At 70.6% G+C, this 57,290-nt stretch carries 49 protein-coding genes (1 of these 49 running past the window's edge); 27 read left to right on the top strand and 22 right to left on the bottom strand.

Going from position 1 to position 57,290, the window contains the following annotated elements; translation table 11 throughout:
* Positions 1-916: the 3' portion of a phosphatase PAP2 family protein gene (locus tag ACFO6S_RS14140; protein WP_378418148.1), read on the top strand. The gene continues 425 nt to the left of window position 1, outside the view; only the last 916 of its 1,341 coding nucleotides appear in the window; the start codon falls outside the window, past its left edge; its stop codon occupies positions 914-916.
* Positions 917-975: 59 nt separating this feature from the next.
* On the opposite strand, the gene mnhG is transcribed toward ACFO6S_RS14140, so the two are convergent.
* The 6 genes from mnhG to ACFO6S_RS14110 are packed head-to-tail and all read right to left on the bottom strand — an operon-like array spanning position 976 to position 7,183.
* Positions 976-1,314: a monovalent cation/H(+) antiporter subunit G gene (gene mnhG, locus ACFO6S_RS14135; RefSeq protein WP_378417962.1), complete on the bottom strand. Its 339-nt coding sequence runs from the start codon at positions 1,312-1,314 to the stop codon at positions 976-978.
* On the bottom strand, positions 1,311-1,571 hold the full coding sequence (locus tag ACFO6S_RS14130) for a monovalent cation/H+ antiporter complex subunit F (RefSeq protein WP_378417960.1): 261 nt from the start codon (positions 1,569-1,571) through the stop codon (positions 1,311-1,313). Before ACFO6S_RS14130 ends, mnhG begins: the two co-directional genes overlap by 4 nt.
* Entirely contained in the window at positions 1,568-2,128 is a 561-nt protein-coding gene (locus ACFO6S_RS14125; RefSeq protein WP_378417958.1) for a Na+/H+ antiporter subunit E, read from the bottom strand. The genes ACFO6S_RS14130 and ACFO6S_RS14125 overlap by 4 nt, the downstream gene beginning before the upstream one ends.
* Positions 2,125-3,783, bottom strand: a complete 1,659-nt coding sequence (locus ACFO6S_RS14120; RefSeq protein WP_378417956.1) for a Na+/H+ antiporter subunit D — start codon at positions 3,781-3,783, stop codon at positions 2,125-2,127. Before ACFO6S_RS14120 ends, ACFO6S_RS14125 begins: the two co-directional genes overlap by 4 nt.
* Positions 3,780-4,364 (bottom strand): Na(+)/H(+) antiporter subunit C, encoded by a 585-nt coding sequence (locus tag ACFO6S_RS14115; protein ID WP_378417954.1) that lies wholly within the window; start codon positions 4,362-4,364, stop codon positions 3,780-3,782. Before ACFO6S_RS14115 ends, ACFO6S_RS14120 begins: the two co-directional genes overlap by 4 nt.
* The gene (locus ACFO6S_RS14110; RefSeq protein WP_378417952.1) at positions 4,361-7,183 is read right to left on the bottom strand and encodes a Na+/H+ antiporter subunit A; all 2,823 of its coding nucleotides are present in this window, start codon (positions 7,181-7,183) and stop codon (positions 4,361-4,363) included. The genes ACFO6S_RS14115 and ACFO6S_RS14110 overlap by 4 nt, the downstream gene beginning before the upstream one ends.
* A gap of 143 nt (positions 7,184-7,326) precedes the next feature.
* Between ACFO6S_RS14110 and ACFO6S_RS14105 the strand changes: the two genes are divergently transcribed.
* The 4 genes from ACFO6S_RS14105 to ACFO6S_RS14090 all read left to right on the top strand — a co-directional run bounded on the left by ACFO6S_RS14105 (position 7,327) and on the right by ACFO6S_RS14090 (position 10,932).
* Positions 7,327-7,734, top strand: coding sequence for an NUDIX hydrolase (locus ACFO6S_RS14105; RefSeq protein ID WP_378417950.1), 408 nt, complete (start codon positions 7,327-7,329; stop codon positions 7,732-7,734).
* A 16-nt stretch (positions 7,735-7,750) separates the two neighbouring features.
* Positions 7,751-8,326, top strand: a complete 576-nt coding sequence (locus ACFO6S_RS14100; RefSeq protein WP_378417948.1) for a hypothetical protein — start codon at positions 7,751-7,753, stop codon at positions 8,324-8,326.
* Between the two features lie 41 nt (positions 8,327-8,367).
* Entirely contained in the window at positions 8,368-9,984 is a 1,617-nt protein-coding gene (locus ACFO6S_RS14095) for a GMC oxidoreductase (RefSeq protein ID WP_378417947.1), read from the top strand.
* An 84-nt stretch (positions 9,985-10,068) separates the two neighbouring features.
* Entirely contained in the window at positions 10,069-10,932 is an 864-nt protein-coding gene (locus tag ACFO6S_RS14090) for an O-methyltransferase (RefSeq protein WP_378417946.1), read from the top strand.
* Between the two features lie 138 nt (positions 10,933-11,070).
* Here ACFO6S_RS14090 and ACFO6S_RS14085 read toward each other — a convergent pair whose 3' ends face one another.
* Positions 11,071-12,573 (bottom strand): MFS transporter, encoded by a 1,503-nt coding sequence (locus tag ACFO6S_RS14085; RefSeq protein ID WP_378417944.1) that lies wholly within the window; start codon positions 12,571-12,573, stop codon positions 11,071-11,073.
* Between the two features lie 226 nt (positions 12,574-12,799).
* Between ACFO6S_RS14085 and ACFO6S_RS14080 the strand changes: the two genes are divergently transcribed.
* Entirely contained in the window at positions 12,800-13,465 is a 666-nt protein-coding gene (locus tag ACFO6S_RS14080; RefSeq protein ID WP_378417943.1) for a TetR/AcrR family transcriptional regulator, read from the top strand.
* Here the strand turns inward: ACFO6S_RS14080 and ACFO6S_RS14075 are convergent.
* Complete coding sequence (locus ACFO6S_RS14075) at positions 13,462-14,877, bottom strand: hypothetical protein (RefSeq protein WP_378417941.1); 1,416 nt, start codon at positions 14,875-14,877, stop codon at positions 13,462-13,464. The two genes, ACFO6S_RS14080 and ACFO6S_RS14075, sit on opposite strands and share 4 nt — an antisense overlap.
* A gap of 102 nt (positions 14,878-14,979) precedes the next feature.
* Between ACFO6S_RS14075 and ACFO6S_RS14070 the strand changes: the two genes are divergently transcribed.
* On the top strand, positions 14,980-15,732 hold the full coding sequence (locus tag ACFO6S_RS14070) for an isocitrate lyase/PEP mutase family protein (RefSeq protein WP_378417940.1): 753 nt from the start codon (positions 14,980-14,982) through the stop codon (positions 15,730-15,732).
* A gap of 29 nt (positions 15,733-15,761) precedes the next feature.
* Here the strand turns inward: ACFO6S_RS14070 and ACFO6S_RS14065 are convergent, their stop codons facing one another.
* From ACFO6S_RS14065 to ACFO6S_RS14045, 5 genes are all read right to left on the bottom strand, one after another.
* Positions 15,762-17,951 carry an AAA family ATPase gene (locus ACFO6S_RS14065; protein ID WP_378417939.1) on the bottom strand — a complete coding sequence of 730 codons (2,190 nt, stop codon included), beginning with the start codon at positions 17,949-17,951 and terminating at the stop codon, positions 15,762-15,764.
* Between the two features lie 66 nt (positions 17,952-18,017).
* On the bottom strand, positions 18,018-18,875 hold the full coding sequence (locus ACFO6S_RS14060) for a CDP-alcohol phosphatidyltransferase family protein (RefSeq protein ID WP_378417937.1): 858 nt from the start codon (positions 18,873-18,875) through the stop codon (positions 18,018-18,020).
* Positions 18,872-19,585 (bottom strand): phosphatidylserine decarboxylase, encoded by a 714-nt coding sequence (locus ACFO6S_RS14055; RefSeq protein WP_378417935.1) that lies wholly within the window; start codon positions 19,583-19,585, stop codon positions 18,872-18,874. The genes ACFO6S_RS14060 and ACFO6S_RS14055 overlap by 4 nt, the downstream gene beginning before the upstream one ends.
* 218 nt (positions 19,586-19,803) lie before the next feature.
* Positions 19,804-20,430: a response regulator gene (locus tag ACFO6S_RS14050; protein WP_378417933.1), complete on the bottom strand. Its 627-nt coding sequence runs from the start codon at positions 20,428-20,430 to the stop codon at positions 19,804-19,806.
* A complete protein-coding gene (locus ACFO6S_RS14045; protein ID WP_378417932.1) occupies positions 20,427-21,617 on the bottom strand; it encodes a sensor histidine kinase in 1,191 nt (396 codons plus the stop codon). The genes ACFO6S_RS14050 and ACFO6S_RS14045 overlap by 4 nt, the downstream gene beginning before the upstream one ends.
* A gap of 183 nt (positions 21,618-21,800) precedes the next feature.
* Here ACFO6S_RS14045 and ACFO6S_RS14040 point away from each other — a divergent pair, with 183 nt between their 5' ends.
* Together ACFO6S_RS14040 and ACFO6S_RS14035 are read left to right on the top strand one after the other, a co-directional pair.
* The gene (locus ACFO6S_RS14040) at positions 21,801-22,382 is read left to right on the top strand and encodes a GlcG/HbpS family heme-binding protein (protein ID WP_378417930.1); all 582 of its coding nucleotides are present in this window, start codon (positions 21,801-21,803) and stop codon (positions 22,380-22,382) included.
* Between the two features lie 2 nt (positions 22,383-22,384).
* Positions 22,385-23,173 carry an ankyrin repeat domain-containing protein gene (locus tag ACFO6S_RS14035; protein WP_378417929.1) on the top strand — a complete coding sequence of 263 codons (789 nt, stop codon included), beginning with the start codon at positions 22,385-22,387 and terminating at the stop codon, positions 23,171-23,173.
* Between the two features lie 3 nt (positions 23,174-23,176).
* Here ACFO6S_RS14035 and ACFO6S_RS14030 read toward each other — a convergent pair whose 3' ends face one another.
* A complete protein-coding gene (locus tag ACFO6S_RS14030) occupies positions 23,177-23,647 on the bottom strand; it encodes an SRPBCC family protein (protein WP_378417927.1) in 471 nt (156 codons plus the stop codon).
* Positions 23,648-23,845: 198 nt separating this feature from the next.
* Between ACFO6S_RS14030 and ACFO6S_RS14025 the strand changes: the two genes are divergently transcribed.
* From ACFO6S_RS14025 to ACFO6S_RS13990, 8 genes are all read left to right on the top strand, one after another.
* Positions 23,846-24,013 carry a hypothetical protein gene (locus ACFO6S_RS14025; RefSeq protein ID WP_378417926.1) on the top strand — a complete coding sequence of 56 codons (168 nt, stop codon included), beginning with the start codon at positions 23,846-23,848 and terminating at the stop codon, positions 24,011-24,013.
* Between the two features lie 78 nt (positions 24,014-24,091).
* Positions 24,092-24,445: a GntR family transcriptional regulator gene (locus ACFO6S_RS14020; RefSeq protein ID WP_378417924.1), complete on the top strand. Its 354-nt coding sequence runs from the start codon at positions 24,092-24,094 to the stop codon at positions 24,443-24,445.
* Entirely contained in the window at positions 24,442-25,413 is a 972-nt protein-coding gene (locus tag ACFO6S_RS14015) for a DUF1648 domain-containing protein (RefSeq protein ID WP_378417922.1), read from the top strand. The genes ACFO6S_RS14020 and ACFO6S_RS14015 overlap by 4 nt, the downstream gene beginning before the upstream one ends.
* An 87-nt stretch (positions 25,414-25,500) precedes the next feature.
* Positions 25,501-26,292, top strand: a complete 792-nt coding sequence (locus tag ACFO6S_RS14010; RefSeq protein WP_378417920.1) for an HAD-IIA family hydrolase — start codon at positions 25,501-25,503, stop codon at positions 26,290-26,292.
* Positions 26,293-26,496: 204 nt separating this feature from the next.
* Positions 26,497-26,967 carry a DUF6764 family protein gene (locus tag ACFO6S_RS14005; RefSeq protein WP_378418146.1) on the top strand — a complete coding sequence of 157 codons (471 nt, stop codon included), beginning with the start codon at positions 26,497-26,499 and terminating at the stop codon, positions 26,965-26,967.
* Positions 26,968-27,232: 265 nt separating this feature from the next.
* Positions 27,233-28,858 (top strand): chaperonin GroEL, encoded by a 1,626-nt coding sequence (gene groL, locus ACFO6S_RS14000; protein ID WP_378417919.1) that lies wholly within the window; start codon positions 27,233-27,235, stop codon positions 28,856-28,858.
* A 281-nt stretch (positions 28,859-29,139) separates the two neighbouring features.
* Positions 29,140-30,174: an alpha/beta hydrolase gene (locus ACFO6S_RS13995; protein WP_378417917.1), complete on the top strand. Its 1,035-nt coding sequence runs from the start codon at positions 29,140-29,142 to the stop codon at positions 30,172-30,174.
* Positions 30,175-30,398: 224 nt separating this feature from the next.
* A complete protein-coding gene (locus ACFO6S_RS13990; protein ID WP_378417915.1) occupies positions 30,399-31,727 on the top strand; it encodes an anaerobic C4-dicarboxylate transporter in 1,329 nt (442 codons plus the stop codon).
* Between the two features lie 20 nt (positions 31,728-31,747).
* Here ACFO6S_RS13990 and ACFO6S_RS13985 read toward each other — a convergent pair whose 3' ends face one another.
* The gene (locus ACFO6S_RS13985) at positions 31,748-32,863 is read right to left on the bottom strand and encodes an N-formylglutamate amidohydrolase (RefSeq protein WP_378417913.1); all 1,116 of its coding nucleotides are present in this window, start codon (positions 32,861-32,863) and stop codon (positions 31,748-31,750) included.
* Between the two features lie 45 nt (positions 32,864-32,908).
* Between ACFO6S_RS13985 and ACFO6S_RS13980 the strand changes: the two genes are divergently transcribed.
* Positions 32,909-33,742: an alpha/beta hydrolase family protein gene (locus tag ACFO6S_RS13980; protein ID WP_378417911.1), complete on the top strand. Its 834-nt coding sequence runs from the start codon at positions 32,909-32,911 to the stop codon at positions 33,740-33,742.
* A gap of 29 nt (positions 33,743-33,771) precedes the next feature.
* Here the strand turns inward: ACFO6S_RS13980 and ACFO6S_RS13975 are convergent, their stop codons facing one another.
* On the bottom strand, positions 33,772-34,059 hold the full coding sequence (locus ACFO6S_RS13975; RefSeq protein ID WP_378417909.1) for a three-helix bundle dimerization domain-containing protein: 288 nt from the start codon (positions 34,057-34,059) through the stop codon (positions 33,772-33,774).
* A gap of 216 nt (positions 34,060-34,275) precedes the next feature.
* On the opposite strand from ACFO6S_RS13975, the gene ACFO6S_RS13970 reads away from it, so the two are divergent.
* The 4 genes from ACFO6S_RS13970 (at position 34,276) to ACFO6S_RS13955 (ending at position 40,111) form a co-directional block, all read left to right on the top strand.
* Positions 34,276-34,674, top strand: coding sequence for a DUF7144 family membrane protein (locus ACFO6S_RS13970; RefSeq protein ID WP_378417907.1), 399 nt, complete (start codon positions 34,276-34,278; stop codon positions 34,672-34,674).
* A 112-nt stretch (positions 34,675-34,786) separates the two neighbouring features.
* Positions 34,787-35,569, top strand: coding sequence for a polyphosphate kinase 2 (gene ppk2, locus ACFO6S_RS13965; RefSeq protein ID WP_378417905.1), 783 nt, complete (start codon positions 34,787-34,789; stop codon positions 35,567-35,569).
* A 27-nt stretch (positions 35,570-35,596) separates the two neighbouring features.
* The gene (locus tag ACFO6S_RS13960) at positions 35,597-38,386 is read left to right on the top strand and encodes a cation-translocating P-type ATPase (RefSeq protein ID WP_378417903.1); all 2,790 of its coding nucleotides are present in this window, start codon (positions 35,597-35,599) and stop codon (positions 38,384-38,386) included.
* Positions 38,387-38,395: 9 nt separating this feature from the next.
* Positions 38,396-40,111: a SulP family inorganic anion transporter gene (locus tag ACFO6S_RS13955; protein WP_378417901.1), complete on the top strand. Its 1,716-nt coding sequence runs from the start codon at positions 38,396-38,398 to the stop codon at positions 40,109-40,111.
* Positions 40,112-40,133: 22 nt separating this feature from the next.
* Here the strand turns inward: ACFO6S_RS13955 and ACFO6S_RS13950 are convergent, their stop codons facing one another.
* Together ACFO6S_RS13950 and ACFO6S_RS13945 are read right to left on the bottom strand one after the other, a co-directional pair.
* Complete coding sequence (locus ACFO6S_RS13950) at positions 40,134-41,492, bottom strand: diacylglycerol/lipid kinase family protein (protein ID WP_378417899.1); 1,359 nt, start codon at positions 41,490-41,492, stop codon at positions 40,134-40,136.
* Positions 41,493-41,591: 99 nt separating this feature from the next.
* Complete coding sequence (locus tag ACFO6S_RS13945; RefSeq protein ID WP_378417898.1) at positions 41,592-43,622, bottom strand: prolyl oligopeptidase family serine peptidase; 2,031 nt, start codon at positions 43,620-43,622, stop codon at positions 41,592-41,594.
* A 44-nt stretch (positions 43,623-43,666) separates the two neighbouring features.
* Between ACFO6S_RS13945 and ACFO6S_RS13940 the strand changes: the two genes are divergently transcribed.
* From ACFO6S_RS13940 to ACFO6S_RS13930, 3 genes are all read left to right on the top strand, one after another.
* Positions 43,667-44,653, top strand: a complete 987-nt coding sequence (locus ACFO6S_RS13940) for a dipeptidase (RefSeq protein WP_378417896.1) — start codon at positions 43,667-43,669, stop codon at positions 44,651-44,653.
* Positions 44,654-44,702: 49 nt separating this feature from the next.
* Positions 44,703-46,106 carry a dihydrolipoyl dehydrogenase gene (gene lpdA, locus ACFO6S_RS13935; RefSeq protein WP_378417894.1) on the top strand — a complete coding sequence of 468 codons (1,404 nt, stop codon included), beginning with the start codon at positions 44,703-44,705 and terminating at the stop codon, positions 46,104-46,106.
* A 108-nt stretch (positions 46,107-46,214) separates the two neighbouring features.
* On the top strand, positions 46,215-47,750 hold the full coding sequence (locus tag ACFO6S_RS13930) for an MFS transporter (RefSeq protein WP_378417892.1): 1,536 nt from the start codon (positions 46,215-46,217) through the stop codon (positions 47,748-47,750).
* A gap of 56 nt (positions 47,751-47,806) precedes the next feature.
* Here ACFO6S_RS13930 and ACFO6S_RS13925 read toward each other — a convergent pair whose 3' ends face one another.
* The gene (locus ACFO6S_RS13925; RefSeq protein WP_378417890.1) at positions 47,807-49,411 is read right to left on the bottom strand and encodes an MFS transporter; all 1,605 of its coding nucleotides are present in this window, start codon (positions 49,409-49,411) and stop codon (positions 47,807-47,809) included.
* Between the two features lie 121 nt (positions 49,412-49,532).
* Here ACFO6S_RS13925 and ACFO6S_RS13920 point away from each other — a divergent pair, with 121 nt between their 5' ends.
* A complete protein-coding gene (locus ACFO6S_RS13920) occupies positions 49,533-50,108 on the top strand; it encodes a TetR family transcriptional regulator (protein WP_378417888.1) in 576 nt (191 codons plus the stop codon).
* Between the two features lie 29 nt (positions 50,109-50,137).
* Here ACFO6S_RS13920 and uca read toward each other — a convergent pair whose 3' ends face one another.
* The 3 genes from uca to ACFO6S_RS13905 form a co-directional block, all read right to left on the bottom strand.
* The gene (uca, locus tag ACFO6S_RS13915; protein ID WP_378417886.1) at positions 50,138-53,776 is read right to left on the bottom strand and encodes an urea carboxylase; all 3,639 of its coding nucleotides are present in this window, start codon (positions 53,774-53,776) and stop codon (positions 50,138-50,140) included.
* A gap of 70 nt (positions 53,777-53,846) precedes the next feature.
* Entirely contained in the window at positions 53,847-54,377 is a 531-nt protein-coding gene (locus ACFO6S_RS13910) for a carboxymuconolactone decarboxylase family protein (protein ID WP_378417884.1), read from the bottom strand.
* A 77-nt stretch (positions 54,378-54,454) separates the two neighbouring features.
* On the bottom strand, positions 54,455-55,255 hold the full coding sequence (locus ACFO6S_RS13905) for an SDR family NAD(P)-dependent oxidoreductase (RefSeq protein ID WP_378417883.1): 801 nt from the start codon (positions 55,253-55,255) through the stop codon (positions 54,455-54,457).
* 199 nt (positions 55,256-55,454) lie between these two features.
* Between ACFO6S_RS13905 and ACFO6S_RS13900 the strand changes: the two genes are divergently transcribed.
* A complete protein-coding gene (locus ACFO6S_RS13900) occupies positions 55,455-57,077 on the top strand; it encodes a long-chain fatty acid--CoA ligase (RefSeq protein ID WP_378417881.1) in 1,623 nt (540 codons plus the stop codon).
* Positions 57,078-57,290 lie beyond the last annotated feature (213 nt).

Genomic DNA, 57,290 nt, shown 5'->3' with positions numbered 1-57,290 from the left:
GCTGACCCGGCCGCGGGTCCTCGACCAGTACCTGGAGCTGGCCGACCGCGCGCTCGGCAGCCCGTCCTGGCTGATGGGCCGGGTGGTCGAGGCGTCGGGCGACCTCGGCTACGGGGTGCTGCACTGGGTGTACATCGAGCTGCCGGTCGCTGCCATCGTCGTCGCGCTGTACCAGCTCCGCAACGGCTGGCCCGCCCACTACCTGGTCCGGACATTCCTGGTGATCGGGCTGATCGGCCCCCTGTTCTACCTGGTCTTCCCGGTGGTCGGTCCGGACTTCGCGTTCGGCACCGCGGGCGCGGGCGCCCAGCTCGGCGACTACTGGCCGCACACGCTGCCGACCTTCACCGATCCGGCGTCCTTCGCATTCGACGCCCCGGCGCCGCGCAACTGCATGCCGAGCCTGCACACCGCCTGGGCGCTGGCGATCTTCGTGCACTCGCGCGGCGGCCCGCGCTGGCTGCGCTGGGGCGGCACGTTCTGGCTGGTGTGCACGCTCGCCGCGACCCTCGGCTTCGGCTACCACTACGCGGTGGACCTGCTGGCCGGCGTGGTGCTGTGCCTGACCATCGAGGCGGCGCTGCGCGACCCGGAACGCGGCTGGGGCCGGTTCCGGATCCGGCTGGTGGTCGGCGGTGCGGCGGTGTTCGTGGCGCTGCTGGCGTCGTACCGCTACCTCGCGGTGCCGATCGCGCAGTTCCCGATGCTCTCCGCGCCGATGCTGCTGGGCGCGACCGCCGCGGTGGCGGTGGCCTTCTACGCGAGCTTCTTCGCGGCACCGGGGACCGCGCTCGCGGTGTGGGGTGGCAGGCAGGTTCCGGTCGACCTCGCGGGCCCGGTCACCGCCACCGACGCCGGTGACCTGCACTACCGCGCCGCCGAGGACGGGGACCCACTGCGCGTCGAGAGCCGGTAGTCCGGTGGCCCACCGGCTCGGTCGGCCACCGCCGCCGGATGGACCCGACGACCGCGCGGCTAGGTCCGGTCCCGGCGTTCCAGGTCGCCGACCATCTCCAGCCCGTCCCGGCCGCGCTGCTCCCGGTAGGCCACCCGGCCCACGACGTGCGCGATCACCGGCGCGGTGAGCAGGGTGAACACCCCGACCAGCACCAGCATCCAGATGTCGACGTTGCCGCGCAGCCGGATCACCGCGCCGGCGAGCACCAGCACCATCCCCACCACCTGGGGCTTGGCGGCGGCGTGCATGCGCGAGAGGGTGTCGGGGAAACGCACGATTCCGATCGCCGCGGTCAGCGCGAGCAGCGCGCCGAGCAGAATCGCCGTCGCGGCGAGGACGTCCCAGAAGGCGGTCACTGGTCGTCACTCACCCGGAAGCGGGCCACCGAGACCGAGCCCACGAACCCGACCAGGGACAGCGCGACGATCGCGGGTACCACCGTGGTGTCCAGGGTGTACGCCGCCCACACCGCCAGCCCGCAGGTGGCCGCGGCGACCAGGGTGTCCATCGCGACCAGCCGGTCGAGGGTGTTCGGTCCGGCCAGCAGCCGGTAGGTGGTCAGGAGCGCCGCGGCGGTCAGCATCACCCCGGCGATCACCATCACGATGGTCACGGCAGGTCCTTCCGGGTAGTGGCGTCGTCGTCGTGCCAGGTACTGGGCTGCCAGTCGGAGTCCCGCTCGAACGACTCGATGAACAGCTTCTCGAGCTTGCGCACCGTCCCGTAGAACTGGTCGACGGCCCGGTCGGTGCTCACGTCCAGCACGTGTACGTAGACCATCCGTCGGGCCTTGTCGAGCTCGATGACCATGGTGCCAGGGATCAGGTTCAGCACGTCGATGCACAGGGTCAGGACGAGGTCGGACTTGATCGCCAGCTGGCAGCGCAGCACCCCGGTCAGCGGCGGCGGACCGGGTCGCACGGCCAGCCACGCCACCTGCGCGCTGGACTGCGCGGCGTAGTACAGGCTCAACCCGAAGAGCTTGAGCACCGACAGCGGCCGGACCCGGCCCTCGACGGGCACCCGTGGCAGCGGCAGCAGCAGCATGATCGTCGCGCCGACCGCGAGTCCGCCGAGGAGGTTGCCGATGCTGAAGTTTCCCCACAGCAGGATCCACACCAGGGTCAGCCAGGCCAGGATCCCGGCCTGCATCCACGTGCCGCGGTTCATCTCGGGCCCCCGTCCGGTCCGGTGGCGGGTTGGCCGGTCTCGAGCGCGTCCTGCTGCTCGGTGTACCCGGGTCCGAGCACCGTGTCGATGTAGATCGAGCGGTCCTGCAGGTCCGCCGCCGTCCGGTTGGTGATGTCGATGAACTGCCCGGCGAACACGGTCAGGGCCAGCCCCACCGCCACCAGGGCGATCGTCGGGATCAGCATCAGCACCGGCATCTTCCCGACGTCGGCGCGGTCGCCGAAGGCGATGTCCTCCTCGGACTCGTCGATCAGCGCGGACGGTCCGACGTCCGCGAGGTCGCCCTCCGGCGCGTCTGCGCGGGCCCGCCAGAACGCCTTCGTCCACACGCGGCCGACGACGTACAGGGTGAGCAGGCTGGTGACGGTGCCGCCGCCGACGAGGATCCAGGACAGCGCGCTCGGGTGCGCGACGCCTGCCTGCAGCAGCGCGACCTTGCCGATGAAGCCGGAGAACGGCGGGATGCCGGCCAGGTTCAGCGCCGGGACCAGGAAGACGATCGCGAGCACCGGGCTGGCGGCCGCGAGCCCGCCGAGCCGGCGCAGCGACGCGGAGCCCGCCTGCCGCTCGATCAGGCCGACCACCAGGAACAACGTGGTCTGCACGATGATGTGGTGGGCGACGTAGTACACGGCGCCGGACAGGCCGAGTTCGGTGGAGAGCGCGACGCCGAACACCATGTACCCGATGTGACTGACCAGCGTGAACGACAGCAGGCGCTTGATGTCGGTCTGCGCGATCGCACCGAGGATGCCGACCAGCATGGTCAGCAGGCCGCAGACCATCAGCACGTTGTCCAGGTCGCCCTGCGGGAACAGCAGGGTGTGCGCCCGGATGATCGCGTACACACCGACCTTGGTGAGCAGGCCCGCGAACACCGCGGTGACCGGGGCCGGAGCCGTCGGGTAGGAGTCGGGCAGCCAGGTCGAGAGCGGGAACACCGCGGCCTTGATGCCGAACGCGACGAGCAGCACCCCGAAGATCGCCATCCGGGTGCCGGACGGGATGTCGTCGAGTCGCAGCGCCATCTGAGCCAGGTTCAGGGTGCCGGTCGCCGCGTAGGCGAAGGCGATGCCGACCAGGAAGATCAGCGACGACACCATCGAGACCATCACGTACGACACCCCGGCCCGGACCCGGTCCGCACTGGCGCCGAGCGTGAGCAGCACGAACGACGCGGCCAGGAGCACCTCGAACCCGACGTACAGGTTGAACAGGTCGCCGGCCAGGAAGGCGTAACAGACGCCTGCGGTCAGGGCCAGGTAGGTCGGCAGGAAGATCGATACCGGTTGGCGTTCGGTGCCGTCGTGCACGCCCTGCCCGGCCGCGAAGCCCATCACGGCGAGCAGCACGATGGACGAGACCACCAGCATGATCGCGGAGAGCCGGTCGACCACCAGCGTGATGCCGATCGGGGCGTCCCAGCCGCCGACCTGCAGGGCAGACATGCCGTCCCGGTCGGCCAGGTACAGCAGCAGGCCGGAGACCGCGACCACCGCGACCAGCGCGATCATGGTCACCACCCGCTGGAACCGGGGGCGCCTGCCGCCGACCAGGGTGACGGCCGCCGCGAGCATCGGAATCAGCACGGGCAGCGGGGTGAGGGTGGCGATCAGGCCCGGTGACAGGGTCATTCCCGACCACCGCCCGGGGTTCGCAGCGGACTGTCGCCGTCGGGGTCGAACTCGTCGAAGTCGCCCTCGCGAAGATCCTCGTAGACCTCGAGGTCCTCCAGGTTGGGGAGCAGTTCGAGGGGGATGGGGTTGCCCTTGTCGTCGAAGGCGTCGCCGCGGAAGGTCGAGTCGCCGGTGAGTGGGTCGTCGGAGCGGTCGCGGTCGGGGGCGTCGGCCGGGCTGCGGCGCCGGATGACCTTGGTGTCCTCGGGGTCGTTGTCGAGGGCGTCCTTGGTGTTGATCTTGTAGGACCGGTAGGCCAGCGCCATCACGAAGGCGGCGATGCCCATCGTGATGACGATCGCGGTCAGGATCATGCCCTGCGCCAGCGGGTCGGCCATGGTCTCGCGGATCTCGTTTCCGCGCCCGACGATCGGGGCGCTGCCCGGCGGGCCGCCGACCACCAGGATCAGCAGGTTGACGCCGTTGCCGAACAGCAGCAGGCCCAGCAGCATCCGGGTGATGCTGCGCTCGAGCAGCAGGTACACCCCGCACGCGACGAGCACGCCGACGACAAGCAGGAGGGCGAAGTTCGCGGTCATCGGGCGTTCACCTCCACCTCGGCGTCGAGGCGGGCGCCGAGGCTGCGCAGCACGTCGAGCACCAGCCCCACCACGATCAGGTACACGCCGAGATCGAAGAACAACGCGGTCACCAGCTTGATGTCGCCGATCAGGGGCAGGGTCAGCTCGAGGGTGGCCGAGGACAGCACCGGGGCGCCGAGGAACAGCGAGGTCAGCGCGGTGCCGGCGGACATGATCAGGCCCAGCCCGAGGATCTTGCCTGCGTCGATGGGGACGGTCTCGCCGAGCTCGTAGCGACCGCCCGCGAGGTAGCGCAGCACCAGGGCCAGGCCTGCGGTGAGCCCGCCCGCGAAGCCGCCGCCCGGTGCGTTGTGGCCGGAGAAGAAGAAGTACACCGACAGCACCATCATGGTCGGGAAGATCAGCCGGGTGGTGACCTCGAGGACCAGCGACCGGTGCCGCGGGTCGATCAGGTCGCCGCCGCGCAGCCAGGTGGTCTCCGGACCGGCGCCTGCGTCCGGGTTGGGTGCGTCCGCGACCCGGGGCGCGATGCCGAACCGGCGGTTGCGGAACACCAGCGAGGCGACGCCGGTGGCGGCGACCAGCAGCACGCAGATCTCGCCGAGCGTGTCCCAGGCGCGGATGTCGACGAGCAGCACGTTCACCACGTTCTTGCCGTTGCCGAGGTGGTAGGCGGCGTCGGGGAGCTGCAGGGAGATCGGGGCCGCGGTGCGGGCGTTCATCGCGAAGGCGCCGATCCCGGCGACCGTCGCGCCGACCACGACGCCGAGCAGGGCCCGAGGGAGCTTGAACCCCACGGACTGCCGCTCGTCGATCTCGGCGGGCAGCTTGCGCAGCACCAGCACGAAGATCACCAGCGTCAGGGTCTCCACCAGGAACTGGGTCAGCGCCAGGTCGGGGGCGCCGTGCAGGGCGAACAGGACGCCGCAGCCGTAGCCGCCGAGTCCGACCAGGATCACGCTGGCCAGGCGGTTTCGCATCACCGTCGCGGTGATCGCGGCGGCGACCATCATCAGTCCGACTGCCAGCTGCAGCGGCGAGTCCCACAGCCGCAGCCGGACGCCGGAGTCCTGGTGTACGGCCAGCAGGATGACCGGCAGCAGCACCAGGGTGACGAGGATGCTGGCCTGGGTCAGCGGCAGCGAACCGCGCTGGGTGGTACCGGTGAGGCGGATCGAGAGGGCGTCCATGCCGCGCAGGGTGGCGTCGTACATCCGGTCGGCGTTGAGCGATGCGTGCTCGAACTTCAGGCGGCTGATCCGGCGATGGGTGAGGTACAGCGCGCCGCCGCCCGCGAACACCACCACGGTCAGCCACAGCGCCAGCCCGAAACCGTGCCACAACGCGAGGTGGTAGTCGCCGTCCGCGCCCGCGGGCAGGGTCTGCGAGTAGGGGCTGAGCAGGCGGTCCATCAGCGGTGCGGCGAGGCCGGCGACGAGCCCGCCGACCGCGAGCAACGCCGGGACGAAGAGGAACAGCGGACCGGCCGGGTGCATCTTCTCGACCGCCGCGCTGGGGTGGGCCAGCTGCTTGCGGCCGAACGCGCCCCAGATGAATCGGACGCTGTACGCGACGGTGAGGATCGAGCCGACGACGATGCCGACCAGCTCGATGATCCGGACGGTGGGGTGCAGGCCGGACGCGGTCGCGATCGCCTCGAGCGCGCCCTCCTTGCCGACGAACCCGAGGAACGGCGGCAGCCCGGCCATACTGGCCGCGGCCAGCACCGCGACGACGTACAGCACGGGTGCGCGCTTGCCGAGGTGGGCGAGCTTGCGCAGGTCACGGGTGCCGGTGGTGTGGTCGATGATGCCGACGACCATGAACAGGGAGGCCTTGAACATCGCGTGCGCGACCATCAGGGCCATGCCCGCCAGCGCGGCATCGCGGCTGCCGGTGCCGACCAGGATCATCAGGAACCCGAGCTGGCTGACGGTGCCGAACGCCAGGATCAGCTTCAGGTCGAATGCGCGCAGCGCCCGCCAGCCGCCGAGCAGCATGGTGACCAGGCCCAGCGTGATGACGGTGACCCGCCACTCGGTCTCGCCGGCGAACCCCGGCGCCAGCCGCGCGACCAGGTAGATCCCGGCCTTCACCATCGCCGCGGCGTGCAGGTAGGCGCTGACCGGGGTGGGCGCCGCCATCGCGCCGGGCAGCCAGAAGTGCATCGGCACGATGGCCGACTTCGACAGCGCGCCGATCAGCACCAGCACCACCGCGACGCCTGCGAGCCAGCCGGTCGGTGGGTCCGCCAGCAGGACCGAGAGCTGGTAGCTGCCTGCGAGCTGGCCCAGGATGATGAACCCGACCAGCATCGCGAGTCCGCCTGCGGTGGTCACCAGCAGCGCCTGGGTGGCGGCGCGGCGGCTGGACGCGCGTTCCGCGTAGTGGCCGACCAGCAGGAACGACAGCACCGTCGTCAGTTCCCAGAAGGTGTAGAGGATCAGCATGTTGTCGCTGGTGACCAGGCCGAACATGGCGCCCGCGAATGCGACCAGTTCGGCGGCGAAGATGCCGAGGCGCGGTTCGTCGTCGGTGAAGTAGCGCGAGCAGTAGACCAGCACCAGCGCGCCGATCCCGAGCACCAGCACCGACATGATCGCGGCCAGGGAGTCGAATCGCATGTCGATGTCCATCGACAGACCGGGGGCCCACTGGATGTGCAGCGACTGTTCGGTGCCCCAGTTCTGCACCACCCAGCCCAGGCTCGCCAGCGGCACCAGCGCGAGCGGCAGGAAGGCGTTTCGCCCCATTGCTCGCACGGCAAGCGGCGCCAGAACGGCGGCGACTGCATGGGCGAACAAGATAGCGAGCAAAAGGCACTCCGTCGGGTTGCGTGCGGGGGCGGCGGGGTGTCGATACGCCCAGGAGTATCCGGGCGACCGGAGTCCAGTTTAGGGGATGGCCGGTCGTTGCTCGCAGGCGCATCGCCGCGACATTCGGGCGGTACCGTGTGGAAATGGCCGAGATCAGGACCGTCGCCCTTGCCCACATCAGGGATCGCCGACTGCTGCAGGCGCGCTCGTCCGGCAAGACCGCCTTCTACATGGCGGGCGGGAAGATCGACCCCGGCGAGAGCCCGGAACAGGCCCTGCACAGGGAGATTCGCGAGGAACTCGACGCAGGCATCGTGGCGGGCACGCTCGAGGAACTGGGAGTCTTCGAGGCCGAGGCGTTCGGGCATTCGCCCGGCACCCGGCTGCACATGACCTGCTACCTCGCGGACCTGACCGACGAGCCGACCGCGACCAGTGAGATCGCGGAACTGCGGTACTTCACCACCGACGAGTACGCGGCGATGGACGAGTCGGCGCCGGGTTCGCGACTGGTGTTCGAGCGGTTGCGGTCGCTGGGCCTGGTGGACTGAGGGGGCCCGGGTCACGATGATCTTCACCGCGGCGGCACTCGAGGGCATCGAGGCGGGCGCGGTGACGCTCGCCTTCCGGCGGTGGGAACAACCCCGGGTGCGGGCCGGGTCGAGCCAGCGGACGGCGATCGGAGTCGTCGCGTTCGACGCGGTGGAACCGGTCGACGCGGCCTCGGTGACGGATGCGGACGCGGCGGCGGCCGGTTTCGCCTCCGCCGAGCGGCTGCTCGCGTTCGTGGACAGGAAGGCACACGGCCCGGTGCTGTACCGGATCGCGCTGCGCTACGACGGCGCCGACCCGAGGCTCGCGCTGCGGGTGGACGACGCGTTGTCGGACGCCGACGTCGCGAACCTGCGCAGGCGGCTCGACCGGATGGACGCGCACGGTGCGTGGACCGAGGCGACGCTGAGGCTGATCGCCGACCGGCCGGCGGTGGTCTCGACCGAGCTGGCACCCGTGCTGGGCATGGAGCGGGCACCGTTCAAGCAGCGGGTCCGCCGGCTCAAGGAGCTGGGTCTGACCGAGAGCCTGGAGGTGGGTTACCGGCTTAGCCCGCGTGGCCGGGCCCTGCTGGCGCGGCTCGGCACCTGATTCGCGCTGCCGACATCCTTTCCGGGGGTTAGATTTCGACGATGAACTCGCCCAGGGTGTCCCGGCGTTCGGTTCTTCGAGGTGCGGTGCTCGGAATGGGCGCCGCCGCGCTGGGTCCGATGACCCTGGGGCAGGCCGCCGCGGGCGCTGCGCCGCCCGGCGGGAAGACGGCCGTGGTGATCGGCAGCGGGTTCGGCGGCGCCGTCGCCGCGCTGCGGCTGGGCCTGGCCGGGTTCGAGACCACCGTCGTCGAGCGGGGTCGGCGGTGGCCGATCGACCCGGCGGGCAACACCTTTGCCACCCTGGACCAGCCGGACGGTCGTGCGGCGTGGTTCAGCGACCGGCCGTACATCAACCCGCTGACCCAGTTCCAGCCGATCGACCGCTACGCCGGGGTGGTCGACCAGATCGCCGGCAACGGCATCAACGCCGTCTACGGGGCCGGGGTCGGCGGCGGCTCCCTGGTGTTCGGGGCCTACACCCCGCAGCCCCGCCGTCAGGACTTCGAGCGGGTGTTCCCGCGCGAACTCGACTACGGCGAGCTGGACCGCGTCTACTACCCGAGGGCCCGGGCGATGCTCGGCACGTCGCCGCTGCCCGCCGACCTGCTGGCGCACCCGAAGTACAAGGGCGCCAGGGCGTGGCTGGCCGATCTCGCCGACTTCGGCACCGCACCGACCTTCAACGACTTCTGCATCGACTGGGACCTGGTGCGGGCCGAGCTGGCCGGGACGCGTCGGGCCTCGGTGACGGTGGGCGAGGGCCCGTACGGCATCAACTCCGGGGCGAAGAACAGCGTCGACCACAACTACCTGCCGCGGGCCGAGGCCACCGGGAACGTATCGGTGCTGCCGCTGCACGAGGTGGTCGATATCAGGGAAGTGCAGGGCAGCAACAAGTTCGAGGTGCTGCTCAAGCAGATCGACGAGCGCGGGACGGTACTGGGCCACACCCGCAGGGTCGCCGACTACCTGTTCATGGCGGCCGGGTCGTTCCACACCAGCGCCCTGCTCGCGACGGCGAAGGCGACCGGCGCGCTGCCGAGGCTCGGCGACCAGGTCGGTCAGGGTTTCGGCAACAACGGCGACTTCCTCACCTCGCGCGTGCTCACCCGCCGCGACTACGGCGCCAAGCAGGCCGGGCCCGGGGTCGCGCTGGTCTACGACGACACCGACCCGGCCGGACCGGTGTCGATGTCGTGGCAGGCGGCGCCGTTCCCGGAGATCGCCGGGGGAAACACCACGACCAACCTGGTCCAGGCGATCACCGCCGAGCGCGGGTCGATCGACTACAACCGTGCCACCGGCCGGGCCGAGCTGAACTACCCCCACGGCGAGGGCGGCGAACTCGACGTGCAGGCGAGCCGCTTCGCCGGCCGGTTCCACGAACTCGCGGACACCCGGCACGGATACCCGGCCAACGGGATTCCCGTGTACACGCGGCTCGCGGGCTTCGGCAGCGCCGCCACCTACCACGGCCTCGGCGGCATGGTGATGGGCAAGGCGTGCAGCCTCGAGGGTCAGGTGGACGGCTACCCGAACATGTTCGTCGTCGACGGCTCGCTCATCCCGGGAGCGGTGGGGCTGGTGAATCCGTCGCTCACGATCACCGCGATCGCCGAGCGGTGCCTGGACCACTTCGTCGCCGCGCACGGCTGAGGCGTTGCCGGCGCGGTCGGCGCGGCCGAAGATGAGTCCAGGGAGGACGGCACGCGGCGCGGGGGCTGAAGGGGTGGACCCATGATGCGCAGAACGGTTGGATCGTCCGCCGCGCCCGAGCGCGCGGCGGTGCTGGCGGTGTTGGTGGCGGCCTTCGTCGGGGGCGCGGTGGTCGCGAACCGACTGGCGGGCAAGCCGGTGCCGTTCCTGCGCTGGTCGGTGCTCCGCTTCCTGCTCGGCTCGCGTCGACTTGTCCGGGAGGGACGGGTCGGTGACGGCCGCGAGGAGGCGTTGGCGCGGCGGGTCGTCGAGGTCGCCCGGCCCGGCGACCTCGACGGGGTGATCGAGCTGATCGACGACTTCGCCCGCCGCACGAGCTTCCTGATGAACGTCGGCGACGAGAAGGGGCTGTTGCTCGACGACGCGATCGTCCGGGCCCGGCCGTTGCGGCTGCTCGAGCTGGGCACCTACTGCGGCTACAGCGCGCTGCGGGCGGCCCGGGTGATGCCACCCGGCGCCCGGCTCTATTCGGTGGAGTCGAGCGCAGCGAATGCCGATGTCGCGCAGCGTATCTGGGAGATCGCGGGGGTGTCCGACCGGATCACCTCGGTGGTCGGGTCGCTCGGTGACGGCGGCGCCACCATGGACCGGCTCGCGGCCGAGTACGGATTCTCCTCCGGCAGTGTCGATTTCGTGTTCCTCGACCACGCCAAGGAGGCCTACCTGCCGGACCTGCTGCGGATCGAGGATGCGGGCTGGCTGCACCCGGGGTCGGTGGTGGTGGCCGACAACGTGCTGACGCCCGGTGCGCCCGACTACCTGGCGTACCTGCGGGGCGAGGAGGGCCGCAGGTGGCGGACCGTCCCGCACCGCACCCACGTCGAGTACCAGAAGGTGCTGCCGGACCTGGTGCTCGAGTCGACGTTGCTGGGTGTGGCGCAACCCTGAATTTCATCCCTCGCCTCTACCCTGCGGGCGACACTGAACGGCGCCCGAACCGGCGACGCCCGTGCTGGAGCCGGCACTGCCCGGAGCGGGATTGCTCCGGGCAGTGCGGACCGTCGGCGGGCGGCGGCTCGCGCGGGTTCAGTGCACCATGGCCAGTTGCCCGTCCGGTGCCTCGGCGGGCGCGGGGAGCTTCCCGCCCGGCAGCAGGAACGCCGAGATCACTGCTCCCGCAGTGAAGATCGCGGCCGCCCACCAGAAGGTGGTGGTGTAGCTGTGCACCGCGGCCATCGCCATGTTCTGCGGGCCGGGCGCCTGGCCGGTGAGGTAGTCGGCCGCTGCGGTGGCCGCGACGGTGCTCAGCAACGCGGTGCCGATCGAGCCGCCGACCTGCTGCATCGTGTTCACGGTCGCGGAGGCGACGCCGGCGTCCTCCGGTTCGACGCCGGTGATCGCGCCCTGCATGCCGGGCGCGAAGACCATGCCCATGCCGGCGCCGAGCAGGACCAGGCCGGGCAGGATGTGCGGGGCGTAGCTGCTCTCGACGGTGAGCTGGGCGAGGATCGCCATGCCAAGTGCGGCGACGAGCAGTCCGGTGGTGATCAGCAGTCGGGGCCCGACCCGCGGCAGCAGCACCCCGGTGGAGGTGGTCGCCGAGACCACCATGCCCGCGACCATCGGCAGGAACGCCACGCCGGTGACGATCGGGCTGTACTGCAGCACGGTCTGCAGGTAGAAGGTCAGGAACAGGAAGACCGCGAACATGCCGGAGCCGGTGACGAACATGGCCAGGTAGGCGCCGCCGCGGGTGCGGTCGAGCACGATCCGCAGCGGTAGCAGCGGGTGCGCGACGCGCGTCTCGATGACCACGAACACCGCCAATCCGACGACGCCCGCCACCAGCCAGGCGATCGTCGCGCCGTTGGACCAGCCGTGCGACTCCGCATGCGAGAAGCCGTAGACGATGCTGAACAGGGCTGCGGACACCGTGATCGTGCCGGGGATGTCGAGGCGGGGCCGGTGCTCGGACCTGTGCGGCGCCATCATCGTCAGGGCGCCGACCAGCGCGACGGCCGCGAAGACGAGGTTCACGTACAGGCTCCAACGCCACGACGTCCACTCGGTGAGAACGCCGCCGAGCAGCAGTCCCACCGCGCCGCCCGCGCCCGCGATCGCACCGAAGATGCCGAACGCCTTGGCCCGCTCGCCGGGCTCGGTGAAGGTGGTCGCCAGCAGCGACAGGGCGGCGGGGGCGAGCAGGGCGGCGAACACGCCCTGGCCGGCCCGGGCCGCGACCAGCATCGGGAAGTTCATCGCGGCCCCGCCGACGGCGGACATCACGGCGAACCCGACCAGCCCGATCACGAAGGTGTTGCGGCGGCCGAACAGGTCGCTGAGCCGGCCGCCGAGTAGCAGCAGGGAGCCGAAGGCCAGGGCGTAGGCCGTCACGACCCACTGCCGGTCGCCGTCCGAGAACTCGAGCGACTTCTGCGCCGCAGGCAGGGCGATGTTCACGATGGTGGCGTCCAGCACCACCATCAGCTGCGCCAGCCCGATGACGGCCAGGACGTACCAGCGCAGGCGGTGCTCTCGGGTCTGCTCGGCCTGCCCGGTCTCCGGTGGATCGATCGTGGTGGTGGTCATGGGAACGCCTTCCATGGATTCGGTGGTGCCGGCGTCTGCGGGGGCCAGGCGTCCGAGTGCACCGCTGCGTCTGAGTGCCGAGATTGAAATGGAGGAGTAATCTCCACTTAGGTCACCGTACGCCCAAGTGGAGGAGATGTCTCCACTTAATTTCGACCCTCGTTTGCCGACTGCCCGAGATGTCGGGATCTGCGGCTGGCAGAATCGAGCGACCAGGGATGACAGAATGAGGATCGTGAGCACCGTCACAGCAGGGCGCAGGCTGCGCGCCGACGCCGAACGCAACCGGCGCAAGATCCTCGACGCCGCGGCCGACCTCTTCGCGACCCGCGGCATCGACATCACCCTCGACGACGTCGCCCGGCACGCGAAGGTGGGGGTCGGCACGGTGTACCGGCGCTTCACCTGCAAGCAGGAACTGGTCGACGGGGTCTTCGAGCAGCGCATGGACGACATGGCCGAGGCGGCCGACGCGGCGCTGCTGCAGGAGGACCCCTGGGAGGCGCTGGTCGACTTCCTGGTCCTGACCTGCGAGTGGATGTCCCTCAACCGGGGACTCGGCGACGTCTTCTTCAGCGTCGACGAGGGCCGCGAGCAGGTCGCGTGCGCGCGCAAGCGGATCGGCCCCGCGATCGAGAAGCTCGTCGAGCGCGCCAAGGCGGCGGGCGTGCTGCGCCCCGACCTCGAGGTGAACGACCTCTTCGCGATCAGCTGCATGGTCGACGCGGTCATCGACTTCGCCCGACCGGTCGCGCCGCAGGCCTGGCGGCGCTACCTGGCGATCGTGCTCGACGGCATGCGAGCCGAGGGGTTCGAGCGTGCGGTACTGGACATCCCCCCGCTGACCGACGAACAGGTCGAGGCGGCCAAGGCCGCCCGGCACTGTTCCTAGTCCGGACCGCCGGGGGAGTCGCCGCCGTCGGGAGTGCCGGGAGCCGGGGCGGTCCGTGGCCGACCGAGGGATCGGATTCCGAAGGCACAGAAGGCCACCGCGATCAGCAGCACGACGCCGGCGATCCGGTCGTCGTGGTGCGGGACGGACAGCAGCTCACTGTCGAGGAGGGCCGAGATCTCCGGGGCGCGGCCCGTCTCGACGCCCGTCAGTGGCTGGTAGCTGCCGCTGAAGACGGTGCGTGTGGTGGGCACCGTGGCGACGGCGTAGAAGACCGTGGACACGAACGGAATCCCGAGTCCCGTCGCCGCCAACGCCGCGGCTCCGGGCGCGGTGGCGCCCAGGGCCAGACCGGCCCCGGCTCCCACCAGGGCCAGTCGCACCAGTAGCGGCGCGCCGCTGTCGCCGAGGTCCGGCCACAGCGCGGCGAGCAGCGGAACCACCGCGGCCAGCGCGAGTCCGGCGAGCGGGAGCCGCCAGCGCATCGACACCCGCAGCCCGACCGCGACCGACGCCGCGGCCACCGCCACCGCCACCCACGGGGCCACGCCGACGTCGGCCGTCCCGAGTCGCGGCATTCGCAGGTCCGCCAGCACCGGCGTCGCGGCCGCAGCGATCGCCGTGGCGCCCAACAGGAACCGGCCGTCCGGCCCGTCGGCCATCCGGGCGCACACCTCCGTCGTCACCAGTACCACCGTCACCGACGCCGCCATCGCCACCCACGCGGTGTACCTCGAGGCGTCCACCGACTGCTGCCCGATCCAGGCCAGCAGCAGCCGGTTCGCCACCGCGACGGCGACCGCCGAGGTGAGCGCCACTCGCAGTTCGTGCGCACCGGCCCGCTGGACCCGGCTGCCCTCGTTCCCGAGCACGGCGCAGGCGACCGCGGTCGCACCGGCCGCCGCGAGCAGCCACCACGACGGTTCGCCGATCACGGAGGTGCTGTACGAGACGGCCGCGGACCCGAACGCCGGGGCCGCGAGGAACACCGCCGTCACGCCGAGTGTCAGCGTCAGCTGGCCCACCCGTCGACCCCATGCCGCGGCCACGGCCGCGCCCAGAATCGCGCCCGCGGCAGCGGTTTTGACGTAGTGCAGCGCCGTGAGGCCGTCCAGGCCGGCCACCTCCACCACGGCGAACCTGCCGCCGACCAGGACCGCGGTACCCACCGCCATCGTTGCCCACGCCAGCCGCCGTGAGCCGCGGTGCTGCAACAGCAGGTACACCGCCACCGCCAGCACCACCCCGATCGCGACGCCGGTCGGCTGCGCGCCGAGGTACCGGTCCAGCTCCCGATCGGAGGCGGAGACGGACCAGCGCCCGCCCGGCGGGGCGGTCAGGACGAAGGCGGCCAGGGCGCCGCCGAGCAGGGCGGTCAGCGCGGGCAGGGCCTCGCGGGTGTCGACGGGCATTTACCGACGCTAACCGAACGGTGGCGCGCCCGGCGCAGATGTCGCGTCGACGCGACGCGCGTGCCACGATCGACAGGTCCACAAAATTACGAGGAGCCGGACATGACGTCGATCACCGAAAAGGCCACCACCCTGCTCGGACTGCACCGACCCGGGGATCCGGTGATCCTGCCGACCGTGTGGGACGCCTGGTCCGCAGACCTGGCCCAGCAGGCCGGGTTCCCGGCACTCACGGTCGGTAGCCACCCGGTCGCCAACTCGCTCGGCAAGGCGGACAACGAGGGGATGGCATTCGGGGAGTTGATGATCCGCGTCGCGCAGATCACCTCGGCCGTGGACCTGCCGATCTCGGTGGACATCGAGTCCGGCTACGGACTGGACCCCGACACGCTGATCAACGGTCTGGTCGAGGTGGGTGCCGTCGGCCTGAACATCGAGGACACCGTGCACCGGGAGGGCGGCCGGCTGCGCGCCGCCCAGGAACACGCGGACCTGGTCGGCGCGCTGCGCCGGTCCGCGGATGCGGCCGGTGTGCACATCGTGATCAACGCCCGCACCGACCTGTTCCTCAGGCAGATCGGTGACGAGGCGGACCGCGTGCAGCGTGCGATCGCCAGGCTGACGCTGGCGGCCGAGGCCGGCGCGGATGCGTTGTACCCGGTGGGATTCCACACCGACGAGGTGCAGCGACAGCTGACCGCCGCGTTGCCGTTGCCGGTCAATGCGATCGCCGATCCGGCCGGTGGCGACCGGGACCACCTCGCCGCGTTGGGCGTCGGCAGGGTCAGCTTCGGGCCGCTGCTGCAGAACGCGCTGTCCGTGCGGGCGGCCGAGATGTTCAGCCGCTGGCGGTAATTGCCGGTCAGCGCCGGTCGGCGGTTCGATCAGCGCCGGTCGGCGTAGGCCTGCAGGTGCGCGACCTGTTCGGGATCCAGCGAGGGGCGGACCGTGTCCCGGGCCGCGGCAATGTCGGCGACCGTGACGTCGGCCGCGTCCACGCTGCGCCGCATCGCCGCCAGCGCGGCCTCGCGCAGCAGCGCCGCGCAGTCCGCGGCGCTGTAGCCGTCGAGGTCGACGGCCAGCGCGTCGAGGTCGACGTCGGCCGCCAGCGGCACCGGCCGGCCCGCGGTCCGCAGGATCGCCTTGCGGGCCTCGGCGTCCGGCGGCGGGACGAACACCAGTCGTTCCAGCCGTCCGGGACGCAGCAGCGCCGGGTCGATCAGGTCGGGACGGTTGGTCGCGCCGAGCACCACCACGTCGCGCAGCGGCTCGATGCCGTCGAGTTCGGTGAGCAGCGCGGCCACCACCCGATCGCTCACCCCGGAGTCGGACGACTGCCCACGGCGCGGGGCCAGTGCGTCCACCTCGTCGAGGAAGATCAGGGACGGCGCGGAATCGCGTGCCCGCTGAAACAGTTCGCGCACAGCCTTTTCCGACGCACCGACCCACTTGTCCATCAGCTCGGCGCCCTTGACGGCGTGCACGCTGAGCTGGCCCGAGCTGGCCAGCGCCCGGACCAGGAAGGTCTTGCCGCATCCCGGCGGTCCGTACAGCAGCACCCCGCGCGGCGGATCCACCCCCAGGCGGGCAAAGGAATCCGGGTGCTGCAACGGCCACAGCACCGCCTCGGTGAGGGCCTGCTTGGTCTCGATCATGTCGCCGACGTCGTCGAGGGTGACACTGCCGACGGACAACTCCTCGGTCCCGGACCTGGACAGCGGCCGGATCACCTCCAGCGCCCCGAGCAGGTCGTCCTGCCGAAGCGCCGGCTTCTCGCCGGTGCTGCTGGCGCGCGAGGCCGCCCGCAGGGCCGCCTCCCGTACCAGGGCAGCCAGGTCGGCCGCGACGAATCCGGGTGCCCGGGAGGCAATCTCGTTGAGGCTGAGGTCGGCCGTCGGGACCTTGTTGAGCAGGTGCTCGAGCAGCGCGCGGCGCCCGGCGCCGTCCGGCAGCGCCAGGGTGAGTTCGCGGTCGCACAGGTCCTGGCCGCGCACCCGGGTGTCGAGGGCATCGGGGTGCGCGGTGGTGGCCACGAAGGCCGCACCGGGCGACTCGACGGCCCGCCGCAGCTCGTCGAGGATCAGGGTGGACACCGGTTCCGGGTCCGCGGGCAGCAGCGCGTCGATGTCGGTGACCAGCAGCACCCCGCCGTTCCCGGCGAGCTGCGCGACCGCGTCGGTGACCCGCTGCAGTCTGGTGGCGGAGTCGAGGGCGCCGATCCCCGGACCGTCCAGCTCCGTCACCGTCCGACCGGCCAGGACGGCGCGGGCCAGCGTCGCCTTGCCGACCCCGGCGGGACCGGTGATCAGCACCCCGAGGCGCGGTGACGCGCCGAGGGTGGCGAGCAGCTCCGGTTCGTCCAGCGCGAGGGCGAGCCACTCGGTGAGCTTGCCTGCGGACACGCCGACACCGACCAGGTCCGCGACGGCAGGCGGCGCCGGACGCGGGGCGGGGGCGGGGGAGCTCGGCCTGGCCGCGGCGGGGGTCGGCGCCGCGCCGGCAACGGCGGCGCCCGTGCCGCGGTCCCAGCCGACCGCGGAGTTCGGCTGCACGCTCACCGGGCCCGCCGGGTCGACCGCGGTGATGGTGAGCAGTTCGGAGGTCCACGCGACGCCGAACGTGCGGGCGAGCGACGCGGTGGCGCCGGCGGTGGAGGTTCCCGGTCCGAGGTCGCGGGGCAGCAGCGAGACCGTGTCGCCGACACCGAGGACCTTGCCGAGCAGTGCCTGGCGCAGCGTGGTCTCGGAGATGGACTGCACCGCCAGTGCGGACCCGGTGACCGTGACGGCTCGCGCGCCGTACACGGTGACCGGGGACAGCACCACCCGCGCGTCCTCCCGCAGGCCGGCGTTGGAGAGGGTGACGTCGTCCAGCAGCGCGGTGCCGGTGGGGGTCCCGATCGGTGCCCGGGCCACCACGGCGGCGGTGCGGCGGGCGCCGATCACGGCGATGCCGTCCCACTCGCGGAGCCCTAGCGCGGCCAGCGCCTCGGGGTGCAGGCGCACCACCCCGCGGCGGGCGTCGGCGGCGGAGGTGTTCAGCCGGGCGGTCAGCGCGAGTTCCGGGGAGGTCACGGCGTCCAGCCTAGTGTCGGCGGGCCGGGTGCCCCGGTAGTGCGGGCGCCCGGCGGGCCGACGGGGTCAGCGCGGCCGGCGCAGTCCGAGCCGCGCCATGGAGTTGTCCGGTCGGACCCGGTCCGGTGCCCGGCGGATGGCGCGGCGTTCGGCGCGGCGCTCGGCGGGCTTGCTGTCCCACACCTCGGGGCGGGCGGCCACCCACCGCTTGGAGCGGACCGCGAACGGGATGTGCGCCAGGTACGCGACGACCAGCACGATCAGCAGCACGAACGGGTAGGTGATCAGCGCGGCGGCGGTGAGCGCGACGCCGATCAGCAGCAGCGCGGCCATCCGTCGCGGGACCGAGAAGGACTTCATCGCCAGCGTCGGGACCCGGCTGACGATCAGTGCCGCGGAGGCAATGGTCCACGCGGCCACGAAGTAGAACGAGGACCACCAGCCGTCACCCCACTGCAGGTACGCCGCGATCGGTGCCAGTGCGATCAGGGCCCCGGCAGGCGCGGGGACCCCGGTGAAGAACTCGCTCGTGTAGGCCGGTGCGGTGTCGTCGTCGAGCAGGGTGTTGAACCGGGCCAGCCGCAGCACGATGCTGACCGCGTAGACGAGCGCGACGATCCAGCCCGCGTTGGTGCCGTCGAGCAGCGTCACGTACAGCACCAGGGCAGGCGCGACGCCGAAGGAGATCGCGTCGGACAACGAGTCCAGTTCGGCGCCGATCTTGGTGGTGGCGTCGAGCATCCGCGCGAGGCGGCCGTCGAGCGAGTCCAGCACCGCCGCGACGCCGATCATCGCCAGCGCCGCGCCGAGGTTGTTCTCCAGCGCGAACTTCACCGCGGACAGGCCGGAACACAGCGCCAGGATGGTCAGCGTGCTCGGCAACAGCAGCAGTCCGCTGCTGGCGACGCGGCGGGGGCTGCTCACGGAAGCTGGGCGAGGACGGTCTCGGCGCCGACCGCGCGCTGTCCCCGCTCCACCAGGAGGGTGGTGCCCGCCGGGAAGTAGGTGTCGACGCGCGAACCGAACCGGATCAGCCCGTAGGTGTCGCCGATCGGCAGGCGGTCGCCGACCTTGGCGTCGCAGACGATGCGGCGGGCCAGGAGCCCGGCGATCTGCACGACCGCGATCTCGTGGCCGCTCTCGGTGCGCAGCAGCATCGAGTTGCGCTCGTTGGCGTCGCTCGCCTCGGCGAGGTCCGCGGACAGGAACTTGCCGGGCTGGTGGGCGACGGCGAGCACCTCGCCGGCGACGGGGCTGCGCTGGACGTGCACGTCGAGCACGGACAGGAAGATGCTCACCCGGGGCACCGGCTGCTCGCCCATGTTCAGCTCGGCGGGCGGCACCGCGGTGTCGACGAGGGCGACCTCGCCGTCGGCGGGGGAGACGACCACGCCGGCGCGGTTCGGCGGGACGCGGTGCGGATGCCGGAAGAAGGCGGCGCTGGCGCCCGCGGCGGCGAGGCCGGCGCGCTTGACCCACCGGTTTCGGCGTCCGAGCACGGCGACGGCCAGCGGGCCGAGCACGAACGGCAGGCCTGCGGGATGCAGCGGCGGGACGGTGTTGCGGATCAGTTCGGCGAAGTGCGCGAGACCGGTCGGCTGCGGAGTGCCAAGCGGGATGGGTCGGCGGGCCACGGAATCCTCTAACTGTTCGACGGCGGCGGTCTCCCCGTCGGCCGAGCCGTCGGGTGAATCACCACAGGCTAGCGGAGCGGCGTGGGCGTCGGTGACCGACGAACCGTCGCAGGCCCCGCCTGCCGGTCCTGCGGGCGCGCGACGGCGCCCCGGGACAGTGCCCCGGATCTGCGTTCCGTCCGGCCCGACCGTGGGCAAGGCAGCCGCCATGCGGACCGTCAGCGGATCCCGTCACGGCGCAGCGCGGCCGACACGGCGCCTGCCCTGCTGTCCACGCCGAGCTTGGCGTAGATGTGCGCCAGGTGCGTCTTCACCGTGGCCTCGCTGATGAACAGCCGCCTGCCGAGTTCCTTGTTGGTCAGGCCCTCGGCGAGCAGGGTGAGCAGTTCCGCCTCGCGCGCGGTGAGGGCCTCGTCGGGCCGGCGCATCTGGTGCAGCAGCCGGGCGGCCACCGGCGGCGACAGCACGCTCTGGCCCGCGACCGCGCCCCGGACGGCCCCGAAGATCTCCGGTGGGGTCGAGTCCTTGAGCAGGTAGCCGATGGCGCCTGCGTCGACGGCGCGGACCACGTCGGCGTCCGTGTCGTAGGTGGTGAAGACCAGCACGGGCAGGTCGGGGTGTACGGCCCGGATCCGCCGGATCGCCTCGATGCCGTCGATCCCCGCACCCAGGGAGAGGTCCATCATCACCAGGTCCGGCACTTGCTCCGCGACCATCGTGACGGCCTGTTCGCCGGACCCGGCCTCGGCGGTCACCTCGATGTCGGGCTGCGAGTCCAGCAGCGCCCGCAGGCCCGCGCGCACCACCAGATGGTCGTCGACCAGCAGCACGGTGATGGTGCTCATCGGGCACCGCCCGCGGGGATCAGCGCGGCGACGACGGTGCCCTCGCCGGGGGCGCTCTCCACCGTGAGGGTGCCGCCCAGCGACTCCGCCCGCTGCCGCATCGCGTGCAGGCCGAACCCGCCCGCTGCGGAGGCGGGTGCCACCTCGTTCACCACGAAGCCGCGGCCGTCGTCGAACACGTCCAGGGCGACGGACTCCGGAAGGTAGGTCAGGGTCACCCCCAGAGTCTGCGCGTTCGCGTGACGTTTCACGTTGGCGGCCGCGCTCTGGGTGATCCGGAGCAGCGCGTGCCCGACCTCCGAGGGCAGCGGGACCGGCGTGCCGACCACCCGCAGTTGCGCCGACGGGAAGTAGCCCCGAGCCGCGTCGAGCAGGATGGCGTCCAGGGGCCGGGCCTCGAGGTCCGGCGAGGCCAGGTAGTGCACCAGGTTCCGGGTCTCGGCCAGGTTCGCACGCAGGGCGGCGGTGGCGATCGCGACCTCCTCGCGAGCCTCGGAGCCGGGCCGGTCCCATTGTTCGGCGGCAGCCTCGAGATGCAGCAGGCTGCTGGTCAGGCCCTGCGTGACGGTGTCGTGGATTTCCCGGGCCAGCCGGTCCCGTTCGGACCGCACCCCCGCGTCCCGCTCGGTCTCGGCGAGCCGGGTCTTCGCCGCCGCGACCTCCTCGAACAGGCGCACCCGTTCCCGGCTGTCCCGTTCGATCTGGCCGTACGCGATCACCACGAGCGCGCCGGTGCAGATCGGGCCGATCAGGACGGCCCACTCGGTGCGGCCGCTGAAGTTGAAGAAGGCGACGCTGGTGACCACCGCGAGCGCCGCGACGATCAGGTACGCCGTCCGGTTCGAGAACGCGCGGGTGCAGAGGAAGAACATCGGGAACGCGCACCACGCGAAGCTCGGCGCCAGCCACACCAGCACCGCCCAGGTGGTCAGCACCGGCCACACCCAGGGCTGCCAGACGGCGGCCCGGTGGGACAGGAACACGGTCACGGCGTAGAGCGCGGCCAGCGCGACAATCAGGGCGGCGACGATGACGAACCGGCCGCTGACCCCGTGGTAGGTCAGGTAGCGGGCGGTCGAGGTCGCCAGCAGCACGTAGAACGAGACGTGGATCGCGACGTCGATCGGTCCTCGGAAGTCCCGGTCGGCAGGGATCCGGTCGCCGTCGGCGGTGGCAGGGCTGGACATCGGCTCGATGCTACGGATCCGCCGCGTCCGCCGGATCGGCCATTCGGATGATCTCCTCGCCCCCGGACGGCTGACCGGGAGGCAGACGTCGGCCCGATGCGGGCGGGTTGGCCCGGCGGCGAGGCTGGAATCCGTCAGCCCGACCGCGCACGGTCGGTCACGCCGCTACCGAAAGGCCCCGCGATGAACCTCTCCCGCCGACTGCCCAAGACCCTCGCCGTGATCGTCCCGCTCGCGGCGATCCTCGCCACCGCGGCGTGCGGAAGTGGGATCGACGAGAAGGTGGCGTCGGCCACCCCGGTCGCCACCGCAACCCAGCCTGCCGACGAGCCGGCCGAGACGGGCACGGCGACCGCGACCCGGTTGACCGTCGGCGCCGCGGGCACGGCCGCCCAGGCCGCGCTCGCGAAGTGCCAGGCCGACGGACTCGGCTTCGTCACCGTGGCCGTGGTGGACCGCAACGGCAACGTGCAGGCGATGCTGCGCGGTGACAACGCGGCTCAGCACACCGTCGAGGCTGCCCGCCAGAAGGGATACACGGCAGCGGCTTTCGGCGCCAACACCAGCGATCTGGCCGGTCGAGCCAAGGGCGACGGCGCCACCGTCGCGGACCTGGACGGCACCCTGTTCCTGCCCGGCGGCGTCACCGTGAAGGCAGGCAACGCCTCCATTGCGGGCATCGGCGTGGGTGGGGCCCCGGACGGCATGGCCGATCAGGCGTGCGCCGCGGCCGGCCTCGACGCCATCGCCGGATCGCTGCGGTAGCGGTGAACGCCCAGACGAGGCGCGCGTCGGCCGCCGCAGTCCTCGCCGCCGCGGTGGTTGTCGGCGCCGCCTGCGGCGGCCCGGACCCGGCGGTCGATGCCGGGCCGCCCACCACCCGGGCGTCGGCGTCGGCGTCGGCGTCCCCGTCCTCGCCCGTGGCCGCGGCCCCGCCCGAGGCCGAGACCACGCCGGTCTCCACCCCGCCGCTGGAGCGGTCGCTGTTCGCGGCGGTCCGGGCGGACGACGCCGATGCGGTGCGCGCGGCGCTCGCCGGCGGTGCGGCGCTCGAGGCTCGCGGAGACGGCGGGCAGACCCCGCTCGTGGCGGCGGCGAAGGCGAACGCGGTGACCGCGGCCCGGGTGCTCGTGACGGCGGGCGCCGACGTGAATGCCAAGGACGACATGGAAGATTCGGCGTTCCTCTACGCGGGCGCGGAGGGACGCGACGAGATCCTCGCGCTGACCCTCGCGCACGGCGCGGACGTCAGCGCCACCAACAGGTTCGGCGGCACGGCGCTGATCCCGGCTGCCGAGCACGGCCATGTCGAGACGGTGCGCACCCTGATCCGGGCCGGCGTCCCCGTCGACCACGTCAACGAGCCGGGTTGGACCGCGCTGCTCGAGGCGGTGGTCTACGGCGACGGGTCGGCTCGCTACCAGGATGTGGTCGGGCAGTTGCTCGCGGCGGGCGCCGACCGGTCGATCGGGGACGCGGACGGCCGGACCGCGCTGCAGCACGCGCAGCGCCGCGGCCAGGAGGAGGTCGCGGCGCTGCTGCGGGACGGACGCTGACGGTCAGCCGCGGGCGCGGGCCTTCGACTCGACCTCGGACTTGATCCGGGTGAGGGTGGTGTTCATGCCCTTGACCATGTCCTCTTCGAAGCCCGCGGTACCGCCCATGAACTTGTCGACCAGGAACGACGAGATCTTGGTGGTACCGGTCGGTGCCTCGCGACGCTCGGTGAGGGTGGAGGTCTTGTCGCCGGCAGTGATCTCGTAGGTCCAGATGGTGTGGTTCTCCACCACGCGCCAGGCGATGGCCTGATTCGGCTCGAAGCGGATGACCTTCGAGGACGTCGGCCACACCAGCAGCCCCTTCTTGTTCAGGTTGAAGGTCTTGGTGCCGCCCCGGACCTCGCCGCCGAGGACCCGCATCATCCGGCACTGCGGGCTCCACTCGCCCATCCGCTTGAGGTCGGAGATCACGGTCCACACCTCGGCCGGTGTGGCGTCGATGTCGATGCTGGCCTCGAGGGTGTTCGTCACTGATCTGCTCCGGTTCGTCAATTTTATGAAACTTGGAGTAACGGATACATCTTGCCCGAATGTCGCCGGGCGTCAAGGGTTGGCGGCGGCCCGTGGCGTCGGGCGTCGGAGGTGTGTAATGCCGGGCGGGGAACGGGCGATGAACAGGGTATCCAGGCCGGGAGCGGCCAGCGGTGTTTCGACCAGCGATGGACCGGAGTGATCGTCGTGAAGATTCCAGTTGTGAGGCGCCACGCCCGCCTGCGGCCAGTCCCGATTCTGAAGTCCGCCCGCATGAAGGGCCGGCCGGAATCCTGGCCTGGTGAACAGCTCGAACGGTTGCTGACCCCGCGCGAGCTCGACGAGATCTGGCGCGGCCACCTGTAGCGGATCCGCTCGCCGGATCGATCCGGCTCCGGCCGTCCCAAGTTGTTCTATTAGGACTAGAACTAATAGGGTGTGGGTGTGCTCATCCGCATTGACCAGTCCGCGGCCGTCCCGCTCTTCGAGCAGGTGGCCGCCAGCGTCCGTCGCGCCATCGCGGACGGCTCCGCCGCCCCGGGCGAGCGCCTGCCGGGCGCCCGGGATCTCGCCACCTCGCTGGAGCTCAACGTGCACACGGTGCTGCGCGGGTACCAGTTGCTGCGCGACGAGGGCCTGATCGAACTGCGGCGCGGTCGCGGTGCCGTGGTGGTGGCCGGGGCGCGGGATCGTGGACGGCTGCAGCAGGCCGTCCGGGACCTGGTCGCCGAGGCCCGACGCCTCGGGCTGAGCACAGCTGACGTGGTTCCCCTCGTGGAGAAGGAGATGTCGACGTGACCAAGCAGGTTTCCTGGGGCCGGATGCTCGGGGCGGGAGTGGCGCCGCCGGCGGTTGCCCTGGCCGGGTCGATGGTGCTGCTCTCCCGCTGGTCCGATGAGCTGCCGGATCCGCTGGCGGTGCACTTCGGTGTGAACGGCGAGGCGGACGGATTCGCCTCGCTGCGGTCGGTGGCGTGGTCGGCCTGGGCCGGGCCCGCGGTCGCGCTGTTGTTGTGCCTGATCACCGCGGGAATGGCAGGCCGGGACCGGCGGACTGTCCGGCACGTCGTCGCCGCCGCGTCGGGGTTGGGGGTGGCGCTGGCGATCCTGCCCGCGCTGATGGCGGCGCCGCAGCGCGGTGTCGCGACGGCCGAGACCGTCTCGCTCTCCCCGGTTGCCCTGTTCGGCAGCCTCGCGCTCGCTGTGGTCGGTGCGGGACTGGCAGCTCTGGCGGTGCCCCGCCCGGAGCCGGTCACGGCGGTGGGCCCGCCGCCGGTCGACGCACCTCGGATTCCGCTGGCCCCGGGGGAGCGGGTGAGCTGGACCGGCCGGGCCGGCATGCCGTGGTGGGTGGGGTTGGTGCCCGCCGGGGTCGTCCTGGTGGTGCTGGCGCTGTCGGCCCGTTCGCTGGTGGCGATGCTGGTGACCGTCCTGGCCGGCGTGCTGGTGCTCGTGTTGTTGCTGGCGCCGGTGCGGGTGGTCGTCGACGAGAGCGGTCTCGCGACGCGCTGGTTGGGCGTCTTCCGTCCCACGATCCCGCTCGCCGAGGTGTCGACGGGGGAGTGTGTGCGGGTCGGCTGGCTCAACCGGTACGGCGGGTTCGGCTACCGCGTCGGTCCCGGCGGGGTCGGGGTGATCGTCCGGCCCGGTCCGGCGCTGCGTGTCGTCCGGGGCGACGGCTCGCGGTTCACGGTCACCGTCGACGGTGCCGATCAGGCCGCCGAGGTGCTCAACGCGCTGGCCGCCCGGGGACGCGTCGCGGGCTGACGTCCGCGGCCGGCGAGGCGCGGCCGGCGCTTGCCGGGCCCGGGTGCGGGGGCCATGGTGGAACCGGGCGTCGGAAGGGGTGTCGCGATGACCGGCAACGGCGAACTCGAGGGCGTGCTGTTCGACATCGACGGGGTGCTGGTCACCTCGTGGCGGCCGCTGGTCGGCGCCGCCGCGGCGCTGGACGCGGTCCGGGCTCGGGGGCTCGGGCGTGCCTTCCTCACCAACACCACCTCCTGCACCCGGGCGGAGATCGCCCGCGCGCTGCGGGACTGCGGCCTGGCGGTTCGCGACGAGGAGATCGTCACCGCGGTCGCGCTCACCGCGCAGTACCTGCGCCGTACCCACCCCGGGGCGCGCTGCCTGCTCGTCAACCACGGCGACATCGCCGCGGACCTGGCCGGTATCGAACTCGACGACCGTCGCCCCGAGGTGGTGGTGCTCGGCGGTGCCGGACCGGAGTTCGACCATCGCACCCTGAGCCGGGTGGTGGAGCTGATGCAGGACGGGGTCCCGGTGGTCGCGATGCAGGGCGGTCTGACCTGGGCGACGGACGACGGCCTGCGCATCGACACCGGCACCTACCTGCCCGGGCTGGAGGCGGCGGGTGGCGCGGCCGTCACGGTGATCGGCAAGCCGGCGGCGGCCGGGTTCGTCGCGGCCGCCGCGCTGACGGGCAGCGAGGTCGGGCGGACCGCGATGATCGGCGACGACCTTCGCAGCGACGTGCTGGCCGCGCAGTCCGCCGGACTGACCGGAATCCTGGTTCGGACCGGCAAGTTCCGGCCCGCCGTTCTGGAGGCCGCGCCCGCCCGCCCGGACCACATTCTCGACTCGGTGGCGGACCTGCCGGCGCTGCTGGACGAGCTGGTCGGCTGATCGGATTCCGGGCCCGGACGCGAGGTGCGCGGCGGGCCTCGTGGGTCCGCCGCAAACCGCAACGAAATCGATACCCGGCGCGCGGGAACTTTGGGTACCGTCGCCCACGTGCACGCCCGAAGTGTCGGCGTGCCGACCACACCCATTCGAAGGAGATCCGTGCTGATCAACACCCGCACCCGTTCCCAGGTCCGCGCTCTCGTCATGCGGGCCGGTGTGTCGATGGCGGCAGGCGCCGCAGTCGTGGGAGGGATCATGGTGGGCGGTACCGGCGTGGCGTCGGCCGCGCAGGTCAACTGCGTGTCGCCGCCGACGGCAAACGACATCCAGGTGATCGGCGACGCGAGCTGCGGTGCGACGGCCACCGGCACCGGCCTGGCCAACTCGGGCGCCACCGAGAGCGGTACCGCGGTCAGCGTGGCCGACGGCGGCTCGGCGACGACCTTCGCGACGGGCTTCGGCGTCGCGTTGGCCGGGGCGAAGGGCGTCGGTCAGTCCTACGCCTACTCCATCGGCGGCGGCATCTCGCGCTCCTACGCGGAGAACGGCCACACCACCGTCGCGCTGGCCGGTTGGGGCAGTGGCGCGACCGCCGAGGCCAACGGCGTCAACTGCGTCGGCCCGATGTCCTTTGCGATCAATCTGAACACCGGTGCGGTCTGCGCGTTGCGCTAGCCGCGAACCGGCCGCCTGCGGCGCCCGCTGTCCTTGCACTCGGCATCGACGAGTGCTAAAAATGCACTTGGCACTCGCTATACGCGAGTGCCAGGTCGGGACGGTGAGACTGGGATTCATCGACACCCCTGGTCGTCCGTCGCGGGCGCCGCGCCCGGCCGGAAGTGCAATAGGGGCTGCCCGTCACGTGGTTGCCCCGTGCCGATGAGGTGACCCGACGAGCGGTCATCTTGTGTGTCACCCCAATCCGGAGGATCACTTCGCAATGGCCAAGATCATCGCGTTCGACGAAGAGGCCCGTCGCGGTCTCGAGCGAGGCCTCAACGCCCTCGCCGATGCTGTCAAGGTGACGTTGGGCCCCAAGGGTCGCAACGTCGTGCTGGAAAAGAAGTGGGGCGCCCCCACGATCACCAACGACGGTGTGTCCATCGCCAAGGAGATCGAGCTCGAGGATCCCTACGAGAAGATCGGCGCCGAGCTCGTCAAGGAGGTCGCCAAGAAGACTGACGACGTCGCTGGCGACGGCACCACCACCGCCACCGTGCTCGCCCAGGCGCTCGTGCGCGAGGGCCTGCGCAACGTCGCGGCCGGCGCGAACCCGCTCGGCCTCAAGCGCGGCATCGAGAAGGCCGTCGAGGCCGTCACGGTCCGTCTGCTCGAGACCGCCAAGGAGATCGACACCAAGGAGCAGATCGCTGCTACCGCTGGTATCTCCGCGGGCGACGCGTCCATCGGCGAGCTCATCGCCGAGGCCATGGACAAGGTCGGCAAGGAAGGCGTCATCACGGTCGAGGAGTCCAACACCTTCGGCCTGCAGCTCGAGCTCACCGAGGGCATGCGCTTCGACAAGGGCTACATCTCGGCGTACTTCGCCACCGACGCCGAGCGCCAGGAAGCCGTCCTCGAGGACGTCTACATCCTGCTCGTCAGCTCCAAGATCTCCACGGTCAAGGACCTGCTGCCGCTGCTGGAGAAGGTCATCCAGTCCGGCAAGCCGTTGCTGATCATCGCCGAGGACGTCGAGGGCGAGGCCCTGTCCACCCTGGTGGTCAACAAGATCCGTGGCACCTTCAAGTCTGTCGCCGTCAAGGCTCCCGGCTTCGGTGACCGTCGCAAGGCGCAGCTCGCCGACATCGCCATCCTCACCGGTGGCGAGGTCATCAGCGAAGAGGTCGGACTCTCCCTGGAGACCGCCGGACTCGAGCTGCTCGGTCAGGCCCGCAAGGTCGTCATCACCAAGGACGAGACCACCATCGTCGAGGGTGCAGGCGACGCCGAGGCCATCGCCGGTCGCGTCAACCAGATCCGCGCCGAGATCGAGGCGTCGGACTCCGACTACGACCGTGAGAAGCTGCAGGAGCGCCTGGCCAAGCTGGCCGGTGGCGTTGCTGTCATCAAGGCGGGCGCGGCGACCGAGGTCGAGCTCAAGGAGCGCAAGCACCGCATCGAAGATGCCGTGCGCAACGCCAAGGCTGCCGTCGAGGAGGGCATCGTCGCCGGCGGCGGCGTCGCCCTGCTGCAGGCCGCTCCCGCGCTCGACGCCCTCGAGCTCGTGGGTGACGAGGCCACCGGTGCCAACATCGTGCGCGTCGCGCTCGAGGCCCCGCTCAAGCAGATCGCGTTCAACGCCGGCCTCGAGCCCGGCGTCGTCGCGGAGAAGGTGCGCAACCTGCCCGCCGGTCACGGCCTCAACGCCGCGACCAACGAGTACGGCGACCTCCTCGCGGCCGGCATCAACGACCCGGTCAAGGTCACCCGCTCGGCGCTGCAGAACGCGGCGTCCATCGCGGCCCTGTTCCTGACCACCGAGGCCGTCGTCGCCGACAAGCCGGAGAAGGCCGGAGCGCCCGCGGGCGATCCGACCGGTGGCATGGGCGGCATGGACTTCTAAGTCCGTCTCTTCCACACGCACGGGGTTCGGATCGCCTTTTCGAGGTGGTCCGGACCCCGTCGCGTTTGCGGGAAGCCTGGACGGGCTCGGTTCCGACCAGGTGATTTACTCAATGAGTTGACTATTTTTTGCCAATCACTGGACACCGTGCGGCCGCACCAGTCAGACTGGCGGCGACACAGCTGGCAACGGTTCCCCTCGACTGCGGGTGGAACCGTTGCCGCTGTATAAAAGGCAGATCGAGTAGCCACTCACCAAAGTCGACAAGTCAAGGTGGACGAATGCGCAAGTTTGGACGATCCGGTCGAGCAGGTCGGATCGCGGCCGCGACGGCCGCGCTGACGATCCTGCCGCTCTTCGGCAGCAGCATGGCGCAGGCCGAGCCTGCCACCGCCGAGACGGCAACCGTGAAGTCCGCGGACGGTTCCTACCTGCAGCGGATCGAGGGCACCGGCCGCCAGCAGACCGCCTACGTGTGGTCGGCCGCGATGAACCGGACCATCCCGCTGAAGCTGCAGCGTCCCGCCGACCAGTCGAAGCCGGCTCCCACCCTGTACCTGCTCAACGGTGCGGGCGGCGGCGAGGACAGCGCGACCTGGCAGCGGCGCACGGACATCGCCGATTTCTTCAAGGACAAGGAAGTCAACGTGGTCACCCCCGTTGGCGGCGCGTTCAGCTACTACACCGACTGGCAGAAGCCCGACCCCAAGCTCGGCAACAACAAGTGGACGACGTTCCTCACGCAGGAACTGCCGCCCCTGATCGATGCCGGGCTCAAGACCAACGGCGTCAACGCGCTCGCGGGCATCTCCATGGCGGGCACCTCGGTGCTCAACCTGGCCATCGCGGCACCGACGCTGTACAAGAGCGTCGGCGCCTACAGCGGTTGCGCGGAGACCAGCACCCCGGCGGGTCGCGCCTACATCGACATGGTCGTCGATTCGCGCGGCGGCGGCGACACCACGAACATGTGGGGCGACAAGAACGATCCGATGTGGGTCGAGAACGACCCGGTTGCCCAGGCGGAGAAGCTGCGCGGCGTGAAGATGTGGATCTCCACCGGCAACGGCCTGCCCGGACCGCATGACACCCTCGAGGCCACCGGTGGCGTCTCGGGCCTCGCGAACCAGGCCATCGTCGGCGGCGTCATCGAGGGTGCGACCCTGCTGTGCACCAGCAACCTGGCCCGGCGCCTGGCCGATCTGAAGATCCCGGCAGTCGTCGACTTCCGCCCGAACGGCACCCACTCGTGGGGCTACTGGCAGGACGACCTGCACAAGTCCTGGCCGATGCTGGCCGACTCGATCGGTATCTGACACACCGACACCGAGCAACAGCTGACACGGCGCCGATCCCGCACTGCGGGGTCGGCGCCGTTGCTTGTTCCGGAAGGACCACGGCGGCTTCGGAATCGCCCCGGAGCGTCGCGTCGCACCTGCCCGTCGAAACTCCTATGCGTCGGTAACATCCCGCACAGTCGCGGGTAAGGCCGACACGGTCGGGGCTCGCACGTCGAGACAGGTGGATGCGTGTGGATTCGGTGAAGCTCGTGCTGGAGTTGATCGTGGTGCTCGGCGCCATCGTCATGGGCACCCGATCGAGCGGTGTCGCACTCGGTCTCTGGGGCGGCGCCGGTGTCGCCGTGCTGGTGTTCGTGTTCGGGGAGGACGTCGGCAGTCCGCCGGTCGACGCGCTGCTGATCATCCTGTCCGTGGTGCTGGCGTCCTCGATGATGCAGGCCGCGGGCGGCATCGACTGGATGGTGACGATCGCCGCGGACCTGATCGCCAAGCGGCCCAAGCAGATCACGCTGATCGCCCCGCTGGTCTCGTTCCTGTTCTCGGTCGGCGCCGGTACCTCCAACATCCTGTACCCGCTGCTGCCCGTCATCTACGACGCCTCCTACCGCAACGGGATCCGGCCGTCGCGGCCGCTGTCGCTGTCGGTGGTCGCGACCGGCGTCGCCCTCGCCTGCAGCCCGGTCTCCGCCGCGATGGCCGCGATGGTCACGCTCACCGACGTGGCACCGTACGACTTCGAGCTGATCGACATCATCATGATCACCTTCCCCGCCGCGGTCATCGGCATCGTCGCGTCCTCCATCGTCGTCAACCGGTTGGGCAAGGACATCGAGGACGACCCGGAGATCCAGGCGCGCATCGCGTCGGGCGCGATCGCCGCGCCGTCGGCAGCCGGGGCGAACAAGGTCGAACTCAAGGCGTCCAACGAGGGCCGCAACGCCGCGCTGATCTTCCTGCTCGGCGTCGCCGCCATCGTGGTGTTCGGTCTGTTCAAGGAGATCCGCCCCGAGGCAGCGGACGGATCGCCGATGGGGATGACGCCGATCATCGAGATGATCATGTTCGTGGTCGGCACCCTGATCCTCTTGGTCAGCCGCCCGAACGTCGCCGACGTGCCCACCATGTCGGTGTTCAAGGCCGGCATGGTCTCCGCCATCGCACTTTTCGGTCTGGCGTGGCTGACGGACACCTTCATCAGCGCCCACCTGGAGCTGATCACCAGCACCGTCGGGGACTGGGTCAACGCATGGCCGTGGATCTTCGCGCTCGGTGTGTTCCTGGTCTGCGTGCTCACCACCAGCCAGTCCACGGCGACCCGGACCATCGTGCCGATCGGCCTGGCCGCGGGGCTCGCACCCGGACTGCTCACGGGCATGTGGGCCGGCGCCTTCGCCGGCATCTACCTGTTGCCCACCAACGGGTCACAGATCGCGGCCGCCAACTTCGACGAGTCCGGCAGCACCAAGCTCGGCACCAAGCTGGTGGACCACTCGTTCTTCGTGCCCACCCTCGTGCTGGCGGCCACCACGATCGCCGCCGGCTCGGTGATCGGACTGCTGCTCGGCTGAGACCGAAGGGCCAGGGCCGGTCAGCCGCGGTCGCGGTACGCGTCCCAACTGGCCTTGCAGGCCCGGGCCAGCATGTCGACGCGCTCGGGGTCGGGATCGGGCCAGCCGACGCCGGGGGACTGCAGGGTCTCGGTCAGCGCCGGGCCGAGCAGGTACTCGCGACGGAACTCGGCCTGGACCGCGCCGAGCGCCACCCCGGCCGCGGTCGCCCGCGGGCCAAGCGCGCGGAAACGTGCGCCCGCCGAGATGATCTCCTGGCTGCCCAGGTACGGCTGGTTGAGCAGGACGTCGTCCGGGTCGGCCACCTCGAACCCCGCACGATGGGCGCGCGCCAACGCCCGCACGGAATCCGGATCCATGGTCACGGGGTTGTCGTCGATCCGGTCGCCGCGATGGTCGCCGCGGTTGGACAGTGCCACCACGTCCGGCAGCCGGTCCGCCGCGGCGCGCTCGACGTTGACCGCGCCGTCGCGAGTGGTGGTGTGGTTCATGGTGTCGTGGAACGAGAGCGTGGTGAACTCGACGCGACCGGAGTCCGGGCGCGCCGCCCTCGTGAAGGCGAGCTCGACCATCCGCTCGATCAGCTGGTCGCGGGTCCGCTCGTAGACTCCGAGCCCCCGCTCGGCCACCTCGGCGAAGGTCTCGGCCAGCCGCCGCAGCCCGGCGTCGTCGGCCGGTTCGCGCAGCAACGGGTAGAAGGAGAAGGTGACCGGGCGGATGGCGTCCACGCCGGTCAGGTCCACCTTGTTCCAGGCGCCTGCCGCGCGGACCCGGGCGAAGGCCTCGCGCAGGGTCTCGTAGAGGTCGGCGGGCTTGGCCCGGTTCGGGTCTCGCAGCATCCGCGGGTGCGGGTTCTCCACGTACACGATCCGCGGGTCGATCTGCGCCCAGCGTCGCACCACCGGCGCGGTCGAACAATCCGAGAAGTCGAACTGCAGCCGCCGGGTGAACTCGGGGGCCAGGAACTCGGCCAGCTCGGCGGGGATCGCGGCGCCCGAGTGCGGGCAGCTGACGAGCAGGTCGGCCTCGGCGAGCGCCTCGTCCAGGGTGCGCCGGGTGGGATCGGCATAGAAGGTCAGGTCCGCCGGCGTGAACGTGGTGCCGGCGGGCAGCAGAAGCGGATCAGCAGGTGACATGGTCGAACACTATCGGCCACGCCGTCGACGGGAGAGTATTGACGCGTGGAGACGATTCCGATTCAGGTCCCAGACGGCACGACGCTCCCGGTGCGACTTTTCCCGGGTCGGGAGGGGGCGCCGGTGGTGGTGATCTTCCCCGGTCTCGGGGTGCCCGGCGGCTACTACGACCTGTTCGCGCGGGCGTTGGTGGACCGCGGGTTCAACGCCGCCGTCGGCGAGCTGCGCGGGCAGGGCGACAGCAGGCCACGGCCGGGTCCGGGCAGTGCGTACGGCTACCAGGAGCTGGCGGCGGTGGACTACCCGGCGGTCTTCGAGGTGGTGCGCGAGCGGTTCCCGGCGAGTACGCCGTACCTGCTCGGGCACAGCATGGGCGGCCAGCTCGGGGTGATGTACGCGGCCCGGGCACGGGGCCGGCTCGGCGGGCTGATCCTGGTCGCGTCGGGCTCGCCGTATCACCGCAGGCACGGCGCGGTGCGCGGCACCGGACTGCTGCTGGGGTCGGCGGCGATGTCGGTGACGGCCAATGTCGCCGGGTTCTGGCCGGGGGACCGACTCGACGTCGGCGGGTTCGGCAGGCAGTCGCGGGTGCTGATCGCGGACTGGTCGCGGTTCGCGCGGACCGGCACCTTCGAACCGGAGGGGGCGGACATCGACTACGAGGAACGAATCGGAAGGCTGACCCTGCCGGTGCTGTCGATCTCCGTCGAGGACGACGACCTGGCGCCCAAGCCGGCGATCGCGCACCTGGTCCGCAAGCTGCCGGATGCGGACGTCACCACCTGGCACCAGCCGGAGCCGCTGGGGCACAACGGCTGGATTCGCAAGCCGGACACCACCGCGGACCGGATCGCGCAGTGGTTGGACGACCGGTCCTGACCGCGAGCCCCCCGGATCGGGACGACGGGTCAGCCGAGCGCAGCTACCACGGTGGGTGCCGCGGCACGTACGACTGTGGGTTCCGCGGCTTGTGCCACAGTGGGCACCACGCTCGACCCCGATACCAGTTCGGCGATCTCGCGCCGGGCCGCCTTCTCGACGAGCAGTGGCACGTAGTCACGGACCCTTCCGTTCGCGAAGCGTCCGTGAATGCTGTGCACCGTGTGCTCGATGTCTACCGGTGAGACGGAAGGGAATCGAGTGATCAATCGCTTGACGACTTGTTCGACTTGGAGCAGTTCGTCGGGACCGGTCATCGATTCATCGTCTGCCGTGTCGGGAGGTGTGGTCAAGGTCCGAAATGGATTCGGGAGCATCACGATTCGGGAACTTGCGGAGGCCGCCGGCCGAGGCCGGGTTCCTCGGTCGTACCGGCGGGCCGGGAATGCCCGCGTTCGCGACCTGCGGGAACCGGAATCGGAGCAGAATGAGCGTAGGCGGGACACTCTGCCCGCCGTAAGAAAGGGGACGTCATGTCGGACCCAACTTCGACCAAGCAGGGCGTTGCGGCGGGCACGTCGATCGGCGCGGCCGTCATCATGGTGACTGTCGGTATCGTCCAGTTGTTCCAGGGAATTGCCGCGGTGGCCGAAAACCAGGTGTTCGTGGTGGGCCTGGACTACGTGTACAAGTTCGACCTCACCACCTGGGGCTGGATCCACATCGGTCTCGGCGTCGTGGTCGCGGCCGTCGGTCTGGCGCTGTTCACCGGGGCGGCGTGGGCGCGGGTGACGGCGGTGGTGGTCGCGGCGATCTCGATTCTCGCCAATTTCATGTGGCTGCCGTACTACCCGTGGTGGTCGGTGCTCATCATCGCGCTCGACATCGTGGTGATCTGGGCAGTGACGACCTGGGATCCTGATCGCGCCTGACCACGCCGAACGTGGCGATGTCCGCCGCGCCGGATGATGCGGCGGGTCGATCGGCCGAGCCTCGGTCGACCCGCCGCCATCGCGTCGTGCGGCTGAGGGGAGGACCCGTTCGATGACGGACAACCCGATGAAGAACAAGGAGTATCGCCACCACCTCGAGCCGCTGCAGGCCGAACTCGTTGCCTTGCAGGAGTGGGTGAAGGCATCCGGCGCGAAGGTCTGCGTCGTGTTCGAGGGGCGCGACACCGCGGGGAAGGGCGGGGTGATCAAGGCGATCACCGAGCGGGTGAGTCCGCGGGTGTTCCGGGTTGTCGCGCTGCCTGCCCCCACCGAGCGGGAGAAGTCGCAGATGTACCTGCAGCGGTACGTGCCGCACCTGCCTGCCGCAGGCGAGATCGCCGTCTTCGACCGCAGTTGGTACAACCGCGCCGGTGTGGAACGCGTGATGGGCTTCTGTACGGAGGAGCAGGCCCACCAGTTCCTCGAGCTCATCCCGACGGTCGAGCGCGCGATCGTGGAATCGGGTGTCATCCTGCTGAAGTACTGGCTGGAGGTGAGCGAGGAGGAACAGACGCGTCGCCTGCAGAGCCGGATCGACGACCCCCGAAAGATCTGGAAGCTCTCCGATCTGGACCTGAAGTCGTACAGCCGCTGGTACGACTACTCGCGGGCCCGGGACGAGATGATCCACTTCACCGACACCGGTTGGGCGCCCTGGTTCGTCGCGGACAACGACGACAAGAAGCGTGGACGCCTGAACATCATCACGCACCTGCTCGGCCAGATTCCCTACGAGCCGCTCGAGCGCCCCCACATCACCCTGCCTGCGCGGCAGGAGGCCGACGGCTACGAGCCGCCGAAGCTACCACTGCACTGGATCCCGACTCCCTACTGAGGGTCCGGCGGGGAAGGACGATCGGCCATGGCGAGGACGGAAACCGACGGGACGCACCCCCGCCCGTCCACGGACACCCGCACGGACTGGCACGCCCAGGACGCCGAGGCCGTGGTGTCCGCACTCGCCACCGATCCGCAGTCGGGTCTGACGGCGGGCGAGGCGGACGAACGGCGCCGACGGTACGGGCCCAACGTCATTGCCGCCGAGCCGGCGCCGTCGACGTGGTCGATCGCGCTGATGCAGCTGAGGGATCCGATGAACCTGATGCTGGTCGCGGTGGCGGTGCTCAGCGTTGTCATCGGGGAGATCCCGACGGCCATCGTGGTGGCGGTGCTCGTCGGGCTCAACGTGGTTCTGGGCACCCGGCAGGAGGTGAAGGCACGCGCCAGCGTCGACGCGCTGGCAAGGATGCAGACGCCGCAGGGGCGGGTGATCCGCGGCGGGACGCTGACCCAGCTCGACGCCACCGAGCTCGTGCCGGGCGACGTCGTGCAACTCGAGGCGGGCGACATCGTGCCCGCGGACGGCCGCCTGCTCACGTCGGCCACCCTGGAGACCCAGGAGGCGGCACTCACCGGCGAGAGTGCGCCCGTCGCAAAGGATCCGCAGATTCTCGCCGCCGCCGACGTCCCGCTCGGCGACCGCAGCAACATGGCCTTCCAGAACACCTCGGTCACCCGCGGCACCGCCACCATGGTGGTCACCGCGACGGGCATGCACACCCAGATGGGTCAGATCGCGTCGATGCTCTCGGCGGTGGCGCCGAGCAGGTCCCCGCTGCAGCGGGAACTGGACTCGCTCACCAAGGTGCTCGGTGTCATCGCGTGGACGGCGGTGGCGACCATCGTCGTCATCGGGGTGATCCGCGGACAGGACGTGACGATGCTGCTGCTGCTGGGCATTTCGATGGGGGTGTCCGCGATCCCGACCGGCATGCCGACGTTCGTCCAGGCGATGCTGGCCTACGGCGCGCGGCAGTTGGCCGACGCGAAGGCCGTCGTGAAGAACCTGACGGATGTCGAGACGCTCGGCGCGACCAGCGCGATCAACTCGGACAAGACCGGCACCCTGACGATGAACCAGATGACCGTGCGGTCGCTGTACTTCCACGGCCGGTGGTACACGGTCGAGGGCGAGGGCTACGCCAAGTCCGGGAAGATCACCCAGGTGGCGGGCGAGCCGGTCCCGGACTTCACGCTGCTGGCGTACGGGCTGTGCCTCGACAGCGACGCCACCGTCTCCGACACCGGCGAGGTGGTCGGCGACCCGACCGAGGCCGCGCTGGTGGTGCTCGCCGCGAAACTCGGGGTCGACGCCCCACGCACGCGGCGGACCTACCCGCGCGTCGCCACGGTGCCGTTCGACTCCGCGTACAAGTTCATGGCGACCTTCCACCACCTCCAGGTCGACGGCGACACCCAGTTCGTGGAACTGGTCAAGGGCGGACCCGACGTGGTCCTGGCCAGGTGCACGACCGCCTTCCGGCCGGGCAGGCAGACGGTGCCGCTCGACGAGGTCCGGGAGGAGTTGACGGTCGCGACCCGGGCCATGTCCGAGAAGGGGCTTCGGGTGCTGGCGTTCGCCGCCCGTCGACTCGACGGGCGCGAGGACACCGCGGCGGCCGACCCCATGTCGTTGGTCGACGACCTCACGTTCGTCGGCATGGTCGGCATCATCGACCCGCTGCGGCCGGAGGCGATCGAGTCGGTGCGCATCGCGCACGAGGCAGGCATCGCCGTTCGGATGATCACCGGCGACCACGCGATCACCGCATCCGCGATCGGCGCCGAACTCGGCCTCGGCCCCGGCGCGATCGGCGGCCCCGAACTCCAGGCCATGACCGACGAGGAACTCTCGGCGGCCCTGCCCGACCTGCACGTGTTCGGGCGCGTCACCCCGCAGGACAAGCTCCGCCTGGCCGACCTCATGCAGAAGGGCGGCGCCGTCGTCGCGATGACGGGGGACGCCGTCAACGACGCCGCCGCGCTGAAGAAGGCCGACATCGGCGTGGCCATGGGCTCGGGCAGCGAGGTGACCAAACAGGCGGGCAAGATGGTGCTCACGGACGACAACTTCGGCACCCTGATCACGGCAATTCGACTGGGCCGCAACATCTACGAGAAGATCGTGTCGTACATCCGGTACCAGATGTCGAAACTCTTCTCGCTGGTCCTGCTGTTCCTCGTCGCGAGCATTTTCAACATCAACGACGGGGTCGCCCTCACCCCGTTGATGGTGCTCTTCCAGCACTTCTTCATCACCCTGTTCCCGGTGGCCGTCATCATGCTCGACCCGGCGCCGCCGGACCTGATGAACAAGCCGCCCCGCGACCGCGCGATGCCGATCGCGAACCGGCGGGCGTTCGTCCAGTGGCTGGCGTACGGGGTGCTGCAGTTCGCGCTCACGCTTGCCGCGATGCTCCTCGCCCCGGGCGAGATGAGCACGACCGAGGGGAACGTTCCGATGACGACGGCGTTCGTGGTGCTCTCGCTCGGTTCCGTTCTCGGCGGTCTCGCCATGCGGCGCGACCCGGAATCCGGGCTCGTCCCGCCCGTCCTCGGCGCGCTCAAGATCCTGTCGGTCCCGATCGTCGTCACGGTGTTCGCGGTCGAGCTCGGCTTCCTCCAGGACCTCCTCATGACGACGTCGTTGACCGGCGGCCAGTGGCTCGCCTGCCTCGGCTGGTCGCTGATCGTCCCGATCGTCGTGGAGGCGGACAAGGCGCTGCGGCGTCGGCGTCGCCGCCGCGCGGAGCCCGTCCAGCCCATTCCCGCCGAGGTCGCCGTCGACCCCCGACGGGCCCGCGCCCGCTGACGGCGAACCATGTCCTGGCGAGAAGGTCTGGGCCGGCTGCCCGGGGTCGCGACGGCCCGGGGGTACCGCCGGGAGTGGCTGCGTTCCGACGTCACCGCCGGGCTCGTCCTCACCGCCCTGCTGATCCCCGCCGGGATGGGGTACGCCGAGGCCGCCGGGCTGCCCGCGTACGCCGGGCTCTACGCCACCATCGTGCCGCTCCTCGCGTACGCGCTGGTGGGGCCGTCGAAGATCCTCGTGCTCGGCCCGGACTCGTCGCTGGCCCCGCTCATCGCCGCCGCGGTGCTGCCGTTGGCGGTCACCGGCGATCCCGAGGAGGCGCTCGCCCTCGCCGGGGTGCTGGCCGTCCTCGTCGGGCTCATCCTGCTGGTCGGCGGGTTCCTGAACCTCGGCTTCGTGACCGAGCTGCTCTCGAAGCCCATCCGGCTCGGATATCTCAACGCGATCGCGCTGATCGTCGTGGTCGGCCAGCTGCCCAAGCTGCTGGGGATCTCCGTCGACGCGTCCGGGGTGCTCGGCGAGATCGCGGAGATCGGGCAGGCCGTGGTCGGCTGGGAGGTCGATCCCCTCGCCGCCGCGGTCGGCGTCGGCTCGCTGGCCGTCATCGTCGGGTTTCGGCTGTGGCTCCCCGCCGTGCCCGGGGTGCTGGTGGCCGTGATCGGGGCGATCGTGCTGTCCGCATCGGCGGGACTGACCGACGACATCGGGATGGTCGGGGCGCTGCCGAAGGGCCTGCCGCTGCCGACCATCGGTGGCGTCGACTGGCAGGACGTCGGGCACCTGATCGGGCCCGCGGCCGGCATCGCCCTGATCGCGTTCGCCGACAGCGGCGTGCTCTCGCGCACCTTCGCCGCCCGGCACGGGGAGGACGTGAACGGCAGCACCGAGATGAAGGCGATCGGGGTCGCCAACGTGGCCGGCGGGCTGTTCGGCGGCTTCCCGGTCTCGGCGAGCGGGTCCCGGACCCCGGTTGCCGAACAGAGCGGCGCCCGGACCCAGCTGGCCGGGGTCGTCGGCGCGCTCGCCGTCCTGCTGTTCGTGCTCGTCGCGCCCGGCGTCACCGCCTACCTGCCCGACGCCACCCTCGGGGCCGTGGTGATCGTCGCGGCCACGGCGCTGGTCGACGTGCGCGGGATGGTCGCGATGTGGCGGATGAGCACCGTGGAGTTCGGCCTCGCGGCGGCCGCGTTCCTCGGGGTGGCGCTGGTGGGCGTGCTGCAGGGCATTCTGGTGGCGATCGGGCTGTCGTTCGTCGCGGTGGTCGCGCAGGCCTGGCAGCCGTACCGCACCGAACTCGTCGAGACGTCCGACCGCCCGGGCTTCCACGACGTCGTTCGGCACCCCGACGGGAAGCGCATCCCCGGCCTGGTGCTGGTGCGGTTCGACGCCCCGCTCTTCTTCGCCAACGGCCAGATCTTCGACGAGTACGTGCGGTCGGTGGTGGCGCAGGCCCCGACCCCGGTGGAATGGGTGGTCGTGGCCGCCGAGCCGATCACCGGCCTCGACACCACCGCCGTCGACGAACTCGTCGACCTCGACACGTACCTGGAGGGCAACGGGATCCGGATGGCGTTCGCGGAGATGAAGGGCCCGGTCAAGGATCGGCTCATCCGGTTCGGGCTGGGCGATCGGTTCGACGCGACGCACTTCTACCCCACGGTCGAGGCCGCCGTGGCCGCCTTCCGGAGCCGCGGCGAACGATCCGGCTACTCGGCCGACAGCTGACCGGCGGGTGGGACTGGGAGGTTCAGTCGCCCGAATCGGGTCGTGAGCCGGCTCGGGGCCGGGACGCGATCTGCCACAGCCGAACCCAGTCGAAGGCCGGGGCGGAGGTCCGTACCCCGGGCCGTGTCCGGGGTACCCGCACCCGCAGGGCGCCCGGTTCGACGGCGCACCGCACCGGGGTGCGGAGCAGGAGGGATTCGCCGTCGACCCCCACCGGGATCTCGGGGGCGTCTGCCTCGACGACCACCTCGGTCGCGGTCCCTTGCGTCAGGCCCTGAACCCGGGTGCGGCGCAGCAGGCCGACCGCCTCGAGGGTGTTCGTCACCGACAGCGCGACCGCGCCGAGGACGCCGCGGTCGAGGCGGTCCCGGTGACTGAGCCCCGCGAGGTCGCTGGTGCCGTAGGGATTGTTGCTCACCAGGACCGCCTGCGGGCCAACCACCACCGTCTCGCCGATTCGCGCGACGAGTCGTGGCCCGGCGTGCCCGGTGAGCAGGTCCGGGAGCAGCCCGAGCACGGTGCCCGTCTTGTCGTCACGGTAGGCGGGGCTTCGGACGATCTCGGCGTAGACGCCGAACGAGGCGTTGTTGACGAAGGTACGGCCGTTGACGGTGGCGAGGTCGACGCGGAGTTCGACGCCGTCCCGGAGCGCGTCCAGCGACCGGGTCGGATCGGCGCGGTCGAGGCCGAGGTCCATCGCGAAGTGGTTGCGAGTGCCGGCGCTGATCACCAGGAACGGCAGCCGGTGTTCGGCCGCGACCGCGGCCACCAGCGCCTGGGTCCCGTCGCCGCCCGCCACCCCCAGCAGATCGGCGCCGTCGGCCACCGCCCGGCGGGCCAGCGCGGTGACGTCGACGGTGCCGGGCCCGTCGAGCAGCGCGACCTCGGCGCCCAGTTCCTCGGCCCGGCGCACCAGGTCGAACTCGGCGACCTTGCCGCCGCCGGAGTGCGGGTTCATGATCAGGAACGGGTGTTGTGGTGGCGCAGCGGGGAATTCCGGCATGGCGGTCGCCGAGCGCCCGCCACGCAGGGCGGCGCGGGCGCACACGAGGGACGCCAGCGCGAGCGCGTACGCGAGGAGCACCTCCAGCAGCAGGCCGGCGCGGACGAACATGGCTAGGACGGCAATCGGTGCCAGCACCGCCACGCCCAGCGAGATCCACCGGGCTGCCCCGCGCCGGGTGAGGAACCAGTACAGGGCGGCCACCGTGACCACCACGCCGCCGGCCCCGACGACGACCAGCCCCACGGTGCCCAGCACGCCTGCGGACAGCACGGTCACCGCCGCGGCTCCGCCCGCGCACGCCAGCGCAGCCCACGCCCACCAGCGCCGGGCGGTGTCACCGGTGACCACCTGCTCGGCCGACGGATACTCGGACATCTGATCGGTCCTCCCCGGCGGCGGTGCGGCTGCCGTCTGGTTTCATCTTCCACCCGGAGGGGAGACGATCGCAGCCGGTACCGCCGACCGGGCCCGGTGTCAGCGTGTCAGCTGCCGCCACAGGAACTCGTAGGTCAGTGCCGACTTGAACGCCTGCTGTGCGTTGTCCGCGGCGCCGCCGTGCCCGCCCTCGATGTTCTCGTGGTACCAGACCGGGTGGCCCTGCTCCTCGAGCAGCGCGGCCATCTTCCGCGCGTGGCCGGGGTGCACCCGGTCGTCGCGCGTCGAGGTGGCGATCAGGACCGGCGGGTAGGCGCGGTCCGGGTCGGTGTTCTGGTACGGCGAGTACTGCGAGATGAACTCCCACTCGGCCGGGTCGTCGGGGTCGCCGTACTCCGCCATCCAGGACGCGCCGGCCAGCAGCAGGTGGTAGCGGCGCATGTCCAGCAGCGGCACCTGGCACACGATGGCACCGAAGAGCTCCGGGTACCGCGTCAGCATGACGCCCATCAGCAGTCCGCCGTTGCTGCCGCCGTGCGCCCCGAGCTGCGCGGCGGTGGTGACCCCGCGCGAGACCAGGTCGCGGGCGACCGCGGCGAAGTCCTCGAATGCCTTGTGCCGTCCGGCCTTGAGTGCCTGGGTGTGCCAGTCGGGGCCGTACTCGCCGCCGCCTCGGATGTTCGCGACCACGTAGGTGCCGCCGCGCTCGAGCCAGCCCAGGCCCAGGGCGCCGCTGTAGCCCGGCACCATCGAGTTCTCGAAGCCGCCGTAGCCGTACAGCAGGGTCGGCCCGGCCGGGGCGCCGTCGCGGCGGACCATGAAGTACGGGACCGACGTGCCGTCGTCCGACGTGGCGAAGTGCTGTGTGACGGTGAGTGATTCGGCGTCGAAGAAGGTCGGCGCCTGCTTGAGCGACTCGACGGGCTCGCCGACGTAGCCGTGCAGCAGCGTGGCGGGCGTGGTGTACCCACTGGAGTTGAGGAAGTACTCGTCGCTCTCGACCGGGTCGACGTCGATCACGTCGGTGGCGGTGAGTGCGGGCAGGCCCTCGAACGGCGCGTCGGACCAGCCGTCGGGGTGCGGGGTGAGCACCCGCATCCGGGTCTGCACGTCCTGCAGGGTCACCAGCAGCAGGTGGTGCCGGGTCCAGACGTACTGCTCGAGCGAGGTGTGCGCGTCGGGCTCGAAGAGCACCGTCAGCTCGCGTGAACCCGCCAGGTAGTCGTCGTACCGCGCGGCCAGCAGTGTTCCCGGGGCGAATTCGCGGTCCGCGACGGCCCAGGAGGAGCGGGTGCGGACCAGCAGCCACTCGCGGTGCACCGACAGCCCGGCGTCCTCGGGCGTCTCGATCCGGACCAGCTCGCCGTCGCCCCGCAGTTCGAATCGCTGCGAGGAGTAGAAGTCGACGGCGCGGTCCACGAAGTCCCGCTCGAAGCCGGGGGTGCGGTCGTGCCAGGCGGACACCGCCACGTCGGTCTGCTTGCCCTCGTAGACCGTCGCCGCCTCGCCGACCGGGGTGCCGCGGCGCCAGCGCGCGGCCACCCGCGGGTACCCGGAATCGGTGAGGGAGCCGTCGCCGGTGTCGGTGCCCACGAACACGGTGTCGATGTCGATCCAGTCGACGTCGGACTTGGCCTCGGGCAGGAAGAAGCCGCCCGCCTCGGGAGAGACGAACTCGCGACGCACCAGGTCGAACTCGCGGACCACGGTGGCATCGGCGCCGCCGCGCGAGAGACTGACCAGCGCCCGGCTCTGGTCGGTCGCGTCCTGCGTTCGCAGCACCTGGGAACCGGTCCACACCCAGTTCTCGCCCTCGGCCTCGGCCAGCGCGTCGAGGTCGCACAGCACGTCCCACCGCGGCGCGGCGGTGCGGTACTCGTCCATGGTGGTGCGCCGCCACAACCCCCGCACGTGCGTGCCGTCGCGCCAGAAGTTGTAGAGGAACTCGCCGCGGCGGCGGACGTACGGGATCCGGGCGTCGGTGTCGAGCACCGCCCGGATCCGTTCCCGCAGCCCGGCGAACTCGGCGTCGTCGGCGAATTCGGCGACGGTGCGGGCGTTGCGGGCGCGCACCCAGTCCAGGGCGGCGTCGCCGGTGACATCCTCGAGCCAGAGATACGGGTCGGTCATGTCGGACATTCTTGCAGTCCCGGCGATCGACTAGCGTTCGGCGAATGAGCGCGCCGAGCTATCCACTCTGGGAGCAGCACTGCTGCCTGCCGCTGCAGCCGAGCGCCTCGATCGCGGAGTTGCTGCGGTACCGCCGGCCGGCGGGCAGCTACCTCTCTGTCAACGTGGGGTACGCGCCGCAGTCGCTCGCCGAGGCGACCGGCATCGCCGAGAGCTTCCGGGACCAGGCGCGGGCGTGCGACGCGGTCGAGCCGATCGCCACCCTCGCCGACGTGCACGCCGTGCGCGCAGGCGGCGGGATCGCGCTGGCCTTCGACCTCGAGGATTCCAACCCCCTGGGCGGCGACCCGGCCAACCTCGCGCACTTCTACCGGCTGGGGGTGCGCTCGATGCTGCCCACCTACAACCACGCCAACGCGGCGGGCTGCGGCTGCCTCGACGCCACCGACACCGGACTGAGTGGATACGGCCGCGACCTGGTCCGCGAGATGAACGCGGTCGGGATGATGGTCGACGGCTCGCACTGCTCGGTCCGGACCGGGCTGGACCTGGCCGAGACCACGACGCGTCCGATGATCTACAGCCACTCCAACCTGCGCCGGCTGTGGGAGCACCCCCGCAACATCACCGACGAGCAGGCCCGCGCGTGCGCCGAGACCGGCGGCGTGATCGGGATCAACGGCGTCGGCATCTTCCTCGGCGTCAACGGCCCGGCCGACCACGCGCGTCGGCTGTCCGCGATGGCCGACCACATCGAGGAGGCCGTTGACCTGGTCGGCGTCGAACACGTCGGCATCGGGTCCGACTACTCGTTCGACGCTGCGGACTTCCTCGACGAGATCACCGGCCATTCGGAGTCGTTCTCCGAGGCGTACACCGCGTGGGGGCCGCTGCAGTGGGTGCCGCCGGAGGACACCCTGACCCTGGACCGGGTGCTGCGCGAGCGGGGGTTCGACGAGCCCGCGATCGAGGCCGTGTACGGCGGCAACTTCGCCCGCGTCGCGTCCCAGGTGTGGGCTACCGACGAGTAAGGAGACCATGCCGGGACACCGGATCGGGACGGGACTACCCTGGTGTCTCGTGACCTCACACTATGACGTCGTTGTCCTCGGTGCCGGTCCCGGTGGGTACGTCGCTGCTATCCGCGCGGCACAGCTGGGCCTGAGCACCGCCATCATCGAAGAGAAGTACTGGGGCGGTGTCTGCCTGAATGTGGGCTGCATCCCGTCAAAGGCGCTGCTCCGAAATGCCGAACTCGCGCACATCTTTACAAAAGAGGCGAAGACGTTCGGCATGTCCGGGGAGGTGTCCTTCGACTTCGGCTCCGCCTTCGACCGCAGCCGCAAGGTGGCGGACGGGCGAGTCAAGGGCATCCACTTCTTGATGAAGAAGAACAAGATCCCCGAGTACGACGGCAGGGGCACGTTCGTCGACGCCAACACGATCAGCGTGGCGCTGAGCAACGGCGGCACCGAGACGATCACGTTCGACAACGCGATCATCGCCACCGGTTCCTACACCAAGCTGCTGCCGGGCACCTCGCTGAGCGCCAACGTGGTGACCTACGAAGAGCAGATCATGACGCGGGAGCTGCCCGGGTCCATCCTCATCGTCGGTGCCGGCGCCATCGGCATGGAGTTCGGCTACGTCCTCAAGAACTACGGCGTCGACGTGACGATCGTCGAGTTCCTCGACCGGGCCCTGCCCAACGAGGACGCGGACGTCTCCAAGGAGATCGCCAAGCAGTACAAGAAGCTCGGCGTCACCGTCAAGACCGGTGCCGCCGTGCAGTCCATCAGTGACGACGGCAGCAAGGTCACCGTCACGATCAAGGACAACAAGTCCGGCGACATCGAGACCGTCGTCGTCGACAAGGTCCTGCAGTCCGTCGGCTTCGCGCCCCGCGTCGAGGGCTACGGCCTCGAGAACACCGGTGTCGCGCTCACCGACCGCGGCGCCATCGCGATCGACGACTACATGCGCACCAACGTCCCGCACATCTTCGCCATCGGCGACGTCACCGCCAAGCTGCAGCTGGCTCACGTCGCGGAGGCGCAGGCCGTCGTCGCCGCCGAGACCATCGGTGGCGCCGAGACCCAGACGCTCGGTGACTACCGAATGATGCCGCGGGCGACGTTCTGCCAGCCGCAGGTCGCGTCCTTCGGCCTGACCGAGGAGCAGGCGAGGGCGGAGGGCTACGACATCAAGGTCGCGAACTTCCCGTTCGCCGCCAACGGCAAGGCACACGGCCTCGGTGACCCGACCGGATTCGTCAAGCTGATTGCCGACAAGACGCACGGCGAGTTGCTCGGCGGCCACCTGATCGGCCCCGACGTCTCCGAACTGCTGCCCGAGCTGACCCTGGCCCAGAAGTGGGACCTGACGGTCAACGAGCTCGCCCGCAACGTCCACACGCACCCCACGCTCAGTGAGGCGCTGCAGGAGGCCATCCACGGCCTCGCCGGACACATGATCAACTTCTAGGCACCTGCGTCGACACCCGAACGGCCCCGCTCCCTGTTGGGAGCGGGGCCGTTCGCGTTCCGGGTTCGTCGTCCGGTGATCTCGGGGTCCGAGTAGTACCGTTTCGTCATGCCCCCGGACGGTCGCGGCCACGGCACGCTCCCGGTTCCGCCACGCGCAGGACGTCGCGAATGGGCGGCCCTGTCGGTTCTCGTTCTCGCGGTGGTGATGCTCGCCGTGGACGGCACCGTCCTGTCGCTGGCCGTACCGGCCCTGAGCGCAGATCTGGAACCGACAGCGAACGAGCTTCTCTGGATCGGTGACATCTACTCCCTCGCCCTGGCGGGACTACTGGTCACGATGGGTACGCTCGCTGATCGTGTCGGCAGGAAACGGCTACTTCTCATCGGTGCAGCGGGATTCGGCTTGGCCTCGCTGTTGGCGGCGTTCGCGCCCACTGCGGGTTGGTTGATCGCTGCTCGTTTCCTGCTCGGCGTTGCCGGCGCGACCTTGATGCCGTCGACGTTGTCGATCATCCGGAACATGTTCGAGAACGCACGTCAGCGGACTACCGCGATCGCGGTGTGGGCGGCGGCAGCGTCTGGCGGCGCCGCCATCGGTCCACTCGTGGGAGGCTTCTTGCTGGAGCATTTCTGGTGGGGATCGGTGTTCATCATCAACATCCCCGTGATCATCGTGCTGATCGGGTTCGGGTACGTGCTGATTCCCGAGTCTCGTGATCCCAACCCGGGAACATTCGACCTGTTCAGCGCGGCGCTGTCCATGGTTGCCATCGTTGCCTTGGTATATGCCGTCAAATCGGCAGTCGGTGGCGGGGGCTCATGGGTGCCTGTGGCAGCGCTCGCGGTGGGAATCACTGCAGGCTGGATCTTCATTCGTAGGCAGCAGTATTCGTCTTCGCCGCTGATCGACGTATCGCTGTTCCGACATCCGGCCTTCGCCGGTGCGGTGACCGCAACCTTTGTATCGGTCCTGGCATTCAGCGGGCTGCTGTTCTTCTTCTCGCAATACCTGCAGTTGGTGCGGGGGTACGGGCCGTTGGAGGCAGGTCTTCGGGAACTCCCGGTCACTCTCGCCTCGGTTGCCGTCGTGGGTATCGCGGGCAGCCTCGTTCTCACGTTCGGGCGAGGCTACGTCATCGGTGGCGGACTGGCACTTGCCGCGACTGGAATGGTCGGCATTGCGGTGACAAGCGATTCGGTCCAGTACCTCTGGATCGCCATTGCCCTCGTATTGGTGGGGCTAGGTGTGGGCCTGGCCTTCACGCTCACCACGGATGCCGTGATGACTGCGGTTCCGCCAGACAAGGCGGGGTCGGCATCGGCGGTGTCCGAGACCGCGTACGAACTCGGCGTCGCACTGGGAATCGCGCTGTTGGGCAGTCTGCTCACGACGCTGTACCGCGCGGAGGTGAATACGGATTCGTTGCCCGCTGCAGCAGCCGACAAGGTCTCGGATTCACTCGCATCTGCGGTCAACGTTCTTCCGCCCGATTCAGACTTGCTCCACGAAGCGAAACTTGCGTTCGTGCACGCCATGCAATGGACATCCGTCACCTCGGCGGCGCTGCTGGCGATGGCGGCCGTCATTGCATGGCGGGTCATACCGTCACTCGCGGGAACCCGGGAGAACGAGTCACCGTAATCCACGGCCGTCCTGCGTGTGGTGGCGCACGCAGGACGGCCGTCGGACGACCCGGGTCAGCCCATGTGGACGGCGCCCTCGGTGGGGACGTCGCCTTTCTTGGCGCGGACCAGCACCAGCACCACCGGGGTGACGACGGCCATCAGGACCGCCGCCCAGCCGAAGACGGCCGCGTAGCCCGACACCTCGGCCCCGAAGAAGTGGTCCGTCAGCGACTCGATGAAGTCCCGCACCGGCTGCGGCAGCAGGGCGATCTGACCGGGGTCCGGGAGGGCGGCATTCGCCAGGTCGGTCGGGACCATGGAGTCCGGTACGCCCGCGGGCGGAACGGGGGCCGCGTGCTCGGTGGCAAACGAGGCCTTCGCCGACGCGTAGATCGTGGTGAACAGCGCGGTGCCGAGTGCGCCGCCCACCTGCATGGTGGCGTTGACCAGGGCGCTCGCGGCGCCGGCGTCGTGGTTCGGGACGCCGATCAGTGCCAGGTTCTGCATCGGCACCATCAGCAGGCCGAGCCCCAGGCCGAAGATCGCCAGGCCGGGGAACACGTGGGTCCAGTACGAGCTGTGCACGTCGATCTGCGTCAGCAGCAGCAGGCCCACCGCGGCGACCACGGGTCCGGTCACCATCAGCGGTTTCGGCCCGATCCGGGTGGACAGCTGCGCCGCGACGGTGGACGCGATCACGATGAAGAACGCCATCGGGAGGGAGCCGACACCCGACATGACGGGGCTGAATCCGAGCACGATCTGCAGGTAGAAGGTCAGGTACAGGGTGCCGCCGAGCAGGGCCGCGCCGACCAGCATCGAGCCGATCAGGGCCGCGCCCCGGTCGCGATGCCACGGAATGCTCAGCGGCAGCAGCGGATTGCTCGTACGGCGCTCCACCAGTACGAAGAGCGCGAGGAAGGCCAGTCCCAGCGCGATGAACGCGACGGTGTCGGTCTCGGCCCAGCCGTGCTCGGCGCGGGTGAAGCCGTAGACCAGCGAGCCGAGGCCGAGGGCGATCAGGACGGCGCCGGGCAGGTCGTAGCTGGTGTCGCCGTGCGCCTTGGTCTCCTTGACGATGGGCACGGTGACGGCGATCGCGAACAGGGCGATCGGGATGTTCACCAGCAGGCACCAGCGCCAGTCCACGTACTGCGTCAGGACCCCGCCGAGCAGCAGGCCGATGGCCGCGCCGCCGCCGGAAATTGCGCCGTAGACGGCAAATGCCTTGGCGCGCTCCTTCTCGCCGATGAAGGTGGTGGTCAGGATCGACAGGGCAGCGGGGGCGAGCAACGCAGCGAAGACGCCCTGGCCGGCGCGGGCGACGAACAGTTCGATGCCGTTCTGGGCGAAGCCGCCGATGGCCGACGCGACCGCGAACCCGGCCATGCCGACGATGAACGAGCGCTTGCGCCCCCAGTAGTCGGCGATCCGACCGCCGAGCAGCAGCAGGGCGCCGAAGGCGAGCGCATACGACGTGACCACCCAGGCCCGGTCGAGGTCGCTGATGCCGAGGTCGGCCTGCGCGGCGGGCAGCGCGATCGAGACGATGGTGCCGTCGAGCACCACCATCAGTTGCGCGAACGCGACGATGCAGAGCACCAGCCAGCGCCGCTCGTGGTTGGGGTTCTCGGAGGCCGGCCCGGCGGCGCTCTCGACGGTGGAGGTGGTGGTCACGGGGGATTCCCTCTGGGTTGGCGGTTACACGCCACGGCGATCGCACGGACGACCGGCCCGAAACTACCGAGTCGTCCCGGTCGAGTCAAACGAAATAGTTCGTTCGGTTATGGTCGTCACCATGGCAGCCCCGGATGTGAGTGCAACGAAACAGCGGATCCTCGACGCGGCGGTCGCCGAGTTCGGCGCCTACGGGTTGGCAGGCGCGCGCATCGACCGCATCGCGTCGGCGGCGAAGGCCAGCAAGGAACGCCTCTACGCGTACTTCGGCGACAAGGTGGCCCTGTTCCACGCGGTGCTCGACACCAACTTCGCCGAGGCCATGGAGCGGCTCTCGTTCGACGGCGCCGACCTGCCGGACCAGGCGGTCGCGCTGTTCGACGACATGCTGGCCAAGCCCGACATCCAGCGAATGATGATCTGGGGCCAACTGCAGGGCGAGTCGATCCGGATGCGGGAACTGGCGGAGTCGCACCCGAGTTGGGAACGCCGAATCGGCGCGATCCGGCGGGCGCAGTCGGACGGCATCGTCGACGCCCGCTGGGACCCGGCGGAACTGGTCACCATGATGTTCGGCATCGTCTTCGGCTGGCTGGTGGCGCCGTGCGCCGACGGCAACGACGGCCTCGACGAGGCAGGCCTCGCGCACCGTCGTGAGGTGGTGCGCGAGGCCGTCCGCCGGATCTGCCAGGGCTGACGTTCGCCCCGGGTGTGCCGGGTTCGCGGCTAGTCCGGTTCGATCACCGCGAGCGGCGTGCCCGGCGCGACCTTGTCGCCGGGTGCGACCAGGACCTTCAGGACCGTCCCCGACGCGGGGCAGGGGACCGGCAGCTCCAGCTTCATCGCCTCGAGCACCAGCGCGCACCGCCCCGACTCGACCCGCATCCCCGGCTCGACCTCCACCCGCCAGACGCTGCCGACCATGGGGGCCTCGAGCACCACCGCGCCAGGCGGCAGGTCGGCGATCTCGGTGCCGGCAGGCTCCGGTGCGGGCGCGAGTTCCACCCGGTCGAACTCGCCCGCCGCGCGCCAGGCGGCCTTCTCGGCCTCGAACGCCGCGGACTGGCGGACCTCGAAGGCCTCGATGGACTCCGCGTTCGCCTCCAGGAACCTCAGGTGGTCCGCGAACGCGAAGGTGCCGTCGGCGACCTCGGCGTCGAAGCGCCCGGATGCCGCCTGCGCGCGGTACTCCGTCAACTGCTCCGGGCTCACCGGCTCCCACACGATGCGGTCGAAGAACCGGAACAGCCACGGCATGTCCTGCTCGAACGGCGGGTGCTGCCGGTAGCCCGACCAGATCGGCACGGTCCGCCCGATCAGCTGGTAGCCGCCGGGCGACTCCATGCCGTAGACGCAGAGGTACTTGCCGCCGATCCCGACCGCGTCGGACGGGGTCCAGGTGCGGGCCGGGTTGTACTTCGTGGTCACCAGCCGGTGCCGTGGGTCGAGCGGAACCGCCAGCGGCGCACCGAGGTACACGTCGCCGAGGCCGAGGACCAGGTACTGCGCGTCGAACACGGCGTCGCGGACCTGCTCGACACTGTCGAGGCCGTTGACCCGTCGGATGAACTCGGTGTTCGACGGCAGCCATGGCGCCTCGTCGCGGACACCGCTGCGGTACCGGTCGATGGCCTCGGCGATGGACGGGTCGTCGAAGGAGAGCGGCAACCGGACCGTCCTGCTGGGGACCACGAGGTCGCCGGTCAGCGGCAACGAGTGCTCGATGTCCTGCAGCAGGCCGAGCAGTCGGTACGCAGGCAGCACGTCCGGGTCGAAGTGCAGGTGCAGGGACCGCACTCCCGGCGTGATGTCGATCAGGCCCGGGAGTCGTTGCCGGGTCAGCTCGGTCGCGAGCACGTGAACCCGCATCCGCAGGCCGAGGTCGAGTTCCATCGCGCCGTACTCGACCAGGATGTTGTCGTCCCCGCCGCGCAGGTATGCCACCTCCGGCCGGTCCGGTAGCCGCGGCGAGCGGCCGAGCACACCGCCGTCGCTGACGACGGTGCGCAGCGCGGCCGGCGGAAGGTCCAGCGCCCGTACGGAATCGGACCCGCGGAGTGCGGCCGCGCCGGCATCGGTGACCGGAACGAAGCGGACCTCGTCGCCGGGTCGGATCTGGCCGAGCTTCCAACGGTGCGCGCGCGTGACGGTGAGTGGGCAGGCGAAACCGCCGAGGCTTGGCCCGTCGGGGCCGAGCAGGATCGGGGTGTCCCCGGAGACGTTGAGGGCGCCGACGCTGTACGGGTTGTCATGCAGGTTCGAGGGGTGCAGGCCGGCCCCGCCGCCGTCCGTTCGCGACCAGGTGGGCTTGGGTCCGTCGAGACGGATCCCGGTGCGGTTGGCGTGTGTCTGCACCCGCCAGGTGGTCTCGTAGAACTGGGTCATGTCGGACTCGGTGAAGTACGACGGCGCCGGCTGCGGGCCCTCCGTCACCGCGAGGTGCCAGGTGTGGGTGAGGGTTGGCCTGCTGGCGGCCGGAACAGGTTGTGGTTCAGGCATTCCCGTGGCGTCCTCGAACAGTCCGAGGACGTCCCCGGTGGAGACCGCCTTGCCGGTGACACCGCCGAAGCCGCCGAGGGTGAAGGTGGACGCGCTGCCGTGGAAGAGCGGCGTGTTGATGCCGCCGCGAATAGCGACATAGGTCCGCAGGCCGGTGTCGGTCGGCGTCCCGACGTCCAGGACGGCGCCCGCGGGCACCGTCACCGGCACCCACATCGGCACGCTCATGCCGTCGACGGTCACCGGGGCGTCGGCGCCGGTGATGCACACGATCGTCTCGTCGGAGAACTCGAGAGCCGGCCCGAGGAGGGTGCACTCGAGGCCCGGTGCGCCCGCGGGGTTCCCGACGGCGGTGTTGGCCAGTTGGAAGGAGAGGTCGTCCATCGGGCCGGACGGCGGGATGCCCACTTCCCACAGTCCGATCCGGCCGGGATGGTCCTGCACGGTCGTCATGGTCCCGGCTCGCAGCACATCCGCGCGCAGCCCGGTCGGGCGGAGTCCGGCGAGCGACGCGGTGGTGTGAGTTGCATCCAGAACCGGTGGGTGCGTGCAGATCCGGCGCAGCTGCGGCAGGTTGGTCTGGATCCCGAACATGTGCGTCTCGGCCAGTGCCGCGCCGAGTGCGGCGAAGGCCCCGGAGCGGGTCGGTGAGCTGGTGATCACCTTCGCGAGGAGGGGGTCGTAGTGCGCGCTGACCTCGGTGCCGGTGTCCACCCAGGTCTCGACACGGGTGTGGGCGGGGAACTCGACGCTGGTCAGCAGGCCCGCGCTGGGCCGGTAGTCGTGGCCGGGATCCTCCGCGTACACGCGGGCCTCGACCGCGCAGCCGGTGATCGCCGGGCCGGAGTCGTCGAGCCCGTCGAGCATCGAGCGGTCGCCGCGCGCGAGCCGCAGCATCCAGGCCACCAGGTCGACGCCGGTGACCTCCTCGGTGACCGGGTGCTCGACCTGCAGCCGGGTGTTCATCTCCAGGAAGGAGGCCTCGCCGCGGGCGACGTCGTAGACGAACTCGACGGTGCCGGCCGAACGGTAGTCGACCGACGAGGCCAGCCGCCGGGACGAGCTGAGCAGCTGCTCGACGAGGTGGTCGGGCAGCCCCGGCGCCGGCGCCTCCTCCACCACCTTCTGGTTGCGACGCTGCAGCGAGCAGTCCCGGGTGCCCAGGCTGAGGGTGCGGCCCAGTCCGTCGCCGAACACCTGCACCTCGATGTGGCGCGCGTCCGCCACGAATCTCTCGAGAAACACTCCGCTGGAGGAGAAGTGGGCCTGCGCCAGGCGTTGCACGCGCTCGTACGCGGTGCGCAGTTCGGCGGCGTCGTGGCAGGCCTGCATCCCGATGCCGCCGCCCCCGCCGACGGCCTTGAGCATGACGGGGTAGCCGATGTCCGAGGCGGTCGCGAGGGCCTCGGACACCGATTCGAGCAGTCCGCTACCCGGGACGAGCGGCACCCCCACCGCTCGGGCCGCCTCCCGTGCGGTGTGCTTGTTGCCGAACACCCGCAGCTGGTGCGGGGTGGGTCCGACGAAGGCGATGCCGGCCCGCTCGGCGGCCTGGGCGAATTCGTCGTTCTCGGACAGGAATCCGTAGCCGGGGTGGATCGCACCGGCGCCGGTAGCCAGGGCCGCCTCGATGACGGCATCGGCCCGCAGGTAGGACTCGGCGGCAGGTGCAGGCCCGAGCCGTACCGCGACGTCGGCCATCGCGACGTGCGCGGCGGCGGAATCGGCGTCCGAGTACACCGCGACGGTCTTGAGTCCGAGAGCGTGAGCGGACCTCATTATCCGGCAGGCGATTTCGCCCCGGTTGGCGACGAGAAGCGTGTCGAAGGAATACTCGGCCTGCGATGCATTCACCCTTGTGGACATGCATGTATACGCTAGGGAGAGGGTGTTTCACCCAGATTGCACGCCGTAAAGCGTGAGTTAGTAAGACCTCTCAGTGATCGCTCTCGATCCGCAGCGTCCCGATGGTGGTGGCCAGGCCGTCGTACTGGGTGACCAGCAGGCAGAACTCGATCATCCGACGGTCGTCGTAGTGCGCGGCCAGTGCGGACCAGGTGGCGTCGCCGAGGTTCTTGGTGGCCACCAGTTCGTCGACCGCGGTCATCAGTGCCCGGTGCCGCGGCTCCCAGCCCGTCGCCCCGGGTCCGGTGAGGACCCGGTCGAGGATCTCTTCGGTCACGCCCGCGCGGCGGCCGAGTCGGATGTGGTGGTCCAGCTCGTACTGGCACTCGCGCAGGTGCGCCACCCGCAGGATCACCAGTTCGGTCTCGTGCCGGGAGATCCGGCCGCCGGGCATCAGTCGGCCGGAGTAGTGCAGCCAGCCACGGAACAGGCCCTTGGTGCGGCCGAGCGTGCTGAAGATCTTCGCGTCCGCGGTGCCGGAGGCGAGGGTCAGCACCCGCCAGATCACCCAGTTGACGGGGCCAAGTTCCCGGAGGCGACCCGGTGTGATTCGCGGCTGCACGGTCGTCGGTGTCCCTTCGGTCTCGGAAGCCGGTGATTCGCTCGGTGGTTCGGAGTTCGGTGTCCCAGCGTCGATTGTCACAGTGCCCCTTCGTGTGCCGATCGCGCCCTGGCGGGGACGAGATGGGTTGCCTGGTGCGCGAGCATACGCACGGAGGTGGCCCCGGGGACGCGTCGTGGCGCGTAGATGCGAGTCTTGCGGGCCGCGATGCCCCGTTCGAATGCGTCGATCACCACGGAGACGGGCGATCCGACGGTGCCGGAGCCGCCGCCGGCGACCGCGCCGTCGAACGAGATCTCCGTCCGGTCGGTGTCGATCTCGCCGAGGTGGGCGATGCCGACCCGGGTCCCGAGCGGTCGCATCTCGAGGCGGAATGCGTGGCCCAGGGCCTCGACGCCGGCCCGGGTCGCGGAGAAGGCGCCGCGCAGCGGGAGCCGGTTGGCCGTGGGCGTCGACGCGACCACCAGGGCGTAGCCGGCGGCGTGACCGATGTGCGGGCCGGCCGCGCGGAGCGTGAAGTAGGTGCCCATCAGGTTGACTTCGACGGCGCGTCGCATGATCTCGGGGTCGCCGTCGACCAGGCTGAGCGGGGCGCCGACGCCGGCGTTGGCGACCACGACGTCCAGCCCGCCGAGACGCTCCGCGAGGTGCTCGACTGCGTCCTCGACCTGCCGCTGGTCGCTCACGTCGCAGTGCCGCCACGGGGCCCGCCCGCTCGCGGTGGCGACCTGTTCGAGGAGTTCGGGTTCGAGGCCCAGCAGCGCCACCCGGGCGCCGCGCTCGTGGAGTCGGCGGGCGAGGCCGGCGCCGATGCCGCGGGCGGCGCCGGTGATCAGAACCCGTCGTCCGGTCAGGTCCGCCTCGAGGTTGCGTGCCATCTGCTCAGTCCCAACGCTTTGCTACCGATTGGTATGGAAACGCTAACACCGGGGTGGGGTGACCGGGGGGAATCCGTCAACTCATCGGAGGGGAGGGGGCGACCGGGTCGCGGCGCCGGGCAGTGTCGCCCGTCACAGTGTGGTGGCCTACCCTCCACGCATACGACATGTCATGTAGCACGCCACACAGGAGCAGCCCATGCTGAGCACGATGCAAGACGCACCCCTGTCCATCGCCCACCTGCTTCGGCACGGCAGCACGGTGCACGGCGACGCCGAGGTCGTGACCTGGACCGATTCGGGCCCGCGCCGGGTGAGCTACGCGCAGGTCGGCCGCCGGTGCGCGGCCCTGGCTCACGCGCTGCGCGGACTCGGTGTCACCGGAGACGAGCGGGTGGCCACGTTCATGTGGAACAACTCCGAGCACCTCGAGGCGTACCTGACGGTGCCCTCGATGGGCGCGGTGCTGCACACCCTCAACATCCGGTTGTTCCCCGAGCAGTTGGTGCACGTGGCCAACCACGCGGAGGACCACGTGATCATCGTGGACCCGTCGTTGATCCCGCTGCTCGCCCCGCAGCTGCCCCAGCTCACCACCGTCAAGCACGTGATCGTCACGGGCCCGTCGACCGCGGGTCTCGAGGCGCCCGCCGGGGTGCAGGTGCACGCCTACGAGGCCCTGATCACCGACCAGCCGGAGGAGTTCGACTGGCCAGAGGTGGACGAGCACAGCGCCGCCGCGATGTGTTACACCTCGGGCACCACGGGTGACCCGAAGGGTGTCGTGTACTCGCACCGCTCGATCTACCTGCACTCGATGCAGGTCTGCATGAGCGACGGACCGAACCTGCGCCAGGGCGACCGGGCGCTGGCCGTGGTCCCACAGTTCCACGCGATGTCCTGGGGACTGCCGTACGCCGCGTTCATGATCGGCGCCTCGCTGCTCATGCCGGACCGGTTCCTGCAGCCGGCTCCGCTGGCCGAGTTCATCGCAGCCGAGCGCCCGACCTTCGCGGCCGCGGTGCCCACCATCTGGCAGGGGCTGCACCTCTACCTCGAGCAGCACCCGCAGGACATCTCCTCGATGCGGGAGGTGCTGATCGGCGGTGCCGCGGTGCCGCCGGCGCTGATGCATGCCTTCGAGGACGAGCACAACGTGTCGGTCCTGCACGCGTGGGGCATGACCGAGACCTCGCCGCTGGGCTCGGTGGCGCGGCCGCCCCTCGACGCCACCGGCGAGGAGATGTGGAAGTACCGGTACAGCCAGGGTCGTTTCCCGGCCTCGGTGCAGGCGCGCCTGGTCGACGATGAGGGCAAGGTGGTGCCGAACGACGGCGCGAGCATCGGTGAGCTCCAGGTGCGGGGGCCGTGGATCACCGCGTCGTACTACGGCGTGGACGCCGCGGACAAGTTCGACGACGGCTGGCTGCGGACCGGCGACGTCGGCACCATCACCTCGGACGGGTACCTGGCGCTGTCCGACCGCACCAAGGACATCATCAAGTCCGGTGGTGAGTGGATCTCGTCGGTGGACCTCGAGAATGCGGTGATGGGTCACCCGGCGGTGGCCGAGGCGGCGGTGGTCGGGGTGCCGGACGAGAAGTGGGACGAGCGGCCGTTGGTGGCCGTCGTGTTCCGCGAGGGCAGCGACGCCACCGTCGCCGACGTGCAGGCGTTCCTCGCCGACAAGGTTGCCAAGTGGCAGCTGCCGGAGAACTGGGCCGTGGTCCAGGAGGTGCCGAAGACCAGCGTCGGAAAGTTCGACAAGAAGCGGATCCGCTCGGACTACCACGACGGCGCGTTGTCCGTGACGCGACTGTAGGTCGAGGGTGGGGAGGGGCGGTGGTGCCGGTCGGCACCACCGCCCTTCTGTCTGTGCGGCGTCCTGTCGGTGGCGCACCCGTCGGTAGCGCCGGAACCAAACCACGCCAGACCGGTTGCGGCCGAGTGTGTCTCGGCCGCAACCGGTCCGGTTGTGGGTGGTGCAGGTCTTCGCTGGGTGACGGTGTGGGGCCTGTGCCTGCGGGTCAGGCAG

It is taken from the genome of Rhodococcus kronopolitis (genome assembly GCF_042654025.1).
Lineage (GTDB): Bacteria > Actinomycetota > Actinomycetes > Mycobacteriales > Mycobacteriaceae > Rhodococcus_G > Rhodococcus_G kronopolitis.
This window is presented reverse-complemented; position numbering and strand designations above follow the sequence as displayed.

What these genes read in the sequence shown, in the direction of transcription:
- ACFO6S_RS14125 (WP_378417958.1), bottom strand. Translation starts at nt 2,128, where the DNA reads ATGAACCGCGGCACGTGGATGCAGGCCGGGATCCTGGCCTGGCTGACC.
- ACFO6S_RS14120 (WP_378417956.1), bottom strand. Translation starts at nt 3,783, where the DNA reads ATGACCCTGTCACCGGGCCTGATCGCCACCCTCACCCCGCTGCCCGTG.
- ACFO6S_RS14115 (WP_378417954.1), bottom strand. Translation starts at nt 4,364, where the DNA reads ATGACCGCGAACTTCGCCCTCCTGCTTGTCGTCGGCGTGCTCGTCGCG.
- ACFO6S_RS14105 (WP_378417950.1), top strand. Translation starts at nt 7,327, where the DNA reads ATGGCCGAGATCAGGACCGTCGCCCTTGCCCACATCAGGGATCGCCGA.
- ACFO6S_RS14100 (WP_378417948.1), top strand. Translation starts at nt 7,751, where the DNA reads ATGATCTTCACCGCGGCGGCACTCGAGGGCATCGAGGCGGGCGCGGTG.
- ACFO6S_RS14095 (WP_378417947.1), top strand. Translation starts at nt 8,368, where the DNA reads ATGAACTCGCCCAGGGTGTCCCGGCGTTCGGTTCTTCGAGGTGCGGTG.
- ACFO6S_RS14090 (WP_378417946.1), top strand. Translation starts at nt 10,069, where the DNA reads ATGCGCAGAACGGTTGGATCGTCCGCCGCGCCCGAGCGCGCGGCGGTG.
- ACFO6S_RS14085 (WP_378417944.1), bottom strand. Translation starts at nt 12,573, where the DNA reads ATGACCACCACCACGATCGATCCACCGGAGACCGGGCAGGCCGAGCAG.
- ACFO6S_RS14080 (WP_378417943.1), top strand. Translation starts at nt 12,800, where the DNA reads ATGAGGATCGTGAGCACCGTCACAGCAGGGCGCAGGCTGCGCGCCGAC.
- ACFO6S_RS14075 (WP_378417941.1), bottom strand. Translation starts at nt 14,877, where the DNA reads ATGCCCGTCGACACCCGCGAGGCCCTGCCCGCGCTGACCGCCCTGCTC.
- ACFO6S_RS14070 (WP_378417940.1), top strand. Translation starts at nt 14,980, where the DNA reads ATGACGTCGATCACCGAAAAGGCCACCACCCTGCTCGGACTGCACCGA.
- ACFO6S_RS14050 (WP_378417933.1), bottom strand. Translation starts at nt 20,430, where the DNA reads ATGAGCACCATCACCGTGCTGCTGGTCGACGACCATCTGGTGGTGCGC.
- ACFO6S_RS14045 (WP_378417932.1), bottom strand. Translation starts at nt 21,617, where the DNA reads ATGTCCAGCCCTGCCACCGCCGACGGCGACCGGATCCCTGCCGACCGG.
- ACFO6S_RS14040 (WP_378417930.1), top strand. Translation starts at nt 21,801, where the DNA reads ATGAACCTCTCCCGCCGACTGCCCAAGACCCTCGCCGTGATCGTCCCG.
- ACFO6S_RS14010 (WP_378417920.1), top strand. Translation starts at nt 25,501, where the DNA reads ATGACCGGCAACGGCGAACTCGAGGGCGTGCTGTTCGACATCGACGGG.
- ACFO6S_RS14005 (WP_378418146.1), top strand. Translation starts at nt 26,497, where the DNA reads ATGCGGGCCGGTGTGTCGATGGCGGCAGGCGCCGCAGTCGTGGGAGGG.
- groL (WP_378417919.1), top strand. Translation starts at nt 27,233, where the DNA reads ATGGCCAAGATCATCGCGTTCGACGAAGAGGCCCGTCGCGGTCTCGAG.
- ACFO6S_RS13995 (WP_378417917.1), top strand. Translation starts at nt 29,140, where the DNA reads ATGCGCAAGTTTGGACGATCCGGTCGAGCAGGTCGGATCGCGGCCGCG.
- ACFO6S_RS13985 (WP_378417913.1), bottom strand. Translation starts at nt 32,863, where the DNA reads ATGTCACCTGCTGATCCGCTTCTGCTGCCCGCCGGCACCACGTTCACG.
- ACFO6S_RS13975 (WP_378417909.1), bottom strand. Translation starts at nt 34,059, where the DNA reads ATGACCGGTCCCGACGAACTGCTCCAAGTCGAACAAGTCGTCAAGCGA.
- ACFO6S_RS13970 (WP_378417907.1), top strand. Translation starts at nt 34,276, where the DNA reads ATGTCGGACCCAACTTCGACCAAGCAGGGCGTTGCGGCGGGCACGTCG.
- ppk2 (WP_378417905.1), top strand. Translation starts at nt 34,787, where the DNA reads ATGACGGACAACCCGATGAAGAACAAGGAGTATCGCCACCACCTCGAG.
- ACFO6S_RS13960 (WP_378417903.1), top strand. Translation starts at nt 35,597, where the DNA reads ATGGCGAGGACGGAAACCGACGGGACGCACCCCCGCCCGTCCACGGAC.
- ACFO6S_RS13955 (WP_378417901.1), top strand. Translation starts at nt 38,396, where the DNA reads ATGTCCTGGCGAGAAGGTCTGGGCCGGCTGCCCGGGGTCGCGACGGCC.
- ACFO6S_RS13950 (WP_378417899.1), bottom strand. Translation starts at nt 41,492, where the DNA reads ATGTCCGAGTATCCGTCGGCCGAGCAGGTGGTCACCGGTGACACCGCC.
- ACFO6S_RS13945 (WP_378417898.1), bottom strand. Translation starts at nt 43,622, where the DNA reads ATGACCGACCCGTATCTCTGGCTCGAGGATGTCACCGGCGACGCCGCC.
- ACFO6S_RS13940 (WP_378417896.1), top strand. Translation starts at nt 43,667, where the DNA reads ATGAGCGCGCCGAGCTATCCACTCTGGGAGCAGCACTGCTGCCTGCCG.
- ACFO6S_RS13930 (WP_378417892.1), top strand. Translation starts at nt 46,215, where the DNA reads ATGCCCCCGGACGGTCGCGGCCACGGCACGCTCCCGGTTCCGCCACGC.
- ACFO6S_RS13920 (WP_378417888.1), top strand. Translation starts at nt 49,533, where the DNA reads ATGGCAGCCCCGGATGTGAGTGCAACGAAACAGCGGATCCTCGACGCG.
- uca (WP_378417886.1), bottom strand. Translation starts at nt 53,776, where the DNA reads ATGTCCACAAGGGTGAATGCATCGCAGGCCGAGTATTCCTTCGACACG.
- ACFO6S_RS13905 (WP_378417883.1), bottom strand. Translation starts at nt 55,255, where the DNA reads ATGGCACGCAACCTCGAGGCGGACCTGACCGGACGACGGGTTCTGATC.
- ACFO6S_RS13900 (WP_378417881.1), top strand. Translation starts at nt 55,455, where the DNA reads ATGCTGAGCACGATGCAAGACGCACCCCTGTCCATCGCCCACCTGCTT.